Below are 57,126 nucleotides of genomic sequence, written 5' to 3'. Positions count from 1 at the left end.
TCTCGAGGGTGGATGATTTTTACCTGACCATACAATCTCAATATAAGTGGCTGCTTATCAAATGAACAGAACATTATGGTCATTCGATTGTTTTCTAGAATGTGGGCTGCCGTTTCATTCCCGCTTCCAGTAAGGTTGAGCCACGCCACTTTGGAATTATTTACTACTCTAAAGCTATCCATGCCTTTTGGGGAAACATTAACGAAGCCTTCACTTGCGGCAGTACCGACAAAGAAAATATGTTGGTTCCCAATGAAATCTATATGCTTTTCAGTCAAGGCTTTAAATTTTTCTGCCACATGACCTCCTCATGTATAACGTTCGCATTTGCGGCAGCTGGAGCATAGCGTAAGCCGTCCGGCCGCGATAGCGGCGAACAACATGCGCTTATTATACGTAGTTAGCCCCATATAAGCCATCCGATGGCTACCCCTAAAACCAAACAAGAAACTCCTATTTTAATCCATAATTTATGCTCTGCGCTATTCTCCATTATGGCGCCTTGAATGTATAAATCTAGAGCTTTCCCTGCTGTCTCTGAAGATGGATGGTCGTCTTCAGGAGGGTAATCTAATGCAGACAAAATATAAGGCGCCTGGGTCTTTACTAACTTCCCGATGGTCTCTGCTTCATCGTAATACTGAGAAATATCCATTGTCGTATCTACGTATAACGCCGTTGGCATGGGCCGAGCAAAGCGAAGGCGAAGGCGAACATGTCCAACCTTGTTAGGGCTTTCACCACTCAACCTCTGTTAGTTTGGCCATAAAGTCATTAAAGGAATTTGCCACTGGAACAAATCTATTTCTCAACAGTTCGAATTCGCAATCTTCAGGCAAACTTTCTAAACTGTTTATGACTTGATATGGTTCAAATTCAGACAATTCATTTGTTTTCTTTATCTGGCTTCGATCAAAGCCATATTTTTCTAGAGTATTTAACAGTTTCTGCTCGTAGTAACAGTAACCAAACTTTTCTAGCATAAATTTACGACCGAATATCGAATACATATAGCCGTCATAATAGTAATAGACCTGACCAAAATCTCTTTGGTCTGTAGATATTGCAAAGAGACTACCAGATGAGTCTTCCTCGTATGCGAAAGACATCATATTGTCAGGAAGAACATCAAAATTTTCTTTAGAGTTTTCATTAGATGCAAACAGTTCTGGCCAGTTTGTATTTGAAGGTTCATTACCATCGAAACGGTCATACCAAACGCCAAAAATGCCTGCCACATCTGCCTTTTCTATGAATGGCAAATCAATTTTAAGCTGTATTCCAATTTCCAATTCTTCGTCATTAGGCGAAAATAAACAACCGTTTGTTTCTTGTAGAAAATCGCCATATTCACTTGGAAATTTTTTGTATCCAAATCTTTCTTTAAGGCGATTACTAACGTCTAAAATATCATCTGGAGTTAACGAAGGAAATTGAGGTATAACCTCTATATTCTTGAACATATTTAGATTTCTTTAAAGTGTCCTAACGCCCGCAGCAAAGGCGAGCAACTTGTTGCGAGTCCTGTTGCTTGCACTTGTTAGCCTGAGATACCTGCTTCACTAAGGCCATCAGTTAGTGAGCCAGAAATTATAATCGAATGCCCCAAGAACATGTCACCATCATCATGACGAAACTCGAATTTTCCATCAGGATAAACCGTAATAAATAGCAACTCCATTGAATTAATAAAATCTGACGCAGTAAATTCCTTTTCCCCTTCAAGCCAATTCTTATTCATTACTTCAAGGAGTTCAGAAACTGCATAGTCTGCAATTTTCTTAGACCAGTCACCAGATTGACTATACAGAGCCTCTATAGTTTTTAGACTACTACTGATAGAACCATCTTCTTCATCTACAGAGACCGAAAGTTCTACTGGCTCTCCCTGCCAATTTATTGTGCCTTCAAAACAATCTAACGACCTATCAAGCACTAAGACACCAAACTCCGGGTGGGTAACTTCTACTGGCTCTTTATATTTTTCTAGTGCTGCTTTAAGTTCAATGTCATCCGGGGTATCTAAAATGGATAATAGTTGTGCTCTAGCATCACCGAACGGACTCTCTTTTGAGAGCTTAACTTTAAATTGCACCAAGGATTCTCGCTCAACGTGATCTTGAATAAGTTTTAACTCGCTGTAAGTAAGATCATTCGAAAAAATGAGAGGTGAATTGTTTATTTTTTTTCCAAGCTCTTTCCAGGCTATTAGAGATAGTTTCAATGACCAGTATTCATCTCCCGGAACTTTGCCTGCTCCTCGCTTATTACCTACTGCATCACGAGCTCCAACCACACCTGTTATTATTGTTTCTGGCAGCTCAGCGAATTCTCTATGAAGTTTTTCCTTTTTAATAGAGGCCTCTTTAAATATATCTTCCATCTATCTCATTCCCCAATAAGGCTAACCTTTATATACTGATCACCATGACCAGTATTTCTGGATTCTTTTTGTGCCAAAATTTCAAAAACCCAATTGCAATCAATTAGATAAAATAATTTAGCACTATCGAACCACCTAAAATCATAATCACTGCAACCATTATCCCAAAATTCATCAATAAATGTAACCCCTTGGATTTATTGAACTTTTAGGAAAAGTTAGCGCCCTCTCAAAAATAACGGTCAGGCTGACCAAATTGCCCTTTCGCACTCGGTTACAGCATCGGTAAAGTCAAAGCTATTAATTACAGGTATCTCTCAATGAATGTTAATCCCAGCCCTGTTCCTCTGAATTCTTTTCACTACATGGATCATTTACAAACCTGAAAACTTTCCGTGTCACTAAAGACCGGATTGGACAGAACACAAGGCTCCAGCCTGGTATGCTTATCCACTTTAACAAATTTCGCTGTGCGCGATTTATCGGATAAACATATCGCCAACCCCCGCGCTAATAATACATTAAGTGGGTGAATGGCCCTCTCAGATCCTCTACAAACCCGTTGTTCAGTGCAAAGCCTGTGTCCCATTTTTTGCGTTCTGGTGCTGAAAACCATAGCCCGCAGCAATAGAAAAAAACCTTCACAACGAACCAAGCGGATTCGCTGCTGGCCTGGTGCCAGGCTGCCAGTCAATACCGGTAAACGCCAGAGGGAGAGCGCTGGCATTACCGGTTTATTTCACACAACGGAATTTTTGAAAACCAATCACTGAAAGACGGTATGGGGTATGCGTATTGGGCATTCTCAAGCAATACGCAGCGGCGGCTACACAGGATTCTTGACAGGCTCCCCCCACTGGGCGAGCCGGTTTCTCAACGGCCCCCTTTGTTTAGCTCCTCTTCCTTTTGGATACGTCTATACACTTCCTCACGGTGTACGGGCAGGGATTTGGGGGCCGCGATACCCACTCTGACCTGATTGCCTGAAATACCCAATACGGTGACGGAAACATTTTTTCCAATTCTGAGGTTCTCGCCTGGCCGGCGTTTTACAACCAACATAAACCTTTCCTTCCGGATCGCAAATCCTGGAGTGATTTTTTGTGATGGGAATAGCTGGAAAATAACGACGGGAGACAAGGCAGGGTGGCGCACGGGAACGGTAGGCGGTAAAGCAGAACCGGCGGATGCAACGCTCCCAGAGCCTGGGCAACTGCCCCAAGCGCCTGAAGGGGGCCCACTTTATTGAAGACGAGCGGGCTTCTAGCGTATTATCCATAGAGCCATTTTGATAGTTCGCTTATCAATTTGGTTAGCTGGCCTTTGGTGTTTCCGGCACCTTGGGCCAGCGCCTTTTACTTACGCTTAGGTCACGTACCGTTCTCCTGTGGAAGGGAAGGGGTTTGGGAAAATGCCTGGGTATTTCGATGCTATTGGGCCATTGGCGCAGAGCGGCTGGCCCAATTACTACCCATCACGCAGATAAATATTTATCGATCTTACGCCGCTCTTGCAGGAAAGAAAACGCAATACCATCCAATAAGATAATTTTGGTGCCACTATTTCTATTGATATACGCACGAAAAAACGCAATGGCTTCATTAATACCACCCGTTGAATGGGTCCGCTTTATTGCCATGCACCAGAGAATATCCCGGTGTGAGTTTGCATCGACAATCGCACCCGCCCGACCGGCAAAACGGCACGTATAAGCAGCCACACCGGGTCAACGAAGACCCCAGCCACGCTCGACGCCAGCAAGCTACCCGCAGGCTTTGGCTTTTCGTTTGAACGCACGCTGGCCGATACCCCACCGATTACCTCCAAGCCGAGAATCAACACGGTGAATCGACTTTGCGTAGCGTGTCTGTTGGTGCTCACTCAGTGGAGGTCCTGCAGGGTCTGGGCTATCTGTCCCCGTTTATTCCGATAACGAAGCGATGTCGAAACGGGCAAGTGGCTGCACTCTGGACTTTTATATCGGGGCGCGCCCCTTTGGATTCCCGAGGCGCAAATCTAACGGTAAGAAGTGGGCTGAACCCGCACGCCGTGGGCATGCCCGCTGGTATTCACCCCGTCACCGGAGCAGGCTTGAGACAGGCGGTCACTGGCGTTTTTTGGCCGGGCGCTGCCAGCCGGAAATATTGCGCTGTCTGCCCCGTGCCACAGCCAGCTCATCCGCGCCCACTTCGCAGGTAATGGTGGAACCCGCCCCCACAGTGGCGCCCACGCCCACTTTCACCGGCGCCACCAGCGCGGTATTGGAGCCGATAAAAGCGCCGTCGCCAATTTCAGTGAGGAACTTGTTCACACCATCGTAGTTGCAGGTGATGGTGCCGGCACCAACATTCACCGCTTCCCCTACGGCGGCATCGCCCACATAGGAGAGGTGATTGACCTTGCTGCCGACGCCGATGGTTGCTTTCTTGATCTCGACAAAGTTACCCACCCTGGCGCCCGTGGCCAGTTGGGTACCGGGGCGCAGGCGGGCAAAGGGGCCGATGCTGCAGGCCTCCGCAACGTCCGCCTGCTCAATCACAGAATTGGCCTCCACACGGGTACCATCTGCCAGACGGCAGTTTTTCAACAGGCAGTTGGGCCCAATCTGCACCCCCTTGCCCAGGGAGACCTTCCCCTCAAAAACGCAGTTGATGTCGATGGATACGTCGGTTTCGCATTCCAGGCTGCCGCGGATATCAATCCGTGCTGGGTCGAGCAGGGTGACCCCGGCATCCATCAGTGCCACCGCGCGGGTGTGTTGCAGGGCGCGCTCCATCTGCGCCTGCTGTGCGCGGCTGTTCACCCCCGCCACTTCCAAGGCATCGCTGGCGCGCACCCCGGTGACGGCGATCTCCTCACTGACCGCGCGGGCGATCACATCCGTGAGGTAGTATTCACCCTGGGCATTGTCGCAGGACAATTCAGGCAACCAGCGCGCCAGCAGTTCCGCCGGCGCCGCCAGTATGCCAGTATTCACTTCGCGGATACCCAGGGTGGCTGCATCGGCATCCTTCTCCTCAACAATCGCCTGTACGCGGCCCGCATCGTCGCGCACTATGCGCCCGTAGCCGGCGGGGTTGGCCATCTCTACCGACAGCAGCGTGGGGCCTTTATCCGCCGCTGACAACAACGACTGCAGGGTGCCCGCCTTGACCAGTGGCACATCGCCGTAGAGTACCAACACCGAGGCCCCCTGGCGGAAATGGGGGATCGCCTGTGCCACAGCATGGCCGGTACCCAGTTGCTCGGCCTGCTGCACAAACCGCACGCCGCTGTCGGCGAAGTGCGCTTGCACCTGCTCGGCACCGTGCCCCACAACCACCGTGATGTTCACTTCTTCAAGCTGCCTGGCCGTTTCAATCACACGCCCCAGCATGGGGATACCGCCGATCGGGTGCAGTACCTTGGGCAAATCCGAACGCATGCGAGAGCCTTTGCCCGCCGCCAAAACCACAACATCGATAGTCATCTTGAATCAAAATCCCGCTAGGTCAGTCGGGGCGCATTGTGGCCAGTCTGCCCCACGAACTCAAGAGCCCCTCACCCCGGCGCAGCAGGTTGGCGCTCAACGCATTTCGATTGCCGCCCACCCCCTATACCGGTAGCTTACCTTCTGTAAAATCAACAGGTTGCTTACCCAAAAAGAACACACTGTACCGCCGTACCCAGACTATGGCGGGGGGATATTTATCATGACCACAATCAAGCACACCAAGCCGCGCCGGCGTTTGCTGGCTCTGGCTGCACTGGCCCTCACCCTGCCGATGGCCACGGCCGCTGAAGCCGCTAAACAGCCACCAGAGCCGGCTGCAGAGGCTAAAGAAGCCCAGCAGGAACCCTCCTGGGATATCAACAAGCCGGCTTACGAATTTAAGCCAATCCAGCTGGATACCCGCGAGACTACCTGGAGCAACCTGGATATCAGTCCGGATGGTCAAACCCTCCTGTTCGATATGCTGGGGGATATCTACACGGTGCCGGTTAGCGGCGGTGAGGCCATAGCCCTGACCACTGAGATCGCCTGGAATATGCAACCGCGCTTCAGCCCGGATGGCAAAACCATCGTATTTATCAGCGACCGCGATGGCGCCGACAATATCTGGCTGATGGACCGCAACGGCGAAAACCTGCGCCAGCTAACAACGGAAAAGGAAAACCTACTGCACTCACCCAACTGGAGCCCCGATGGCCAGTATCTGGTGGCGCGCAAGGGCTTTATGTCCGGGCGCAGTATCCCCGCCGGGGAAATCTGGATGTATCATTACGGTGGTGGTGACGGGCGCCAACTGAAAAAGCGCATCGGCGGTGAGATCGCGCAGAAGAATATTTCCGACCCGGCTTTCTCCCCGGATGGGCGCTACGTCTATTATGCCATCGACACCACCCCCGGCACCGTTTGGAAGTACAACAAAAACTCCACCCAGGAGATTTTTGCCATCAACCGCTACGACCTGCAGGACGGCGAAGAGGAGACCTTTATCTCCGGTCCAGGCGGCGCAGTGGCACCGGTACCCTCCCCGGATGGCAGCAAACTGGCGTTTATCCGCCGCCAGGACAACCAGACTTCCCTGTTCCTGAAAGACCTGGACACCGGCCTGGAAACCCCCGTTTACTCCGGCCTGGAGCGGGACCTGCAGGAGATCTTCGGCCCCCATGGCAACTATGTGCAATACGACTGGATGCCCGACGGCGAGTCACTGATCGTGTGGACCGGTGGTAAGTTCCTGCGTATCTCGGTACACGGCGACAGCGTTGCGCCAATTGAAACCCACGTAAAAGTCGAGAAGCAGGTGGCCGATGCGGTGCGCTTCCCGGTGGAGGTGGCTCCGGAAACCTTCGATGTAAAGATGATCCGCTGGGCACAGAAATCTCCCAACGGCAAACAAGTGGCATTCCAGGCCCTGGGCAAAATCTATCTACAGGATATCGACAGCGGTGAGCGCCGCCGCCTGACCCGTCAGAATGACCACTTCGAGTTTTACCCCAGCTGGTCCCGGGATGGCCGCGAGATCACCTATGTCACCTGGGATGACGAAAAGCTCGGCCATGTGCGCGTGGTTTCCGCGCGCAATGGCCGCGGCAGGAACATCACCAGCCAGCCGGGCCTGTATGTGGAACCGACTTTCTCCCCCAGCGGTGATACCGTGGCTTACCGCCGATTTACCGGCGGTTACCTGCTCAGCCCCGAGTACGCTCTGGAGCCGGGTATCTACCTGGCCGATGCCGGTGGCGACTGGCAGCGCCGAGTAGTGAAGTCCGGTTATGAGCCCCACTTTGGTGCCACCGGTGACCGTATTTATTTCTCTGAATATGTTGGCGCCGACGGCGGTAAACGCGTGCTGAAGAGCACCAACCTGGAAGGCAAGGACGAGCGCGAGCATCTGCACGGTGCCGAAATCACTTCCTTCCGCTTGTCCCCCGACGGACAATGGGTTGCCTTTACCCAGGACTTCAAAGCTTTTGTTGCGCCCTTTATGCACACCGGCAAGTCCGAGGTGATCGGCCCCGATAGCAAGGCGGTTACAGTCACCCGGGTATCCAAACGCGCCGGCGAAAACCTGCATTGGTCCACCGATAGCAACACTCTGGGGTGGGCCCACGGCCCCTGGCTGTTCGAGCGCGAACTGAAGGACGCCTTCAGCTTTGTCGACGGCGCTCCGGAGGCGCTGCCGGAGCCGGTTTCCGAAGGTATCAACCTGGGCTTTAAACAACCCTTCGACAACCGTGCGGGGCTGGTCGCTCTGACCGGCGGTACCGTTGTCACCATGCGCGATGCGGAGAACACCCGCGAAATTATCGAGAATGGGGTTGTTCTGTTGCGCAGTAACCGCATTGTGGCGGTGGGCCCCGCTGCTGAGGTGGAAATTCCTGCGCAAGCGAAGCGCATCGATGTCACCGGCAAGACCGTACTGCCGGGCCTGATCGATGCCCACGCCCACGGCGCCCAGGGTCGCGAAGAGATTATCCCGCAGCAGAACTGGAATCTGTTCTCCAGCCTGGCCTTCGGGGTAACCACCATTCACGACCCCTCCAACGACAGCAGCGAGATCTTCTCCGCTGCGGAAATGCAGAAGGCCGGCCTGATTACCGGACCGCGTATCTTCTCCACCGGCACCATTCTCTACGGTGCCAAGGGCCCCGGCTACAAAGCCAAGATCCACTCACTGGAAGATGCCCGCTTCCACGTCAACCGCCTCAAGGAGATGGGCGCGATCTCGGTGAAGAGCTACAACCAGCCCCGCCGTGACCAGCGCCAGCAGGTCCTGCAGGCAGCCCGCGAGGCCGGTATCATGGTGGTGCCGGAGGGCGGCGGTAAGTACCAGCACAATATGAATATGATTGTGGACGGGCACACCGGTATCGAGCACTCCCTGCCCATCGCCAATGTCTACGGCGATGTGGAGCAGCTGTGGAGCCAGACCCGGGTGGGTTACACACCGACCTTTGTGGTGGCCTACGGCGGCCTCTGGGGCGAGGAGTACTGGTATGACCGCACCGAGGTGTGGAAAAACCAGCGCCTGACCCGCTTTACCCCGGACTTTATCGTGAACCCGCGCTCCATCCGCCGCCCCACGGCGCCGGATGCCCACTACAACCACTTTAACGTGGCGCGCCAGGCCAAGCAGCTGCGCGACGAGGGTGTCACTGTGCATATCGGTGCCCACGGCCAGCGCGAGGGTCTGGGCGCCCACTGGGAGTTGTGGATGATGGGGCAGGGTGGCTTCACCCCCTGGGAAGCCTTCCGCGCCGGTACCATTGACGGTGCCCGCTACCTGGGTATGGATGGGGATATCGGCAGCATCGAGGCGGGCAAACTGGCGGATCTGATCGTGGTGGAGGGCAACCCCCTGGAAAACCTGCGCCTGTCTGAAAATATCGCCTACACGGTGATCAACGGCCGGGTGTTCGAGGCGGAGACCATGAATGAGCTGGGCAGAGGCGAGCGTCTGGCATTCTTCCACGAACGCCTGCCCATCAGCGCCATGCCGGCGCCCACCGCCGAAGCCATTCAAGCGAAGAGGGAGCGGCATCACTGGGTGCACTGATTGCATAAACCCCCAGGGCACCAAAAAGGCCGGCAATGAAAATTGCCGGCCTTTTTATTGGGCCAAGACACTGCCATCAGGTTTCGCTGGCCTTCTCAACCAGCGCATCGTCCAGTTCTGCGGCCCGTTTCAACGCGGGGCGCTGCTGTAACCGCGCAAAGTAGTCCACAAACGCATCCCGTTTTTCCAGCGTACCGAATTGCATGCCCCAGCCAATGTGGGAACCCACATAGACATCGGCTGCGGTAAAGCGCTCACCGGCGATAAAGGGGTTGGCTGTTACCGCCAGTGACAAGGTGTTCAGGGTGTTTTCATAGTTACCATACCCCAGCATCCTCTCCTTTTCCGCCTCTGGCTTCTGCCTGAATACCGCCTTATTACTGAGCGCCGCCTCCAACGGCCCTGCGGCAAAAAAGAGCCAGCGATAGTAATTCGCCTTTTGTTCCGCTGTCCGAGGCAGAAGCTCTGCCTCAGGGAACATATCCGCCAGGTAAGCACAAATGGCAGCCGCCTCTGTGACCACATTGCCATTGTGGGTTATTGCCGGCACCTTGCCCATCGGGTTAATGGCCAGGTAGTGGGCAGCTTTCATGTCCGCATCATACGCCAGTACCACGGTCTTATAAGGAACGCCCACCTCTTCCAGCATCCAGCGCACGATGCGCCCACGGGACTGAGGGTTGGTATAGAAAATCAGATCCTCACGCATTGCATTTTCCTGCGGCTCAACAATAAAGGGGAGTTTATACATCGATAAAAAATCTATGCGAGGGATTTCGACGACAAAGAATCAACAAATTTTAGTATGGGAAAAAGGCTTCATATCCTATTGCCCCGACAAATTCAGCAATAGATAAAAAATAGCAGAAGCCGATTTACCCAATCGGGCTGGGATACAAGTGAGTAGATTTCCAGTGTTTAATGGCCGAGGACAAAGCGTTGCCCGTTGGATACCTTACCTATTACCCGCTTCCATTGGTGTATGCTTTAATTCCCTGGTTGTTGATCAAAGAGCTGTATGTCATCGACAGGATTGAATATCGCCGTCGAGGTGTGGGAAAAGCATTGATGTCGACGCTTGCCCGGGAAGCACAGTAACCGGGAAGGAACCGTGCGTAGCCTGAACTTGACCTGACAGATAGCTACTGACGAACCGATATGTCGGATCAAGTCTGAATTGCCACCTCTGATTTAGCGACCAAACTTAAGCTGAAAACAATTAAGTTGATCGCGCGTCGACATAAACTGGTTTTTGCAGCGACCGAGTAATTGTTCCGGGCTATGATCAAACGCCTTGGCACTTTCAATACATTGGGTTCGTGTGCTGGTGCTTATAAAAGCATTTTGACAAGCTTTGACGATAGCAAAAGGTTCATAGGTAAAGGGCTTTAACTGCTCCAGACAAGTGAGGCGACCCTGGGTAGATAAAGTGAAAGCGCTACAGGTTTTCAATGCACCTTTTTCTGAGTGGGGGTAGTTATTTATCAGCTGCACACATTTTTCGCGACTACTTCTGGAGTTAAAATGCTCACCGCAGATTTTGATACGCGCTGAATAGGCCAGGGCAAGTTCTTGCTGACTCGGCACAGGGACCTCTGGCTCAGTAACTTCATATCCATTCACTTGCACATACAAATTGCGCGCCAGTACAATTTCATCTTCGCTGTGAGTGCGATTGGAGAAAAGCGTGATGTGTTTTACACCTTCCACTTCAGTTTCAAAACGGAATCGGCCATTTTTCTTTTTCTTCATTCTGTGTATTTCACCCTCAATTTTTACACGAGAGCAGGACTGCATATCGTCCACAGCAAAGAAGGTGCCATTTGGCGTGCTATAGGCGTAAGCAATACCTTTGCAATCTTGCAGGTATTTAGAGGGCCACTTGGTGCTCAGCTTGGCGGCCTGTGCGCCACAGGCTATAGCACATAGAAGAATAAATAAAAAAGCCTTGTTCACTTTGAATCCCTGAAGACATTTCTCTAATAAATTGCATGCCATCCTGCTAAACTAACACTGAACCCGAGCTGAACCCGATCACAAAATGGCCAGCAAACACAGCCTCACTTATAACAGGATTTACACACAACGCCCATCCTGAGCATGGCCAAAACCCATATAATCGAACCCATCACGTCCGAGACAAAGAGAAAAGTTGTGGCCAAGCAAGGTAATTTTTCCATTCATGCTGCCCCAGCGGCGCAGGAAATTCTGGCCTGAGCAAGGCTTTAATAGAAAAACGCGGTAAAAAAAGTGTGCAGGTGTTGGTTTCCGACACTAGTAGAGTTCCACGTCCAAACCAAGAAATGGAGTACATCATCGAAATGAAGTTGCTTCGCGGCAATCAGAGCGTCACTACATTTCAGGTGCTGGAATGATCGTCCTCAAGCTGTACAGAATATAAAGACCATCAAGTTCGGTTGTGCCCTTGCCGTCAAGCCCCTATGGCAGCATCAGAAAGGCAATAAGCAAGGAAACCGGGCCTGGTGCCGCGCTCGCATCCATTGGACTGAAGTTTGAGGGCCGCCAACATCGCGGCGGAGACGACGCAAATAACATCGCCCACCTGCTGTCTTTCCGAAGTTTGAGCCTCTCCCTCTATGGAGTTGCTACTTTTCGCCTCTGTGATCGCCTTGAAATTGGGACAAGAAAGGCGTAAACGCCTTTCTTAACTAAAAGCTGCTGGAAATTAGCAGTCCAGTGGCATTCTCTATATCACCGGTGAGATATTGCTGGAAATACAGCCCCAGAGAAAAACGTTCAAAGTCTTTTTGGCCTGAGACCTTAGCGTATACGCCACCATCAATCCCAATGTTTTCATCGTAACAATTACTGCAATTATCTATGCCCCGCTCAGAGGCAAAAAGATGGGTGTAACCTGCCTGAGCGATGACGTTCATTCCCTGCTCTATAAACTGCCACTGATAGCCGGTAGCAACAAAAGCGGTAACCGCACTGGCACTAGAATCATTTACTGAAATATCACCGTCATTAAACAGGCCAGTTCCTTCAACAGCTTGTGAAAACTCCTGCTCATCGTCGTACTCCAAATAGCCCAGACCAAAACTGCTTATCCAATTATTTTGTAAGTAGTTGGCCGACACATCGATAGACCAGGCACTATCGCCAACACCTTCTAAGCCAGCTTGCTCACTGTCTAAGTTAACTTGAGATAGATTGGCTGAGAAAGACCACCGACTTTGTACATCTTGCTGCTCGGCAAGCGCAACAGAAGACCCAAGCACTAGGGCCAAACTAAGAATTTTTTTCATATTTACCTTACAAAAAAATGCGATTTTACAAGTTGGCAACAATTAATCAAGTTCAGGGCAAGTTCGCCTGGAATTTGAAATTGAAAAAAAACAGCCGGCATTTATAAGTCGCCTGTTACTATTGGGAAATCATCAAATATTGATTCGTTTCACTATCAAGCACTGCAACAGCGCGATTTGGTAATCCTAGATATGCTTCTCCGGTTTCAGGGTCTACAGCAGGCGATATCTTAAGATACTCATTTTTTTTCTTTGAAAGCTTGATTAAACTGGACCGGTCGCCGGTGTTCAGATCAATCGCCATAAGCTCTGTTTGCGTTTTTCCTGTATCTGGATCTTTTCCGAGGTAGTTATCCACTAACAAACGACTATTTTCTGCATCCAGGGTCAGTTGCCCTAAATCTATCAACTCCGGGCCGGCGCCCACCCCCCTGCCAGAGTGTAACTCTATATTACCTGTCTCCAGATTGACGGCTAATATGCCCCCGACTCCATCTGTTAGGTAAGCCCGATCTACATTTCTATCGACAACCATGTCAAGAAAGCTAAAAGGGAACTGGTCACTGTTTTCCAGGCAAGCGCCAAGTGTTCGATTTCCAGAGATTGGATCAATTCGCAAGAAACAAATTCCTTCATCAACCACGTCGGCAATTACCAGTAGTGAATTTCGTTTTCTGTCAAATGAAAAAACAAATATGGAGCGTATATTGGAGTCTCCCCCCTCTGAAACGTCAAGAATTTTCTGCCATTTTCCTGTTTCACGCGAGAGCGACTGAATTGAATGTGAGCCAGATTCATTCAGGCTTGCAAATATAGTCCCATCATTTGGGTTTGATTCGATGTGTGCTATCTCTCCCATAAGCGGCTCCGAAGCCCCAAATGGTGTACTCAAAGCTTTTCTATCACCTGTTTCCGGTTTGACTGAAATTAGCTGCTGAGCATAAGCGTTATTGTATTGCAGCAAATCACGACCGCTGCGATATATCTCATTGATCGCAATCAGTTCTCCCGTAAACTCATCAAAGTGAATCTCCTGAAGCTCTGTGAAAACAGGGCCAACCCCCCGAGTGGTTGGACTTACTTGTCGACGTTGCCCGGTTTGCTTATTAATCGCAATGGTGTGGCCACTCAGACAGGAGTTCACGAGAATAGAGGACCCAGCATTAGCAAATCCGTAGCGAGCCCACTCGAAAATCTGGTTATTCGGGGCACCGCTGCTCCCAGGGGAAATGACTTTCCGATCACCTGTGGAGAGATTTATTGCCAGCAATTGATTATACAAGTTACCGATGTAGGCTATGCCTTCAGTGAGATCTACTGAGAGCCCGGCAGTATGGTTGAGCTCAGGGCCACTGCCAACGGCCGGGCCTGATAATTCCGTTACGGTGCTGTCAGTAAGGTCTAGTTCATACAGGGCGGTTAATGTCGATACAAAAAATCGCCCGCCAACCACCTGAAAGCCAGGCGTAAACGAGCTCACCTTATTTCCCGCGGAATCTTTCCAGCTTCCTAAATAGGTTCGCTTGCCCGTTGTTGGATCGACGGCAACTACATAGGAAGCCCACCACTCCATTACGTAAATCATCCCTGTTGAGACATCAATGGATATTTGCGGCTCAGTACCAAAAGACGGCGAAGTTGAGGGCGATACAACCACAGGATTGGCAAACTCGCTATCGAAAGAAAGCAAGTTGTCATCCTTGATCAGCAAGTAGCGGCCACTCCCCGGGTCAAAAGCCGCTCCCGTAACCTCAGAGAAATCTCCACGTAGGGGTAACTCATCTCCACTAGCGAGGTTGAGAGCTAAAGGCGGATCAAACCTATAAGCGGCGCCGCCAATGGAATCATAAGCAATTGGGCTACAAAAACGATAACTATTGAAATGATTGTACGTATTTACTGTCGTTCTCGCTGCTTTGGAAGCCGTGTTTCCGCTAGTATCAGTAACTTCTACGATAATCTCTGAAAATTGCCCAGCCAGAAGCGGCACTTCAGCAGTCCAGGTTGCAAACCTGTCAGAACTTTTGGCTTCAATACCGTTTACAACGACTCCGGCTACGCCCTTATTGTCTGTTGACGTGCCTCTAACGATAATCTGTTCCTGATCAGTCCATAGACCTTCCGTGCGCGGAAATAAAATTTGCGCTGCTGGAAGCTCGTTATCATAATTCTCGTCAGACTCATTTTCACGAGGGGAATCTTCCGAAGCTGAGCCCCCACCTCCGGAACAGGACGCAATGATTGGTATTAGTAATGCTAGTAGGCAAAGGAATTTAATTTTTTTCGTCATTATTGGCTTCAAGAAAAGAGGAGTGATGAATTTTTTGGCAAAAAGGCCTTCCTCGCCTAATGCGGAAATGGTTGCTACCCCTTTGCCTATTGGCCCCGGAGTAAACAAAAAAACAGCCGAAGCTGCTTTTTTAAGTCCCCAGAAAATCGGGCTTTTTAAACCAAGCGTTTACTTGCCAGCCGCCTTGCGGATCGCCTGCAGGGTGCGCAGGCGCGCTTCGGCTTCGGCCAACTGGGCCGAGATGCGCGCGTAGTCAACTTCGGAGGGCGCTTTGTGCAAGGCGTGCTCCGCTTCCTCGCGGGCCTTCTGCGCAGCCTCTTCATCGATTTCGCGTTCGGCCACGTCGGCGAGGATGGTCACCATATTCGGTTGCACCTCGGCGTAGCCACCGCTGACGAACAATACCTCCTCTTCACCACCAGGTTTGATGATACGTACCGGTCCGGGCTTCAGGGCAGTGAGCAACTGCGCGTGACCATAGGAGAGGCCCAGCTCCCCCTCGATGCCACTCACAATCACCATCTGCACCAGTCCGGAGAAGAGGGACTGCTCGGCGCTGACAATGTCACAGTGTACTGTCATGGCCATAGTATATGCCTATCTCGATTAGCTTTCGGCCTTGTTGGCCTTTTCCACAGCTTCGTCGATGGTTCCCACCATGTAGAAGGCCTGTTCAGGCATGTGGTCATACTCACCGCTCAGGATGCCCTGGAAACCGCGGATGGTTTCTTTCAGGGAGACGTATTTACCCGGTGCGCCAGTAAAGATTTCCGCCACGTGGAAGGGTTGGGACAAAAAGCGCTCGATCTTGCGCGCGCGCGCTACGGTCTGCTTGTCTTCCTCGGACAACTCATCCATCCCCAGGATGGCGATAATGTCCTTCAACTCCTTATAGCGCTGCAGTACGGACTGCACACCGCGGGCCACTTCGTAGTGCTCCTGGCCAATCACCTGGGGGTCCAGTTGACGGGAGGTGGAGTCCAGCGGGTCTACCGCCGGGTAGATCCCTTTGGCGGCGATATCGCGGCTCAGTACCACAGTGGAATCCAGGTGCGCGAAGGTGGTGGCCGGAGACGGGTCTGTCAAATCGTCCGCCGGTACATACACCGCCTGGATAGAAGTAATGGAGCCGGTTTTGGTGGAGGTGATACGCTCCTGCAAAACGCCCATCTCTTCTGCCAGGGTCGGCTGATATCCCACCGCAGAGGGCATACGGCCGAGCAGGGCAGAGACTTCGGTTCCGGCAAGGGTGTAACGGTAGATGTTGTCGACGAACAGCAGTACGTCCTTGCCTTCATCACGGAATTTTTCCGCCATGGTAAGGCCGGTCAGGGCTACACGCAGACGGTTGCCGGGGGGCTCATTCATCTGGCCGTATACCATCGCCACCTTGGAGTTGCCTTTGTTGTCCAGGTCGACAACGCCGGACTCCGCCATCTCGTAATAGAAGTCGTTCCCTTCGCGGGTACGCTCGCCAACGCCGGCGAATACAGACAGACCGGAGTGCTCGGTGGCGATGTTGTTGATCAGCTCCATCATGTTAACGGTTTTACCAACACCGGCACCGCCGAAGAGGCCAACCTTGCCCCCCTTGGCGAACGGACAAACCAGGTCGATCACCTTGATGCCGGTTTCCAGCAGCTCGGTGGAGCTGGACTGCTCCTCGTAAGTGGGTGCCGCGCGGTGAATAGAGGCGCGCTCTTTCTCACCGATAGGGCCGCACTCGTCAATCGGGTTGCCGAGCACGTCCATGATGCGCCCGAGGGTTTCGTGGCCAACCGGCACGGAAACCGGAGCGCCGGTATTGTGCACGGCGAGACCGCGGCTGATACCTTCGGATGAACCCATGGCAATTGCGCGCACCACGCCATCGCCCAACTGCTGCTGCACTTCCATAGTGAGGTTCTTGCCCTCAACCACGAGTGCGTCGTAGACATTCGGAACGCTGTCGCGTGGGAACTCCACGTCGATGACCGCTCCGATCACTTGCACAATTTGTCCGTTACTCATTTCCGGATCCTCAGCTTTAAATTCTTTCAAGGTCGACCATTGCAGGTATCAGCAGGGGCTTAAACCGCCGCGGCGCCGCCGACAATTTCCGACAGCTCCTGGGTAATGGCCGCCTGGCGCGCCTTGTTGTAGACAAGCTGCAACTGATCGATCAGTTCGCCGGCATTGTCCGTAGCACTCTTCATCGCGATCATGCGCGCGGCCTGCTCACAGGCTTTGTTCTCTACGACCGCCTGGTATACCTGGGACTCGATATAGCGGGCCAGCAAGCCGTCCAGCAATTCCACCGGGTCCGGCTCGTAGAGGTAATCCCACGCTTGCATGAGTTGTTCGTCCTCGTCTTTCGGCAGCGGCAGCAATTGCTCAACCCGCGGCTTTTGCGACATGGTATTCACAAACTCATTGGAGACCAGGAACAGGCGATCAATATCACCTTCCGCAAAACGATCCAGCATCACCTTGACCGAGCCGATCAACTTGCTGGCCTGAGGCGCATCGCCCAGATCGCGCACCGCGGCAACAACCTTGCTGCCGATGGCGTTGAAGAAACCGGCCGCTTTGTTGCCCACAGCGCAGACTTCGACATCGACCCCTTTCTCGGACCAGGCTTGCATCTCGCGAATGGCCGCCTTGAACATATTGACATTCAGGCCACCACAGAGTCCGCGGTCTGTGGATACCAGTACAAAGCCAACCCGGCTGACCTCGCGCTCCTGCAGGTAAATATGCCGGTACTCCGCCGAGGCGTTGGCAACGTGACCAATCACCGCGCGTATGCGTCGGGCATAGGGGCGCCCCAGTGCCATGCGATCCTGAGCCCTGCGCATCTTGCTGGCCGCCACCATTTCCATTGCGGCAGTAATTTTCTGCGTGCTCTTGATACTGGCAATTTTTGTGCGTACTTCTTTTCCGCCTGCCATAGTGATTTACCTTGTTCGCTGGAAATGTGAATCTGGGGAAGGGCCGCTGTGGCCCCTCTTCCCGTGCTTTCCAGGGCGTTTACCAGCTGCTGGTGGCGACAAACTTCTCGATGGCCGCTCTGAACGCAGTATCAATTTCGTCGTTGTAGTTGCCGGTGCTGTTCACCTTCTCCATCAGTTCCGCGTGTTCGCTGTTCATGTAAGCGAGCAGGGCGGCTTCGAAGTCGAGCACCTTTGCCACTTCCACTTCTTTCAGGTAACCCTTGTCGGCGGCGTAAACGGAAACCGCCATTTCAGCAATAGACAGTGGAGAATACTGTTTCTGCTTCATCAGCTCGGTAACGCGCTCTCCGTGATCCAGCTGGGCCTTGGTGGCTTCGTCCAGATCGGAGGCAAACTGGGAGAAGGCCGCCAGTTCGCGGTACTGGGCCAGGGCGGTACGGATACCCCCGGACAACTTTTTGATCACCTTGGTCTGCGCGGCACCACCCACACGGGATACAGAGATACCCGGGTTGATGGCAGGGCGGATACCGGCGTTGAACAGATCGGTCTCAAGGAAGATCTGCCCATCGGTAATGGAAATCACATTGGTGGGTACAAACGCGGAGACATCACCGGCCTGGGTTTCAATGATCGGCAGGGCGGTCAGAGAGCCGGTCTTACCTTTTACCTCGCCGTTGGTGAACTTCTCCACGTACTCGGCGTTGACCCGTGCAGCGCGCTCCAACAGGCGGGAGTGCAAGTAGAAAACATCACCGGGATAGGCTTCGCGGCCGGGCGGGCGCTTCAGCAGCAGGGAGATCTGGCGGTAGGCCCAGGCCTGCTTGGTGAGGTCATCGTACACGATCAGGGCGTCCTCACCACGATCGCGGAAGTATTCTCCCATGGTACAGCCGACGTAAGGCGCCAGGAATTGCATTGCAGCCGGGTCGGCGGCACCCGCGGCAACCACGATCGTGTGATCCATGGCGCCGTGTTCTTCGAGCTTGCGCACCACATTGGCAATGGAGGACTGCTTCTGGCCCACGGCAACGTAGATACACTTAACCCCGGTGCCTCTCTGGTTGATGATGGCGTCGATTGCCACCGCAGTCTTACCGATCTGGCGGTCGCCGATAATCAGCTCGCGCTGGCCGCGGCCGATCGGGATCATGCTATCCACCGCTTTCAGACCGGTTTGCACCGGTTGGTCCACAGACTGGCGGGCGATAACGCCGGGTGCCACCTTCTCCACCGCATCGGTGCGCTTGTTGTTCAGCGGACCCTTGCCGTCGATGGGATTGCCCAGCGCGTCTACGACACGGCCGAGCAGCTCGGGGCCGACCGGGGTTTCCAGGATACGGTCAGTGCATCGGCACTTCTGGCCCTCTGCCAGGCCCTTGTAATCACCCAGGATGACAGCACCGACGGAGTCGCGCTCCAGGTTCAGCGCCATACCGTAAACACCGCCCTCAAACTCGATCATTTCCCCGTACATCACGTCGGCCAGGCCGTGGATGCGGATGATCCCGTCGGAAACGGAAACAATGGTGCCCTCGTTCTGGGCTTCAGTGCGCACATCGAGATTTTCGATGCGGCTTTTGATGATTTCACTGATCTCAGAGGGATTCAGTTGCTGCATGCTCTGTTCCTCAAGTTCCCCGGTGACACCGGCCAGCGGGGAAAGTAATTTAGGAGTTCATCGCCTCGGCGAGCTTGGCCAGACGGCCGCGTACGGTGCCGTCGATGACTGTGTCACCGGCGCGGATGACCGCGCCGCCCAGCAGGCTCTCGTCCACCGCACAGTGCAGATGTATTTCGCGTTCAAACTTCCTGCTGAGTTTTTCGCTCAATACCTGCGTCTGCGCATCGCTGAGGGTTTTTGCAGAGACAACTTCCACCTCGAGGGTGGCTTCCGCCTGCGCCTTCAACGCTTCGAACAGATGGACAATTTCCGGCAGCAGTTGCAGCCGGTGATTCTCCGCCAGCAACCGGATGAAGTTGCTTGCGTGGGCACCGAGTTCATCTGAACAAATCGACAGAAAAGTCTCTGCCCGCTCTTCGCTGGTGAGCTGGGGATTGTCCAGCAGCTCACGCATTTTTTCGCTCTGGCTGACCGCCGCCGCGGTTTCCAGCGCAGCGCTCCAACCGCTGAGGTCGGAGGCCTGCTGCGCATAGCTGAATGCCGCTTTGGCGTAGGGCCGGGCCAGTGTGCTGAGTTCCGCCATGGGGTTCCTCGCTTACAGCTCGGCTGCCAGTTTGTCGATCAGGTCGTCTTGCGCCCGGGCATCGATATTGACCGCGAGAATCTTCTCCGCACCCAGGACAGACAGGGCTGCCACACGGCTGCGCAGTTGTTCTTTGGCACGGTTCACTTCCTGGTCGATCTCCGCCTTGGCCGCCACCTTGAGGCGCTCGCCCTCGGCCAGAGCGGCCTGCTTGGCTTCATCGACAATCTGGTTGGCGCGCTTGTTGGCACCATCGATAATCTCGCCAGCCTGATCCTTGGCTTCCTTCAGCTGCTCGGCCGCCTTGCGCTTGGCCAGTTTCAGGTCTTTTTGCGCGTGTTCGGCATCCGCGAGTCCATTCGCGATCTTCTGCTCGCGCTCTCTCATCACGCCCAAAAGCGGCGGCCAGACAAACTTCCAGCAGAACCAGATGAAAAACAGGAATACGATCGACTGGCCGATTAAAGTCAGGTTGATATTCACACCGACACCTCTTGCTCTTTAAAAGGGGTTAAGGGCAATTGGAACGGCGTAATCAAACCAGACCAGGCGCAACGGCGAAGATCAGGTACATGGCGATACCAACCCCGATCATGGGAACCGCGTCGAGCAGACCGGCCATCAGAAACATTTTGCCCTGCAGCGCCGGGGCCTGTTCCGGCTGGCGTGCAGAGCCCTCCAGTAGCTTGCCGCCCAGGGTGCCGAAACCGATTGCGGTACCCAGTGCGCCCAGACCAATCAGCAGTGCGCTTGCGATATAAACCAGACCTAATGCTTCCATTGTGTTCTCCAAATCAAAGTCAAAGAGTTGTTGTAAAGGTTGGGTAAAAGGTTCTCTGTATAAAACTTATTGGTCGTGCTCGTGCTCGTCATCGCGGTGGTGCGCCATCGCCATATACACGGTGCTCAATACCATAAATACAAACGCCTGCAGGGTGATTACCAGTACATGGAAAATGGCCCAGCCCATATGCATCAGGCCCGCACCAATAAAACCGAGTACGCCCACGCCGAAAACAAGCGCAATCAGGATAAAGATCATCTCGCCGGCATACAGGTTGCCGAACAGACGCAGGCCCAGGGAGATCGGCTTGGCAATCAGGGAAACCGCTTCAAGCAGGAAGTTCACCGGGATCAGCAGGATATCGAAGAACCATTTGCCGGTGTGGAAGGGGTGCAGGGTCAATTCCTTGATAAAGCCCAGCGCCCCCTTTTCGCGGATACTAAAGAAGATCATCAGCGCGAATACCGCCAGGGCCATGCCCAGGGTGGCATTGGGGTCTGTGGTGGGCACCACCTTAAAGAAGAGGTGCTCATTGCCGGAGACCTTGGCGGCCAGCTGTGGCAGCCAGTCCACCGGTACCAGATCCATGAGGTTCATCAAAAACACCCACACAAAGATGGTCAGTGCCATGGGTGCTACCATGCTGTTGCGATGCGGAAAGGTTTCCCGTACCAGTTTGTCGATAAACTCGGTGACAAGCTCCACAAAGCTCTGGAAGCCGGTGGGTTTGTCCACGCGCGCTTTTTTTGCCGCGCGCGCGAACAGGAAACAAAAAATCAGACCGAGGCCCACGGACCAGCCCAGGGTGTCCACATGCAGGGCCCAAAAGCCCATATCCGCGGCCTCCTGGGAGGAGTGCGCCATAGTCCAGGTAGACTCACTGACCACAGTGCCGTCGGCGCGGGTATAGCCGGCCGGCAGCTTGCCGTAGGTCATGTTCTGCAGGTGGTGTTGGATATACGCCGTCGCGGTTTGAGCTTCGCCTGCCATAGTTCCTCAACAATCGTAAAAGTAATAATTCTTTTTCTGTTCCGGCTAGCGCACCATGCGCGCCGCTAGTACCCACTGCACGATCACACAGAGGCCGTAGCTGATAAACAGCGCCGCTGCATTTAACGGTTTAACGGTGGCAAACACCGCTGCAAACCCCGCCAGGGTCAATACAAACTTGCCGGCCTGCCCGCGGTAGAAGTTCCCTACCACCCGCTGGGCCGAGCGCGCGCCGCTGTCGCGAAAGGCATGCCAGCCAAAATAAACGCCGGGCAATGCACACAGGGCACCGCCAATCAGCACAGAGCGCGCCGTCACGGGTTTGCCACTCAAGTACAATACCGCACCGGCCAGCGATACCAGCAGAAGCTGCACCGCGGCGATTCGCAATACCGGGGGTTTCGTCATAGACGGGATAAACCGACTGTTTCTGCGCTGTCCGCCCAAAATTTGGGCGAGCGAATTATAGGAGCAACCGCAGCCGCGATTCAACCGGCAAATGTCGCCAACTTATTTGATTTTCTGGCGATTTTGCCTGGAATTACACATGGAAGTGAGTATTTACAAACAAATGACCTGTACGCCAGGGCGGCGCACATTTTCCCAAGCTTCAATCCTCGGCGTAGCCCAGGTGGGCGAGGATTCCGTCCAGCTCCTCCAGAGTCGTGTATCTGAGCACCAGTCGGCCGCTGCCTTTGTCGTTGTGATTGATCGAGACCGGTACCCCCACTTTCTCCGCCAGACGCTCGCTCAGACGGCGGATATTCGCATCGGGCGGGTTTTTTTCCGGCACTGGGGCCTGCGGCTGCTGCAGGCGGCGCACCAGCGCCTCGGTCTGGCGCACGGTGAGGCTGCGCTCCACCACCTGGCGCGCGGCGGAGCGCTGAGTGGCGCCGGAGAGACCCAGCAGGGCCTTGGCATGGCCCAGCTCCAAATCGCCGCGCTCGAGAAAGGTGCGCACCTCCTCACTGAGGCTCAACAGGCGCAACAGGTTGGTAACCGCGGTGCGCGACTTGCCCACTGCATCGGCCACCTGCTGCTGGGTCAGCTTGAATTCGTCTTGCAGGCGCTTCAGTGCCACCGCCTCTTCGACCGGATTCAGGTCCTCGCGCTGAATATTCTCAATCAGCGCCATGGCGATGGCGGCCTCATCCGAGACATTGCGCAGCAGCGCGGGCACCTTTTCCAGCCCGACCAGTTGGGCGGCGCGCCAGCGGCGCTCGCCGGCAATAATTTCATAGCGCTGCACGCCGGTTGAGCGCACAACGATGGGCTGCATAATGCCCTGGGCACGGATCGAATCGGCCAGCTCCTGCAGGGATTCCTGCGGGAAATCCCGCCGCGGCTGGTAGCGTCCGCGCTGCAGGAACTCAATGGGCAGCTCTTTCAGCTCGCCGTCGGCTACCTCACTGGTGACATCGCCGGTTGCCACGGCGATCGCATCACCGGCATGGTTACTGATCAGGTGCGATAAACCCCGGCCCAGGCCCTTGCGTTTGGCGGACATAGTCGTTACCCCTTATACCACTTCGGCCATCGGGCGGCCTTTGTTGGGTGAGTGATCGCTCTGGCGGCGGGTGATTTCGCAAGCCAGGGCCAGATAGGCGATGGCGCCCTTGGAGTGGCGGTCATGCTCCAGGGCGGGCTTACCGAAACTGGGCGCCTCCGCGAGGCGCACATTGCGCGGGATGCAGGTGCGATACAGGCGCTCGCCAAAAAATTCCTGCAATTGCATGGAGACCTCACTGGTGAGACTGCTGCGCGGATCGTACATGGTGCGCAGTATCCCCTCGATCTTGAGATCCGGATTGGCTGCCTGTTGGATCTGGGTAATGGTATCGATCAGCGCCGACAACCCCTCCAGTGCGTAGTACTCACACTGCATGGGAATCAACACACCCTGGGCGGCGCAGAGGGCATTCACCGTGAGCATATTCAGCGAGGGTGGACAATCGATAATCACATGGTCATAGCGATCAACCAGGCCGCACAGGGCCTGACGCAAGCGGGATTCCCGCCCCTCCATACCGAGCAGTTCCACCTCGGCGGCAGAGAGGTCCCCGTTGCCGGGGATCAGATCAAAACCACTCGCGGTAGTGACAAGGGCCCGCTCTGCCGGCAGCCCTTGTACGAGCACGTCGTAGCCCGACACCTTCAGCTCGTTTTTGTCCACACCGCTGCCCATGGTGGCGTTGCCCTGGGGGTCCAGGTCAATCAGCAATAGCCGTCGTTTGTTGGCAACCAAAGAGGCAGCCAGGTTGACGCAGGTGGTGGTTTTGCCGACCCCTCCCTTCTGGTTGGCTACCGCAAATATCTTGCTCAAGGTTCCCGTCCTTTGTTGTTTCCGCCGACACCGGTTACCAGTGGCGTCAACGGCTGTTGGATTCCCCCGCAGGGCGTGTTCAGGCCGGAGAGGGCCCCAACGGGTGTTCGCTTACTCTGTGCGGCTCAGCAGGATCAGGTGGCGCTCTGCATCACACCCGGGCACCGACAAGCGGTGTACCTGCTCGACCATAATGCCTTTTGGGAGCGCACTCAACTCATCCTCGGGCAGCCTGCCCTTCATGGCGTAAAACCGCCCCCCTGGGGCCAGTAGATGGGCACTGCAATCCACCATATCGGCCACAGAGGCAAAAGCCCTTGAAACAACACCGGCGAAGGGCTGCTCCACGCTAAACTTCTCCACCCGTTCATTGACCACCTGCACATTGTGCAGCGGCAGACTGTTTATTACCTGAAACAGAAAGCGGGTCTTCTTACCATTGCTGTCGAGCAGCGTGATCGAGCGCGCGGGATACACAATAGCGAGTGGAATGCCGGGCAGACCACCGCCGCTGCCCACATCAATCAGGGACCCCGCGCCACAGAGGTTCACGACACTGAGGCTGTCGATAATATGGCGCTCCAGCATCTGCGCCGGATCGCGAATCGCCGACAGATTGTAGGTGCTGTTCCAGCGGGCAAAGAGTGCGAGATACTGAAGCAGTTGGTCCTGCTGTTGGTCGCTCAGTTCCACTGACATCTGCGCCGCAGCCTTGAGCAGGCGCGGGCGAAATTGTTCCATTTGCCGATAAATAGGTATTCCCCCAGTATTCCTGCGAATTCTCTCGCCACAGGGTCCGTGCCCCCTGTGGATAAGGGCTCAGACGGCCCTGTTGCGGGTGAGCAGCCCGCGTTTTTTCAGCTGGATCAGCAGCAGTGAGATGGACGCGGGGGTAACCCCCGGTATCCGCGAGGCCCGCGCCAGCGTATCCGGGCGGGTCTCACCGAGCTTTTGCCTGACCTCCATGGAGAGGCCTGAAATAGCGCTGTAGTCGAAATCCTGCGGAATGGGTGTCTCTTCATAGGCCTGCAGGCGCTCAATTTCTGCGCGCTGGCGATCGATATAGCCGGCGTACTTGGCCGAAATTTCCACCTGCTCGGCAACCCGCTCATCCGCCACCGGTACACCTTTCAGGCTGGCCACATCCATATAGCCCAGTTCCGGGCGGCGCATCAGCTCCATCAAACTGTACTCGCGTGCCAGGGGCCGAGGCAGCTTGGTTTCCACCGCCGCGGCTTGCGGGGTCTTTGGATGCACCCAGGTGTCTTGCAGGCGCTGGGTTTCGCGGACAATGGCCTCGCGCTTGTCGCAAAACGCGCGCCAGCGCGATTCCCCCACCAGGCCCAACGCGCGGCCTTTCTCGGTCAGGCGCAGATCGGCATTGTCCTCGCGCAACAACAGGCGATATTCGGCGCGACTGGTAAACATGCGGTAGGGCTCTTTGGTGCCGCTGGTGATCAGGTCATCCACCAGCACGCCCAGGTAGGCCTCGTCCCGGCGCGGTGACCAGGCTTCGCGCTCCAGGGCCTGCAGGGCGGCATTGGCGCCGGCTAACAGCCCCTGGGCGGCGGCCTCTTCGTAGCCAGTGGTGCCGTTGATCTGGCCGGCGAAGTAAAGCCCCCGAAGCCGTTTGCTCTGCAGGGACGGCAGCAGATCGCGGGGATCGAAGAAATCGTACTCGATGGCGTAGCCCGGGCGAGTGATATGCGCTGTCTCAAACCCTTTGATGGAGTGCACCAGATCGACTTGCACATCGAAGGGCAGACTGGTGGAAATACCGTTGGGGTACAGTTCATTGGTGGTCAGTCCCTCCGGCTCGATAAACACCTGGTGGCTGTCCCTGTCGGCGAAGCGATGCACCTTGTCCTCGATGGACGGGCAATAGCGTGGGCCTACGCCCTCGATTGCGCCGGAGTACATGGGCGAACGGTCCAAACCACCCTGGATAATTTCATGGGTACGGGCATTGGTGTGAGTAATCCAGCAGCAGACCTGGCGCGGGTGCTCATCGCGGCTGCCCAGATAGGACATCACCGGGGTGGGACTGTCTCCCCACTGCGCCTCCAGCGCACTGAAATCCACAGTGCGCGCATCAATCCGGGGCGGGGTGCCGGTTTTTAGGCGCTCGACACGAAAGGGCAGCTCGCGCAGGCGTGCCGCCAAAGCGAGAGAGGGGGGGTCACCGGCGCGACCACCGGTGTGGTTGTCCGTACCGATATGGATGCGCCCGCCCAGGAAGGTGCCGGCCGTCAGGACCACGGTTTTTGCGCGCAAGCGTATACCGGCGCTGGTGACAATACCCACCACCTGCTCCCCTTCGACAATCAGGTCATCGGCAGCCTGCTGGAAAATCTCCAGGTTTTCCTGACACTCCAGTATTGATCGAATCGCAGCCCGGTACAGGGCCCGGTCCGCCTGCGCACGGGTGGCACGCACGGCCGGACCCTTGCGCGCATTGAGGACCCGGAACTGAATTCCCCCCAAGTCAGTGGCCCGGGCCATGGCGCCGCCGAGGGCATCCACCTCCTTGACCAGATGACTCTTGCCGATGCCGCCAATAGCGGGGTTGCAGGACATTTGTCCGAGGGTCTCGATATTGTGGGTCAAGAGGAGGGTGGAAGCCCCCATGCGCGCAGCCGCGAGGGAAGCCTCGGTACCGGCGTGGCCTCCGCCGATCACGATCACGTCATAGGTTTTGGGGAAATCCATACTGGCTCTTGCTGCTCACGGTTACAACCTGGGGCGCACATTTTATAGACAGTTCGTCCCCCCAGCAATTCGTGGCCGACAGATTGCCGTCAATGTCATTCCCTCTGATCGAGGACGGAAACCCGGTGGGGCTGGATCAGTACCGAATCCCCCCCTGTATTCTGTGTAACAGGCCCAGGTTGTTGCGCACATAGCTGTAGTGTCCATCTATCCGGATTCAGAACCAATCTTGTAAATGGGACCGTCTCAATCGGGAGGGGCGAAAGCATTTCTCTGGGTAAGCCAGTATCTTAATTAATAAAGTGAATATATCTCTTAAAGAGAGTATTTAGATATTGTTGTTATTATTGAGTTCGCCACAATCCGGTATAACTTCAGAAAAACATTATAAATCAATAGGGTAAGCGGCATAAAACATAGCCAATAACCTCTTGGTGGAAGGGGGGGTAACCGGGGTAGAGCACTGTGGAAACCCGGGATAACTTTTCGCTGCCTGAGCCACAGGCAATTTTATCCTCAATTGATTGCGGTGTTTTCCAGGTACTTACCCCCTTTATTGTCCACAGTGATGTTTTCCTGACGAAAGGCTGTGGGTATTTGTGCGCATAATATGGCGATAACCCGTGGGCATTTTTCGGGAGGGGATAACTCTGTGTATAGAGCAGCAAAATTCTTGTGTATTTTCCGTGGAGAACACAGTGTCTGTTTTATCCCCAGGAAATGCCTGTTGTAATCAACAGGTTTGTGCAGGGGAAGTTTTCCAGGCGCTGTAAATAGAGTGTCAAGTGGGAGGACGAACCATTAAAAAGGGCAGAAAACCGCAAAAGAGTTGCCTAAATGGGGACAGGTCTGGGAGAAGTCTGTGCACAACCGGTGTAAAAATTGTGTTGAAGGGGCAATAGGCCGGGGTAGGGAAATGGTAGCGATGTGCGGTGGTAAAAAAGACGGTGTGTGTTGCTATTTTCCGATACAGAAGCTGCCAAAAATCTTGCCCAGCAGTGCATCGGCGCTGACAACGCCGGTGATCTCACCAAGTACCTGCTGAGCTTGGCGCAGGTCTTCGGCGAGCAGTTCGCCGGCGCCGCTACTGTGCAACTGCAAAGCGCCCTGTTGGATAAACTCCTGCGCCCGTGCCAGGGCTTCCAGGTGGCGTCTGCGCGCGCTGAAGCAGCCCTCAGCCGCGCCACTAAAGCCAATACTCTGCTTCAGGTGTTCCTTGAGGGCATCCAGTCCCGCGCCGGTCTTGGCGCTGACCGCCAAAACCGGTATGCCTTCGGTGCGGGACTGTAATCCGGCGGTGTAATCGGTGAGGTCAATTTTATTCAATACCAGGGTGAGCCTGTCGGGTTCCGCAAGTTGCCTGGTAAAGGCCGGCCAGGCATCGAGTGGATTCAGGGAGTGCAGCTGCGCGGCATCCATGACCAATAAAACACGGTCGGCCTGGTGAACCTCTTTCCAGGCGCGCTCTATTCCGATCTGTTCCACCCTGTCCGGGGCTTCGCGCATTCCGGCGGTATCGGCAAATTGCACCGGCATGCCATCGATGTGGATATGTTCGCGCAGAATATCCCGGGTGGTGCCGGCGATATCGGTGACGATGGCGGTATCGCGTCCGGCCAGGGCGTTGAGCAGGCTGGATTTGCCGGCATTGGGGGGCCCGGCAATGGCAACATGCATGCCCTCGCGCATAATGGCGCCCTGGCGCGCCTGGGCCGCCACGGCTGTTAATTGTGCCAGCAGTGTCTCAATATCTGCTGCCACCTTGCCGTCGGTGAGAAAGTCGATTTCCTCTTCGGGGAAATCGATGGCCGCCTCCACATAGATGCGCAGTTGGGTGAGGCTTTCCACCAGATCTGCCACCTTTGAGGAGAAGGCACCCTGTAGGGATTGCAGGGCATTGCGCGCCGCCTGGGCACTGCCCGCTTCGATCAGGTCGGCGATGGCCTCTGCCTGGGTCAGGTCGATTTTGTCATTGATGAAGGCGCGCTCGGAGAATTCGCCGGGGCGCGCTTGGCGCGCTCCGAGTGCAATGGCGGCCTTCAGGAGCTGGTCGAGGATGACCGGGCCGCCGTGGCCCTGCAGTTCCACCACATCCTCTCCGGTAAAGGAGTTGGGGCCGGGGAAATACAGGGCGATGCCCTGGTCGATCAGTTGCTCCCCGTGGAAAAAGCTTCGGTAATGGGCGTGGCGCGGTTCGAGCGGGCGATCGCCGCAGATTTGCCCGGCAATTTGTCGGGCAAGTCTGCCCGACAGGCGGATCACGCCGATACCACCGCGCCCGGGCGCGGTGGCAACGGCGGCGATGGTGTCTCGGTTAAGGCTTTGCTGCATCATCGGCTGAGTTTAACTGATGGCAAGGGCACTGGGCCGAATCCGCGGCTCTCATCGGGTAAGTGTGCACTCACACCAAACTCAAATCTTGCCGGTATCCACCTGCTTGTTGATATACCAGGTCTGCGTGATGGTGATCAGGTTATTGGCGATCCAGTAGAGTACCAGCCCTGCCGGAAACCACAGGAAGAAGATGGTCATCATCACCGGCATCAGCTGCATAATGCGCGCCTGGGTGGGATCGGCGGGGGCCGGGTTCAGTTTCTGCATAAACCACATGGAGGCTCCCATCAATACCGGCAGGATAAAGTAAGGGTCCTTTGCCGACAGGTCGTGGATCCAGAAAATCCAGGGGGCATGACGCAGTTCTACGGTTTCAGTCAGCATCCAATAGAGGGCGATAAACACCGGCATCTGCAGCAGGATCGGCAGGCAGCCGCCCATGGGGTTGATCTTCTCGCGGCGGTAGAGTTTCATAGTCTCCTCCGCCAGCTTCTGCCGATTTTCCTTGTATTGCTCCTGCAGCTTTTTCATCTGTGGGGCGAATTTGCGCATGCGCGCCATGGACTTGGTACCCGCCGCAGACAGGGGTAGCAACAGGGTTTTAATAAAGATGGTGAGCAGGATGATCGCCCAGCCCCAGTTGCTGACAATATGCGCCTGGATAAAGTGCAGTACCTGGAACAGCGGTTTGGCAATCCACCAGAGCCAGCCGTAGTCCACGGTTAGCTCTAGACTGGGAGAAATCTCTTCCAGGCGGTAGACATCTTTGGGGCCGGCGTAGAAGGAAGCGCTCAGTTCCCCCTGGGTGGCGGCCGGTATCTGCACCTGTGGCGCAGTAAAGCCCATACGGAACAGCCCGTCGGACAGTTCTTTCAATTCAAAGGTGTTACGTGCATCCTGGGGTGGAATCCAGGCACTGATGAAATAGTGCTGTACCATGGCCACCCAGCCACCTTCGATGGTTTCACGGGTGGGTTTCTCAGCGATTTCCTCGAAATCCTGCTTGAAATAATTCTTCTCAGTGGTGCGTAAAGCCGCACCAAGGAAGGGAGACATACCGAAGCCCATATCTGTAGGGGGCTCACTGCTGTCGCGTTTGATCTGGCCGAACATGGCCGCGGACCAGGGGGTGTTGCTGGTGTTGTCCACCAGGTAGGCGACCTGGATCAGGTAGTCGCCGCGCTTGAAAGTAAAGCGCTTGGTGATATTGGCCCCCTCCTGATGCAGGGTCAGGTCGACAATCAGGGCCTCTTGCCCCTCGGCCAGGGCGTATTGGGTTTTTCCGATTTTGAACAATGGCCGGCCCGTTGCGCTGTCGGTACCGTTCTGACCGATAAGGCCACTCTGCGCGATATAGGTATGGTAACGGGTCTGGTTGAGCAGGATCAGCGGTTGATCCGGGGTATCCTGCTTCTGTTCGAACTGGCGCAGGGCCACTTTAACGATATCGCCACCGCGGGGATTGATAAGCAGGTCAAAAACGTCGGTGGTGACCTGAATCAGTTTACGCTCAGTGTCATCTGTGTCGGTTGCGGCCTGTGCCGGTGCCTGGGACTGCAGCTGGGGTACATCGCTCTCCCCGCTGCCGCTTTGATTCTCTGGAAGCGTGTTGTCGGCCTGCCCGGGGCTGTGCACAATGGTCTCGCGGTCTACCGCAGGGGTATGCTGCTCTTTAAACGTATTCCACTGGAAAGCCAGGGCCAGGAGAACAGCAGCAATTCCCCCCATCAGCGTATAGCGTTGCCAATCCATTTTGTTACCTAAACAGAGTTATTGTGTCTGGGGGGGACCGGGTCCAACCCACCGGGGTGCCAGGGGTGGCATTTTATAAGGCGCCGCACGGTTAAATAACCCCCTATTGTGGCTCCATGTGTTGCAATGGCCTCCTCGGAATACCGGGAACAAGTGGGGTAGAAACGGCATTGGTTACCGACCCAGGGGCTGGCCAGGTAGCGGTATGCATGTATTAGCTTGATAAGCACCCATTTCATGGCTTTTGTTGTGCCTGGTGGTGGGCGCGCTTGGCCAGTTTGCGCCAGAGCTTGTTGAGCAGTTTTGCCAGAGCGGCCTTGTCCAGGTCCCCGACCCCGGGGCGAGCCAATACCACGGTATCCAGCGGCGGCAGCTGGTGTTGCTGCAGGCGGAAAGTCTCCCGGCTAATACGCTTTATCTGATTGCGGTCGGTGGCGTTGCGCACATGCTTCTTGGCGATCACCAGGCCGAGACGCGGGTGTCCCAGTGTATTGGGGCGGGCGAGAATTAACAGGTGCGGATGTGCTGAGCGCACAAGATTGTCATTGAATACACTGCGGTACTGCGCAGCATTGAGCAGGCGCAGCGCCTTGGCAAATCCGAAGTCGCTGCGCATCTGCTGCATAGGGGGATCTCTGGACTAAAGAGAAGCGGTCTTATGCAGACAGGACTTTGCGGCCTTTGGCGCGGCGGCGGGCGAGAATTTTGCGGCCATTTTTTGTTGCCATACGTGCGCGGAAACCATGCGTGCGTTTGCGCTTCACGTTGCTGGGTTGAAATGTGCGTTTCATAGTCTTACTACCTGAGACTTTGTGTTCGAAATTTCTCGGGACCTTTTCCGGGAGTTCGACCCGGTACCCGCGACAGAAGAGCCGGCGCTACGCGCTGCGAAGGTCGCGGATTGTATAGAAAGCCAGCAGTGAAAGCAACGCGATGGCCGCGAATTAATTGCTGGTGTTTTTTCACTCTCCACAACAAGTCATTGAGGTAATTGGAGTATCTCATGATGCCCACTGATTGACCCCAAGATACACACAGGCTCTTGTGGATAAGTTTGTCGGGGTTGGAATCTGCTTGCTCATTTGTTGTGCAACTAACTGATTGTACGGGCTTTTTCCACGCGGGTTTTTTCACGCTGGCGGTCTTTCTTGTGGATAACCCAGCGACGAAAAGATATACTGCATCGATCTTGTTTGACGGCAACGGGCACTTTCTGCCCCGGCCTTGCCGTCTTCCCTTGGTCTTATCGTATTGGGGTTTTTGGGGGTTTTCTTGACTGAATCCGTTTGGAAGCAGTGCGCGGGCTGCTTACAGGACGAGCTGCCATCGCAACAGTTCAACACCTGGATCAGGCCACTGCGCGTCAACCCCGGGTGCGTGGAGGGCGAGTTGCGCCTGATTGCTCCGAATCGATTTGTTCTGGATTGGGTTGGCGATAAATTCCTGAGCCGTATCCGGGAACTGGTGTATCAGCTCTCCCCCGCTCAGCCACTGCAGGTGGCCCTGGAAATCACAGCCCGACGCCCAGCCCGCTTTCAGCGCACCCGGGTTACGCCAGAGGCGGAGGCGGCCCCGGTGCAGACGTCTCTAGAAATGCCTGGGTCAGTGCCAGCAGCCCGGGTTTCTGAGACTGCCACAGGGATGACTGCAGCCCCGCCTGAGAGATTGACGGCCAGGGCGCCTTACCAGCCGTCCCAGGAGGGCTTTGGAAGCCGTGGCGGAAGTGCTTCGTATCCGGTGGTGAAGGCCGAGGAGGCGGTTGGAGAAAAGGCGCCGACCGACCCGCGTCCCCCGGCCAGGACCAATCTGGCGTGTTCAGCGCCCTCAAATCCGCCCGCGCGACAGGTGGAAGGGGTGGGGGGCATCAGGAGCGGCAGTTCCCTCAATCGCAACTTTACTTTCAAGTCCTTTGTGGAGGGCAAGTCCAATCAACTTGGGCTGGCTGCAGCCCAGCAAATATCCGAAAATCCTGGTGGCGCCTATAACCCCCTCTTTATCTACGGCGGTGTGGGCCTGGGCAAGACGCACCTGATGCATTCGGTGGGCAACGCGCTGTTGGAGCGCAATCCAAACGCCAAAGTCGTCTATCTGCACTCTGAGCGCTTTGTGGCAGATATGGTGAAAGCGTTGCAGCTCAATGCAATCAGCGATTTCAAACGCTACTATCGCTCGGTAGATGCCCTGCTGATTGACGATATCCAGTTCTTTGCCAAGAAAGAGCGCTCCCAGGAGGAGTTTTTTCACACGTTTAACGCGCTGCTGGAGGGTGGACAGCAGATTATCCTCACCTGCGACCGCTACCCCAAGGAGATCGATGGCCTTGAGGAGCGGCTTAAATCCCGCTTCGGTTGGGGACTTACGGTGGCGGTGGAGCCGCCGGAACTGGAAACCCGGGTTGCCATATTAATGAAGAAGGCGGAGCAGTTCGGTGTGGAACTGCCCCACGACTCTGCCTTCTTTATTGCCCAGCGTATCCGCTCCAATGTGCGCGAACTCGAAGGCGCACTGCGACGTGTGATCGCCAACGCCCAGTTTACCGGACGGCCTATCGATGATGGACTGGTGCGCGAGGCGCTCAAAGACTTGCTCGCCCTGCAAGACCGATTGGTCAGTGTGGATAATATTCAGCGGGTTGTGGCCGAGTATTACAAGATCAAGGTGTCAGACCTGCTCTCCAAACGGCGCAGCCGATCCGTGGCGCGACCGCGTCAGGTCGCCATGTCCCTTGCCAAGGAGTTGACCAATCACAGCCTTCCGGAGATCGGTGATGCGTTTGGCGGGCGGGACCATACAACGGTTTTACACGCCTGCCGCAAGATTCGCGAGCTGCAGGGCTCCGACGCGGATATCTGCGAGGATGTTAAATTGCTGACAAGGTCCCTGACCACTTAATTGAATAACTGACAAAACAAGGCGAAATTACCGATGAAATTCTCTGTGAGCCGGGACGCCCTACTCAAGCCGTTACAACTGGTAGCCGGGGTTGTTGAAAAGCGCCAGACCCTGCCGGTCCTGGCCAATGTATTAATGCAATTGAGTGATCGGGAGCTCTCCCTGACCGGCACCGATCTAGAGGTGGAAATTGTCGGTCGCCTGGCGGTTGGGGAGGTGGAACTGGAAGGCGAGGTTACAGTGCCCGCGCGCAAGCTGCTGGATATCTGCCGCTCTCTCCCGGATGGCGCAGAGCTGCATCTTGAATGTGACGGTGAGCGTCTGGTACTGCGCAGCGGGCGCAGCCGTTTTCAATTATCCACACTGCCTGCGGCGGATTTTCCCAACCAGAAGGAAACCAGTGCCCAGACCCAGTTTGAGATTTCCCAGGGAGAGATCCACCGGCTGATTGAAGCCACCGGCTTCGCCATGGCCCAGCAGGATGTGCGCTACTACCTGAACGGATTGTTGCTGGAGTGTCGTCCGCAGCAACTGCGCGCCGTGGCCACCGATGGCCACCGACTGGCGCTGTGTGACCGGGACGCACCTGGGCTGAATGTCTCTGCGCCGATTCAGGCGATTGTGCCGCGCAAGGGGGTGCTGGAGCTGGGCCGTCTGCTGGAAGACAGCGAGGTGCCGGCGCAGGTAGTCCTGGGGAACAACCATATCCGCGTGGCCTGTGGCCAGTTCACCTTTACCTCCAAGCTGGTGGATGGCAAATTTCCGGATTATGAGCGCGTGCTGCCCCGGGATACCGGCAATGTGGTTTTCGCCAATCGCCAGGAGCTGCGGCAGGCTTTCTCCCGCGCAGCCATCCTGTCCAACGAGAAGTACCGTGGTGTTCGCCTGCAGTTGGCGGAGAGCCTGTTGCAAATTGTGGCGAATAATCCGGAGCAGGAGGAGGCGGAAGAGCAGATAGAGGTAGACTACGTGGGAGAACCTTTGGAGATAGGCTTTAATGTGTCCTACCTGCTGGATGCAACCAGTGCCATCCACAGTGATCAGATACGGATCAGCCTGGCGGATGCCAACAGCAGTGCACTGCTACAGCAACCGGAGGAGGGTGACGCCCTCTATGTGATTATGCCGATGCGTTTGTAGTGGGAGCACCAGTGTCGTTTGTCCTGACAATATTGAACCCGCTGCAATGATTGATACCGCGGTTCTTGTGCTTGGCAGCCTCCTGCCCGGGGTATGCCCAGTTTCCCCTGTGGGAAGGTGCCAATGGCGCTGACCCGCCTTCTGGTGTCCGGTTTCCGCAATATCCGCCATGCCGAACTGGTGCTGGAACCGAAGGTAAACCTGTTTTGCGGCCCCAATGGCGGCGGTAAGACCTCTTTGCTGGAGGCGGTGCATATGCTCGCCACCGGCCGCTCTTTTCGCTCCCGCCAGCACCGCTCTGTCATTCAGCACAGCAGCCGGGGGCTCACGGTCTTCACTCAGTTGGAAACAGGCTACAGCCTGGGAGTTGAACGCCTCAGCGACGGCAGTGGTCGGGCGAGAATCAACCAGAGGCCCGCCGAGTCCAGCTCCCAACTGGCCAGCTGCCTCCCCCTGCAGCTGATTAACAGTAACAGTTTTGCCGTTCTGGATGGTGGGCCGGGCGTGCGCCGCCGCCTTCTGGATTGGACAGTGTTCCACGTGGAACCTAATTTTGCCCGGGAGTGGAAAAACTATCAAATCGCGCTGCGACAGCGAAACGCGCTGTTACGTCGTGGTAAAATCGCTGTGGATGCCATTACTGCCTGGGAAAAGCAACTGGCACAGAGTGGTGAGCGGGTAAATACCCTGCGTCAGGGACACTTCGGTGAATTTCAGTCCGCGGTGTCGGCACTCTTATCGGAGCTGCCCGGAGGGCTGCCAGGATCTGTTGAAATCAGTTTTCGGCGCGGCTGGCGCAAGGAGACCGATCTGCACACAGCCCTGCAGGAGTCTCGCGAGGGGGATTTTTCCCTGGGCCATACACGCATTGGTCCGCACAGGGCAGATATACGATTCACCCTGGCCGGAGAAGCTGTGCAGCATATTTTATCCCGTGGTCAACAGAAGATGTTGGTCTGTGCTGTGCGTACAGCCATGGCGCAGTTGGTCAGTTGCCACCGGGCGCAGCCGGTATTCCTGGTGGATGACCTGCCGGCAGAGCTGGATGAAACCAACCAGCAGGTATTTGCCCGCTGGGTCAGCCGTTGCGCCAGCCAGGTTCTTGTTACCGGAATTGAAGAGGGCACGACGAGCCGGCCATGGCAACAGCTCGATCCCCCCTGGAATTGTCCGAAAGTGTTCCACGTGGAACATGGGAATATCAGTGCCGAACCATCGGCCGCACTATAAGTTGAATGGAGCGAATCAATGTCAGAGCAGCAAAGCTATGACTCTAGCAGTATCAAGGTACTCAAAGGCCTGGATGCGGTGCGCAAGCGCCCCGGTATGTATATTGGCGATACCGATGACGGCACAGGTCTGCACCACATGGTATTCGAGGTGGTCGATAACTCCATCGACGAAGCGCTGGCTGGCCATTGTGATGAGATCCGCATAACCATTCACCCGGATGAATCCATCTCGGTAGCCGATAATGGCCGCGGTATCCCCACGGAAATCCATTCGGAAGAGGGGGTTTCCGCTGCAGAAGTCATTATGACCGTGCTGCACGCCGGCGGAAAGTTCGATGACAACACCTACAAGGTCTCCGGCGGTCTGCATGGCGTGGGCGTCTCGGTAGTGAACGCCTTATCGGAAGAGCTGAAGCTGACCATCCGCCGCGCCGGCAGGATTTACGAGCAGACTTACCACGAGGGTGTGCCCCAGGCGCCGCTGGCAGTGGTAGGGGAAACGGATGTCACCGGTACCACTGTGCATTTTAAACCCTCCGCAAAAACCTTCAGCAATATCGAGTTCCACTTCGATGTATTGGCCAAGCGTCTGCGGGAGCTGTCTTTCTTGAACTCTGGTGTGCGCATCGTATTGAAGGACGAGCGCAGTGGCAAAGAGGAAGTGTACGAGTATGAGGGTGGTCTAAGGGCCTTTGTGGGGTTTCTCAACCAGAACAAGACGCCGATCAATAAAGTCTTGCATTTCATTAGCCAGCGGGAGGACGGCATCGCCGTGGAAGTGGCCCTGCAATGGAATGATAGCTTCCAGGAAAGCATTTTCTGCTACACCAACAATATTCCCCAGCGCGACGGTGGGACCCACCTGGCGGGCTTCCGTACCGCCCTCACCCGCGGCCTGAACAGCTATATCGAAAGGGAAGGCCTGGGCAAGAAGGACAAGGTGAACACCACCGGCGATGACGCCCGCGAAGGTCTCACCGCGATTATTTCTGTGAAAGTGCCGGACCCCAAATTTTCTTCCCAGACCAAAGACAAACTGGTTTCCTCCGAAGTGAAGCCCGCAGTCGAGCAGGAGATGGGAAAGCATTTTAGCGACTACCTGCTGGAGAACCCGCAGGAAGCCAAGTCTGTTGTCACCAAGATGATCGATGCCGCCAAGGCCCGCGAAGCGGCGCGCAAGGCCCGCGAGATGACCCGCCGCAAGGGTGCCCTGGATATTGCCGGTCTGCCCGGCAAGCTGGCCGATTGCCAGCAAAAGGACCCTGCGCTATCAGAAATTTACCTGGTGGAGGGAGACTCCGCCGGCGGTTCCGCCAAACAGGGCCGCGATCGCCGAACCCAGGCGATCCTGCCACTCAAGGGCAAGATCCTCAACGTGGAAAAAGCGCGTTTCGACAAGATGCTCTCCAGTGCCGAGGTGGGTACCCTGATCACCGCGTTAGGCTGTGGTATCGGTAAAAGTGAGTTCAACCCGGACAAGCTGCGCTACCACAGCATTATTATCATGACCGATGCGGATGTGGATGGTGCGCATATTCGTACACTGCTGCTCACCTTCTTCTTCCGCCAGATGCCGGAACTGATCGAGCGCGGGCATATCTATATCGCCCAGCCGCCCCTGTATAAGATTTCCAAAGGCAAGCAGGAGCAGTACCTGAAGGATGAGGCGGCTTTAACCCAGTTCCTCACCAACGCCGCCCTGGAAGGTGCCACGCTGTACGTTAACCCGCAAGCGCCCGGCTTGTCTGGCCAGTCTCTGGAGGGCCTGGTGGGTGAATACCGCAGTGTACAGGCTACAATCGAGCGCCTGTCGCGTCTCTACCCGGAAGAAGTACTGCGCAACATGATTTATCTGCCCAAGCTCTCCCAGGAACAACTGCAGTCCCAGGAGGCCATGGCGACCTGGTGCAATCAGCTACAGGCAAAGCTCGCCGATGAAGAAAGCGGCGGTAGCCGCCGCCACGAAGTGAGCGTGCACGAGAATACCGAACGCGGCTTATTCCTGCCCCATATCCACGTGGTGGCCCACGGTGTTGGAGATGACTATCAGGTCAACCATGAATTCTTCGATTCTGCGGAGTACGCTTCCCTCTGTGCCCTGGGTGAGAAAATGGTGGGCCTGCTGGAAGAGGGCGCCTTTATTCAGCGCAACGAAAAACAGCATGCGGTGGACAGCTTTCCGGAAGTGATGGACTGGCTGATGAATGAGAGCCGCCGTGGCTATGGTATCCAGCGCTATAAGGGGCTGGGGGAAATGAACCCGGAACAGCTGTGGGACACCACCATGGACCCGGAGAGCCGCCGTATGCTGCAGGTAACCGTGGAAGACGCCATCGCCGCCGACCAGATCTTTACCACCCTGATGGGCGACCAGGTGGAGCCGCGCCGGGAGTTTATCGAGAGTAATGCTCTGGCGGTAGAGAATTTGGATGTATAGTGCTGTTTGAATGTGGGCGTGGGATCTCATAATTCGTGAACTGGGACTGATCTGCAAAGAAAAAAATCTGAACGAGATCACAATTGCACGATTTTTAAAATGGGCGGGGGGAAAACGATGGTTTGTACAAAAGTATGAATAAGCCCTTCAAAGCAATATGATCGATATATTGAGCCTTTCTTGAGAGGAGGCTCTGTCTTTCTGTTAGGTTCCATGCTAAGTCTGGACAGCAATCGGTTGTTACGGTGCCGATGCCAGTGCCAGCGACTTACTTCCAAGGCTTTTACACCGCATTAGCCAATCGTCACAGCTAGAAATGGATGCGATAGGACTTACGATGAAGGTCAGTGGGCGGGCCGCTCATGTACTGTCTAATCGAGATAAGCGGCGATAACTATCATGTCATCAGAAAGAGTTGCCAGGAGGAGCTTCTCGCAGAGTAATCTAGCAAACCACTACGCATTGTGATTAATCAGGATCAGTTTGGTCGAGGGTGAGCATCCCGCCAGCGAAGAGCAAGAGTTTCTCCGCACCCTTCAGTCAGTAGCTGCTGATAGCTGAGCCCAGGGAAATTGGAGGCTTAAGGATCATGCAATGTCCAACGTGTAATGGGTTCATTAGCCGAGATTGGCTGCACAGCAATTATATTGAAGCCAACGACGAATTTACGTGTCCTACCTACAAGGAAGAGCTACGACTTATTGAGGATGGAGTACCCACGGGTCAGGAGCGCCTTCTAATTTGAGGGAATACACTACGTAACAATCGCTGGCGACGGGTTTTCCATGCGAGTAAGATTAGAGGTAGGGAAAATGATGGAGGTCAATTATGGCTAAGACGCCCTCAAAAAAGGACGAGTTCAAACTTAGAGATTTCAGCGAAGTATCGACAGCTGAGATTGCCGATATAGCCCGAAAGGCTGGACAAGAGGCCCGCCAGGAATCGCTGGATGCTGGCTGTGAGGTCGTGAGCGAAGACGAGCAAGGTCGGACAGTTATTACCAAGAAATTGCCAGATGGAACTGAAGAACGGATAGTCCAGGGAGAGACTAAAGATGGCGGAGAGTAAGCCAAGGATGATTTTGATTGCCGGACCAAACGGATCAGGCAAAAGTACGCTCACGAATAAACTGATGTCCGAAGGGCTGGACTTTGGAATTTATATAAATCCTGATGAGATCGCAGCGCGACTCCACGGGAGTGACCTCGAAAGGGTAAAGAAGGCCCAGAAGATAGCTGAATCCCAACGTAATAATCTCCGCCAGACAAAAACAAGTCACTCCTTCGAGTCGGTGATGAGTCACCCGAGCAAGATCGAATACATGGTGCAGGCGAAAGCGGACGGCTTTGATGTCATGCTTTTGTTTGTTGGAATTAACGACCCAAAGAAGAACGTGGCCCGTGTAGCTGACCGAGTAAAAAAAGGCGGTCACCCTGTGCCGGTAGACAAGATCATATCTCGTTATAAGAGAACCATGGATATGTTGTTCGACGCTGCAATGACGGCCAACCATGCCCTCATCTTTGACAACACCTCTGAAGATGGGATAAAACTGGTGGCTGAGGTGAAAAATAGAGACCTGGTTAGCTATGTTGATGGTACTCCGTGGGTGAAAACTTACTTCATGGATAAGTACAATAACCAAGACTCCTGGTAGTGTCGCCATGTAACTGAGCTGGTTGTCACTAAGCGTAAGCGTGGTATAACTTTTTTAGGCGGAGCCTCGCATTTTTCAGAGTGGGGGGTCATTTTGGTAGTTCAGACTTGCTCTGACAGTTACCGGTTTTTCTGACGGTGCTCTGTCAGGTCAGGTTCAGTTCACGAACTTTTCCATCCAGATCTTTTTGCCATCTTCAAGCGTTTGTACAGGCGTACGGACACAGCACTTTTTTGCCTTGGTGGGTTAGTTCATTATTGTAATAATTGAGCCATTCGTCTAGATCCATCTGTAGCTCCTCCAACGAGCCATAAATCTTGCGTCGTAGTGACGGCTGATAAAATTCCTGCAGAATAGTCTTGTGAAATCGCTCACAGATACCATTCGTTTGTGGGTGCCGGACTTTCGTTTCGTATGTTCAATCTCACTCACTCGGTCATTCAGAAGGTCTGCACGGTTCTTGTGATTTGGCACCCGCCGGTTCTTCTTCGGCAGGGCGTTCACGCCGCCGCTGGATACGGCTTCTTTGTAACGATAGAAGGTGTCTCGCGATACGCCGAGCATCTTGCAGGCTTTGAAGATATTGCCGAGTTCTTCCGCCAGATTGAGCAGACCGGTCTTGTGTTTAATGATGCGATCGTTAGTATGAATCATGGGGTTTATCCTTGGTTTTGGTTTCAGGTTTCGTCACCTTCATCAAAACCGGTAAACCCCCCTCTTTTTAATGAAGTGTGTCAGATTTGGTCTGAACTAATCCATTTTATCATAACCCAAGCTACAAGCATTCATGTAACTTGAACGGATTACAAAGAAGTTGCTCATTCTTCACGCGAAGGATCTTCATTCCAGGTATCAATGTGAATAAGCCATTCACCGGCCTTATTGCGTTTGAGTACAAGGGTGTAATTTCCAGTGTATGTTTTCAGTTCATTGTTCTCATTAGGTAAATCAAGCGAATACTTGCCATTCATCCAAGCAAGATTTCCTTCTCCCCCGAATTCTAAAACCTCTAATTTATTATTTTGCAAGCCGGCATCAAAAAGTTTTTGAATGTCTTCCTGAATTGCTTTACGCCCTTCAATACGTGATCCATCTGGAGCAAGTCGAATAGCATTTTCAGTAAATAAATTTGCATAGCCTTCCGCATCATGAGCGTTATACATATCTTGAGATTTTTTATCAGCTGCCCGAAGTTCACTCTCAAGATCGCCAGCCAAGACACTTAAAGGCACGACCAATAGGGTTATAAAAAAAGTTGCAATTAATGTTTTCATCTTTTCTCCTTATTCTTCAGGTGCATCATCATTCCACGTGTCAACACGAATGCGCCACACTCCATCACTATCGCTCTCATACACGATGGTGTAATTTCCAGTAAACGTACTTATTTCATTTTCACCAGTCGGCACATCAATTGAGTATGTTCCAATTGACCAGGCAATATCCCCTTGACCGTTCACATCGGTAAGTTCCAATTTGACATTGGTGACACCCACGTCAACTGCGTCCTGAAAACTTTTCTGAATAGCTTCCCGTCCTTCAATACGCGATCCATCCGGCGGTAACCGCACTCCATCGTGGGCATACATCTTTGCGATACTTGCGGCATCACCTGTGTTTTGCAGTTGCTGGACTTTAGCATCGATGGCCCGAATTTCAGCCTCCAGGTCACCAGCCAAAACAGCCGTTGGCATGATTAAGAGCGATAAGAATGAAGTTACGATAAGTTTTATCATCTGATTTTTCCTAACATAGTCACGATAAATCAAACCATATTCGACAATAGTTAAATGGATTGTTGATGGTTTATATGAGATTTCAGCAACTAGGCTATCATGCTAGAATGTTAGCTTAAATATAGATTTACCTAATTGATCGTTAGGTATTAGTTAACAGAGGTCAGATCGAAAAAATGAACGGATCTACCTATAATCAACTAAAATTCTTTATCACCATCGCCAACGAAGGTGGAATTAGAGGTGCTGCGCGTAAATTGGAGGTGGCTCCTCCTTCTGTTAGCCAGTCGCTGAAGCAATTGGAACAACATCTCGGGTTGCTGTTGTTTAACCGATCCTCTCGCCACATGGAGCTTACCGAAGCAGGTCGAATGTTGTTCGAGCAGTCGCAGCCGATGATTGAAGCGCTAGCTTACACATTAGAAAGCGTTGGTGACTTAAGTAACAAGCCGAGCGGTAAGGTTAGATTGACGGTTCCTCGTTTGACATACGAGCTATTAATAAAGCCGATATATATAGAGTTTTGCCAAGCCTACCCTCTAATACAACTTGAACTTTCAATTTCGGATGCAGCCATTAACTTGATTGAAGAAGGTTTTGATGCGGGTATTCGTATGGAACATCAATTGGAGGAGGGTATGGTGTCGCTACCCTTATCGCCACCTATGGAAGAAGCATTGTTTGTGTCTGAAGAGTATATTGAGCGATTTGGTTTGCCAGCCTCGCCTGAAGATTTATTGCATCATCGTTTAATCCAATATCGATTTACTACTTCTAATGAGCTAGCCCCATTGATTTTGTTTGACAAGGGTAAACAGATAGAGGTCAAAATGCCCTCGGTAATGATTACGAATGATTCGCACCTGGTGATTGATGCTGCTGAAAAAGGGTTGGGCATTGGGCGTGTATTCGCTCCATGGGTAAAAGAGCAATTTGCGGACGGTCGCTTAAAGCCTATTTTAAAAGGCTATTGGCACAGCTATCCTGGATTGCATCTTTATTTTCCACCTGGATCGCAAAAAGCGAAAAGAATCCGAGTTCTCATAGATTTCCTTCGGGCTAGAGCGGTTCGAAAGTGGCCCTCATAACGTCAGATCTTGGCACAGAGTAATATACAATATAATGTGGTAGTTCAGGCTTGACCCGACAGAACACCTTCTGAAAAACCCGTAACTGTCATAGCTAAAATCCATAGTTGGTATCGCGATAATACTGGGGGTATATGCTGTTACTTTGATTATTATTCCCTTCTTGCATGAGAGTGGGAATCTTGGGTTTTCAGATTTTTTCAGTTCTTTAGATTCTGGCTCCGATGCTCATGTATCGTATAAAGAATGGATGACGTATTATTTTGCCAATGCACAGCGATCCTGTTGAGAGATGTATGAGAGCTGACTTTTACCATGCCGACTGTAATCAAGACGATACCCTTACATGGGGGGAGTATCACGATTTCAGATTCCGCGGTAAACGTTACGATTCCCCGGCTGTTCCCACAGTCCAGCAGTGGCTGGCACTTGATCCGGAATTTGATAAATTAGCGGGCTTGAAAAGCCTGGCCTTATCAGAAAGAGCCGATAGTTTTTCCATTGCAGCACCAAGTGTGACGCGTCCGGTATCAGATGCGCATAAAACTCCATCTCGGAGTAACTGGAAATAGAAGGTGCTCTTAAAAGAAAGTATGATATTTGTTGAATCAACGTTTAACAAAGTCAGGTAACACCGACAGCACAAAACGTGGATAGGACACCTTACTTGGCTTGCTGATAAAATGTCGGTTATTAAGTATACAAAAGACGCTCTATGATAAAATATAGATTTTAAGAAGAAAAATATCTCATTTTTCATTATGCAAACGTCTTTGGCTTAAATGTTTAGGTAACTATGAATATCACATTAAAATCAATTGGATTATTTGGAATTCTACTTTTTGGGGCTCTATTTTCTATTACATTCGTGTCACCCGAGGTTATAGAAGAATCGACAAAAGGTTTCGTGAAATACCAGATTGAGAAGGAAGTTCGGCAAAAGCAACAACATTTAAGCGGGTCTACTGTTGCAAGCAAAGCGTTAGGTATTGCTCAAAAGTTGGGAGTAGAATCAGAGCAAATCCAACTGAAGATTGATAATAACCTGCCAGAAAAAATTGCAAGTGTAATCGCTTCTATGTGTGGTTATGACTGTGAGCGAAAAAAAGCTGTGGCCCAGTCAATAACACTTGGTTATCTTGATCGGCTAAAAAGCATTAAAATAGCACAAGATACGCTCGGTGATCTCATAAAGGGAAAGTATATAGAAATAGTTAGCAATCTAAAACTTGATCTTCGTGTATTTCTCGGATCAAATTTCTTGATGTTTTTCATTCTTCTGGTCGTATCTTTTGCTAAGCCGAAAGCAGTAACTCACTTGTTCTTGCCTGGGATGCTCCTGGTCTTGGCTACAATCTTTTCGTCAGCTATCTATATATACGGTCAAAATTGGTTCTATACGATCCTATACAATGACTATATGGGCTTTGGTTACTTGGCGTATATTGCGGTCATATTTGGCTTTTTGGTTGATATCGCGCTTAATAAAGCACGAGTGACCTCTGAGATAATAAACAGCATGACTAATATGGTTGGTTCGGCATTTTCGACGCTTCCGTGCTAGGGGCTGTTCCCGTTTGACATACTACCGGGTCGGAAGCAAAGAATACCCTCCTCTCGGGACACGCTGTGAATACCTCCCTGTACGCTCGTAATCGGTGTCCATGCCTCATACGGTCCCGAGATAAGGGTCTTCTTCCCTTCCGCCTTGTTAGTAGGTAGCCACAGGAGGGTACAAGCCATAGCTACTATACTTTGATAGCACCTTTTGGGCTTGTCAAAACGTGAGGTAATCGCGCGGTAGTGTTCGCCGGTCAACACCATGCGAACTGCGCGTTCCCGTACTTCGGGAGACTATCCAGGTCGTTTGCTCATTGGTTGATTCTCTCAAGAAAGTTAGCCTCCGAGAAGCCCAGGGTGACTCAGTCTTTATTACTTCAACTGAAACAGAAGATGGAAAAGTAGAGTTTATTGATGCTGAGTAGTGACTTAATCACGGAAGGGTAAACTTCATGCATCCTTGAGCCTGAAGGATGGATGAAGTTTAAAGCAGTTTTCTGAACTGAACTTGTATACCAAATCCCGCAGTTGCTCACTTACGCATCAATCGTAACCCATTGAATACCACCAGCAGACTGGTACCCATATCCGCAAACACCGCCATCCACATAGAAGCCTCTCCGGCAAAGGCGAGCACAAGAAATATCGCTTTGATGCCGAGGGCAAGAATGATATTTTGCCAAAGTATATGGGCTGTGGTGCGTGATAAGCGGATAAACCCGGCAATTTTGCCGAGGTTGTCATCCATCAGGGCAACATCGGCAGTTTCTATGGCGGTGTCTGTACCTGTAGCTCCCATGGCAAAGCCAATATCGGCGCGCGCCAGTGCCGGAGCATCATTAATGCCATCCCCGACCATGCCAACTCTTCCATGACCGGCAAGGGACTCCACTTGCTGTAGCTTATCTTCTGGAAGGAGGTTGCCTTCGACACGATCAATGCCCACTTCGCGGGCGATAGCATCGGCGGTATGCTGGTTATCACCGGTTAACATCAAGGTTTTTATCCCCAGCTCGTGGAGTTCCTCGATAGCTTGGCGGCTGGATTCTTTGACGGTGTCGGCTACCGCGAATAAGGCGATTACGCCGGATTCCCCCACCAGCATAACGACTGTTTTTCCCTGAGATTCCAAATTACTCAATAGAAGCTCCAAGTCTGGACTGCAGACCTTCAGCTCCTCTACCAAACGATGATTGCCCAGATAGTAACCTTTACCGGCGATTTCACCGCGGACCCCACGGCCTGTCAGGGCTTCGAAAGCCTCGACTTCTTCCAGGATCGATTTTTCCAAGTGGAGATATTCTGCAATGGCTTGAGAAACCGGGTGATCGGAACGGGAGGCCAGGCTGGCAGCAATTACCTTGATTTTATCGACCTGTGTCCCGGATCTGGGCTCGAAGTCGGTCACTTCGGGTTTACCGTGGGTAATGGTGCCGGTCTTGTCCAGCGCAATCCAGCGCAGGCGACGTCCTTGCTCAAGATAAGCGCCGCCCTTGATCAGGGTGCCGTGACGGGTTGCGGCTGCAAGGCCGCTGACAATCGTAACGGGGGTAGCGATTACCAGGGCGCAGGGGCAGGCAATAACCAGTAATACCAGTGCCCTGTATATCCACTCCATCCAGGCGCCGCCAAAAAAGAGCGGGGGAAGTAGTGCAGTAGCCAGTGCTACGGCGAATACCAGGGGCGTATACCAGAGGGCAAACTGGTCGACAAACCGCTGTGTCGGTGCGCGGCTCCCCTGGGCCTCTTCTACCGCATGAATTATCCGGGCCAGTACGGCATCATTGGCAGCGGCGGTTACTTTGTATTCAAGCGCGCCAGACTCATTAATAGTGCCGGCAAAAAGTTCATCGCCAGCTGTCTTGTCTACGGGCAGGCTCTCCCCAGTAATGGGGGCCTGATTAACTGCAGAGTTGCCTTTTATCACCTCCCCATCAAGGGCGATACGCTCGCCAGGCCTGACTCTGACAATGGCTCCCAAAGGGACTTTCTTTGCGTTGGTTTCATGCCAATGCCCATCTTCCTGGCGCATAGTGGCGGTTTCCGGGGTTAGGTTCAGTAGCGCCCGGATGGCATTTCTGGCGCGGTCCAATGATTTGGCTTCAATCAGCTCCGCCAGGGTAAATAGCACCATTACCATGGCGGCTTCCGGCCAGTGGCCAATCAGTATGGCGCCAGTAACCGCAATCGACATAAGGGCATTCATGTTCAGATTGAGGTTCTTAAACGCTATCCATCCCTTTTTGTAGGTGGAGAGGCCGCCGCTTGCGATGGCAGCCAAAGCCAACACAAATACAAGCCAGGTATTGCCCCCTTGCAGCCAATACACCAGTTCTGATGCCAGAGCGGCTATGGCTGCAGCCCCAAGCAACCACCAATTGGCTTTGGCTGTTGGAGGGGCGCCCTCGGTATCTTCCCGGGTGGCCAGCCTGGCATCCAGATCGAGTGGTGCAAGTACATCCAGGATCAACTGATCCATGCCGGGTTTGTGGCCGACAGTCAGGATTCGCTGTACCAGGTTGAAGTCGAGGCTGTAGACCCCCTGAATGCTGGATAACTTGACGCGTATCAGGCTTTCTTCGGTTGGGCAGTCCATCTTGCCAATGGAGAACAGGGAGGTCTCTCCGTCTTTATTGACGGTATTATTGCTCGGCTGTTGAAGTGGTTCTTTGGGCTTTTCACAACCACAGCCAGTATCGCGCTTTTGCATGGTCCACTCTCGGATAGCTCATAGGATGAGCCAGTATTACAATCCCTCTAGTAACTATAGAGTCAAGGGGGTGCCTACATGCCCTACAGGATTGGCGAAGCCGCCAAGCGGGCCGGCTGTAAAGTGGAAACTGTGCGTTATTACGAACAGGCGGGTTTACTGCCCGAACCCGCGCGAACCGAGGGGAATTTCCGGCTTTATTCTGAGGCTCATCTGGAGCAATTATGCTTTATTCGCCACTGCCGTTCATTGAATATGCCGCTGGAAGATATCCGAAGCCTACTAGAACTCAAGACGCGGCCACTTGAGAACTGCGCGGAAATCAACGAGCTGGTTGATGAGCATATCCGCCGAGTTGAGGAGCAGATGGATCTGCTGGTACAACTTCGACAAAGTCTGCAGGAACTGCGAGGTCAATGTATCGGCCCGGAAGCTACCGGTACCTGTGAGATTATCAGGGGGCTTAGCGAATGCGAATGTCATGGTGGAGCAGATTCCAAAGTTTGAAGGACTGGATTTATGGTATTCAAGATTTTCCGACTTTGCGTTGGAGGCAACCCATGATGCTATGGCATTCTTCCTTGAAGGGTCGGCCATTTCTAAAATGAATCAGCTGGGGTTTATCACACCGGTGAGAGCATTCAATTTGGAATTCCTGATCCCCGTGACTTGGGACCAGAAGCTATGCATCCAGTTTTCTGTTTCAGCTATGGGTAACCACTCTTTTAGTTTTCAACTGGAGGCATTGTGAGGGGGTGGGGTGCTGGCTTTTACCGCGCACGTATCCGGGTTGTTTGCTCATTGGCTGATTCTCTCAAGGAAGTTAGCCTCTGAGACGCCCAGGGTGATTCACCCTTGCCATTCGCCAGTAGTGAACATCTCATTGCGACATAAATTGTTAAGGATGGTAACCTTCCTACAAAGGGCTTTCACCTTATTAGTTCATGCCCATGCTACAAGTGTAAAGATTACGAGGATTTTTTTGTAATGAAAGAAATAGAATTACCCTTTTTTGGTGTAGTTAATTTAGACGTAGACGAGGAAAGCGATCACGACATAGAAATCGAAATTAATGGGCATAAGGTATCTGTAGACCTTAATATGGAGCCTTTAAAGGAAGGTGAAAGCCCTGAAAGTATAGCATCGAATTTAAAAGCGACATTAGAACAACTTGCTGAATTAGAGTGCACTGCACACGATGCTATCCATAGTAATTATCAACATAAAGAAGGGGCAGTAGATAATCATCTTGAAGATTGGTTATACAATTTGGAAGAGGGTATGGAATTTGTTGAACCCAAGGTTCAATCGGCGATTGCGAATGGAACAAGAAAAGAGAAAAAGGATCGTTTATTTAAATTTTTAAGAATTAACAGAATCGGATTGTATCCTTCAGAAGCCAATTTTATAGTATGTGATTATAATTTTTGGCCAGATCCAGAATTTAAGTATGGGTACTGTGATGAGTATGTTGTAGTTTCTTTTAATAAAAAAAGAGCAATAAATGAGGTGTCTACTGAAGGTTAAGTAATTGTGCTGTGCGCGAATGTTTGTCAAAAAAATCAATACAGCCAATCACGAGTACTGTGGTGGCATACTTGAGTCAATTTGCAGTTTTATATCGTAATAGGGAACCAACTTCTAGCTGCGAATCCATGTGATCGAGACACAGGTAAATTAGACCGCCTGGCTGGTGTCGCCATCACCAGCTTCCCCTGCAGCAAAGGCAGAGGTTCCATTGATATTGCCCGTGGCCGCGGTCGCGGCCTTATCATCGAATGCGCTAGAGGAGACTATCCAGGTAAGGGTTTCCCTTGATTGACACTGCCCTGGATACCTTGGACACGGTAAACACACCCTCGGTGGCGATAATCCCGCTCTCGCCATTTGGAATATTGTTATCACTTGGTTAGAGGTAATATCTGAGCCAGTGTTGTTATAGAAAGGTGACCCTACCAGATTGTTGGTGGAGGTTCTATTTTTAATGCTGATACTGTGAGATTAAGGAATTTGTCTCCATAGTAAGCGGTATATGAAATACAGTTTTCAGTAAAGTATGTAATTCGTGCAACGCTTATTTACAGTCCACAGCATGCTGCATTAAGAACGTTCGAGAAGGCTCGGATGAGGGTGCGCTAGTGATACGTTCTGCCAGAACCATTTTCGCCAAGCTGTACCATGCTCACTGTCTGCATCAAAACGGGCTTCTAGAATACGAAAATCTCCCGGGACCAATTCTTTGACAGAGGTTGAGAAATCTAATATTTGAATAGCATGGGAAGGAATGGGGCCGAGCCATGTGAGGTGGGTTAAAAATTGAGGTAACGTCAAGTCAAGCTCTATGCCTGCATCCTCACATTCATGACTGACATACAACAAACGCTCTCTACTATCGCGAAGGTCTATTGCTAACCAATCCCCATTTTCGACATTAAAAACGGGAAAACCATATCCCATAAATTCTTCAATAAAATCCAGATGAGCTATTTCTTCTGGGGTATCACTTATATCTCGCATATAATCATATGCGCCGACCCACGGAAAGCCATTTCCTGCCGCCAGTATGCTGTTGACCCCAAAATTTAATGCTCCCGATATGAACTTTGGGGTGCGTATCGCCCCTTCGGGTGGAGATTTTCCGGGCTCGATACCCCGGTCCCATGCCAGGAAACGTTCAGGGGGGGTAACCTGAGTTTCTACATCAAGGCCCCATTGTTTATCTATTTTTTTTGCTGGAAAAAACCATGAAAATTCGATGTTACTTGAAACCTGAGTGAGGATCTTCTCCAACGTTGCTGGTAGGGGCCGCCCCAATTTACGCTCTAGTGTTCGGATCGCCGAAGATTCAGCTGGCGGCGCAATGGAGGCGATGGGGCCAGTGCTTTGATGGTCCCAATGTCCCCGGGCTCGATTTTTCATCGCGGGATGTTGCAAAGCAGAGGCTACAGCCTCAAGATGGGAACGAAGTGGATTCATAGTGGTTTCTAAAAACGTTCAATTTTATAGTACTTTCGCATTGATGGCACTGATAAATAGGTGTGGCAGTGCCTTATAATCCTCTACAAATTGGCAGTGAAAAACCCGCTCAAGCACCTCCACAGCATACCTGTATGGGCCAAGACCGTGGAGTTAAGCGGTATGAATAAAACTGAGGCGCAAACAGAACGCATTGACAGCGTTGACCGAAAATACAAACAGGAAGTTTTTGCGAACCATTACAAAAGCATTGATGGTCTACTCAGGTATATTGTTGTCTATCTTAGGGCAACCGTCTGTTAAGAACCCGCTTGCTCCACACCAGCATACCTGTGGGTCTGCATATGACGGTTCACTGACACACGCCATTCGGAGTGCGAAATTTCACCCAGATATCCCTTAGTGAACAAGGCCAGGATTCCCACGAAGCGGATAGCTGATGCCCTGGTACACCGCAAACGGCCTCGCCAGTGGTGGGGGAATCAAACTTGGTGTCGCCTAAAGCTTTACCTTGATTGAATTCTTTGTAAAAAGCGATTACGGTAGGTTTGCTGCCATAGCGCCCAGCTGTTTCATCGGCGCAAGCAAAGAAAAAATAGATAAAAAAGCGCAACAACCATTATTCCGCCCGCGAGACGCCCGATAACGGGGACGCTCGCGGGAAATCCATCACCACAACCAATCTTCAAAAAATAAAGAAGGACCGCATCATGACCGCGTAAGTGAGAGAAAAACGCCACCTCCCAGTGCGGACAACACCGAGAGATGGCTAACCCCAATAGATAACGTACTATCTAGCGAGGCTGTCTTGAATGATACGCCATACACTCGTTCGTCTTCAATCAACGTCTCCCTGAAGGCGAGCTTTTCGAGTCACTTCCGTCCCTGGCGACGGAGTGTGCTGTGGCGTTGCGTGATGATTGGTGTGGTCTTTTACTTCAGCCGCGCACCGCCTCTCTGGCTGCGCACTCTGCAAGTTTCCCTTTTTTCCTACAAGGACCGCGCCTCTGGCGAGAAAAACGGTGCTATGCGCTCGCCTTTCCGTCACAGGCGATTCAAGGAGCTTATAAAGATGGCTATATTACCCTGTCGACTGTTTCAGCCACTGGACCTCGGTGGGTATTTTATTATCACGCCGGTCGCCATCAGAGATAAGGTTGTGGACCTGCACATTGCGCCCGGCAGGGGTAACCGGGTGATGCGGGCCGTGCGTTTGCTGCAGCTGTTGGAAGAAGCCTGGGCGCTGGAGGAGGACCCAACCGATCAGCCCCCAGCCATCCTCAGGCCATTCAAGCACCGCCACAATGAAAAAACGTAGTGTTGAGGGGCGGAGTAAGCGCCTCGAAAGCCTATGCAGCCCCGAGCAGCACCACAAATGCTTACCTTCCAGTGCTGTCACGGCGGGGAGGTAAGCACAGCCGAGACGGCAGGTCAGTGCTCATCTGCTCCGCACTGGTGCCGTTGTAAGCAAGGCTTGATACTGAACACGGCGTTGTCGTGGCTGTACCTGAAAGCTGTGTCAACAGGCGAGAGAGGGAACGCCCTGGCAATACGCCTAGCTGGGTAGTGGTACAGGCAATGACCTGCTGCGAGCTTGACTTTCGATTACCGTGACCGTTATTTTCGCGTTAAAATAATCCAGAAATATTGGTCATGGTGATCAGTGTACAAATATTATGCAAATTACTAAAGGAGAAGTCACTTTGATTTCAAGAGCATTTACCTTCTTTCTAATATCATTATCAATAATGGCATGTTCAAACCAGCCAGCTCCTTCGCAATTATCAAAGTCAGAGATTTCACCATCCAAAATTCATGACATTTATCTAATGCCTGTAATATTTAGTGATCCGAACAATCTCGATAAAGTGAAAAATCAGTGCTCAATGTTAGATATGCTTAAAAAATCAATCATCAATTCTGCCTCTGATTACCAACTCAATTTTAAAAACCTTGAGAATGAAACAAGGATCAACTCGGACACTCCACAGGTAAAGGTTGAATTTACAAAAGTTATTCCTCATCGATGGACTTTTATGGCAATTAGGCCTAGTTCAACTTCTAGCTTTCGTATCTCTATCTATCAGAACGGAGAGCTTTCAAAAGAAATTACTAAGTCCATTGCCTCAGGCGTGGCATTTGGGGCTTGTGATAGGCTTGAAAAGATTTCTACTTCTACAGGCCGTTATGTAAACAAATGGGTTTCTAAGCAAATCTAGAGCCGCATAATAAAAATGGGCATAATCGCCCTATCATCCTCAGCTGTGCCATCCTCACCAATCTATGCAAGCGCGCGATCGAGTTGTTGTGCCCCATTGCCGCTGTACAGTTACTCAGCATCCTGCATGGCGATCGCGACGAGGTGGCATTTACCTACAGTACCATTCGCGGGCGCGCACATATTGAAAAAATATTCAAAACGGATATTACCGGTACTCTGCTGAGTGACGGTTACGCCACCTATGCGCGCTCTACGGCCCATCCCGATGGGCAGGAAGAAAAGGATGTTCTGTTGGACAGAGCTGGGGGTGGAAAATGTGGGCATCATCCAGAGCCTGATCACCACCCGGCCAAAAAAGCTGCCCATCTGACTCCGAGGATATGGAGGAAAATGTTCGCCACTAATCCGCTGCGACTAGATATCCATGGCTAGGGCAATGACTCCGTGGAATGAGCGGTTACGCTGTACCTCGGTGGGTATTTTATTATCACGCCGGTCGCCATCAGAGATAAGGTTGTGGACCTGCACATTGCGCCCGGCAGGGGTAACCGGGTGATGCGGGCCGTGCGTTTGCTGCAACTGTTGGACGAAGCCCGGGCGCTGGAAGAGGGCCCAACCGATCAGCCTCCAGCCATCCTCAGGCCATTCAAGCACAGCCCCAATGAAAAAACGTAGCGTTGAGGGGCGGAGTGGACTTCGAATAAGACGGTGCAGCTCTAAGAGGTACCGCAAGCGCTTACCTTCTCATGCGGTCACTATGGGGAGGTAAGCGCGTCGGCGATCGCTGCCCGTCCGCTTACTTACTGCCAATTTTCTTCTGCTCATTAGCAAACTATCACTAGCGGGCGGCCCAGCATTTAGAAAAAAGGCGCTGGTTACAAGTGTGTTATTCTTGCTGTCACACCTTATAGAATGTGGCTTTCGCGGTTCGCTCAGGCAGGTCCGGTACTTGGGTAAAGCCATCGCCGCAGCCACAACCAGGCAGGGGTGCGCAAAGAGCGCGCTTCCGGTGGGCAAGGTTATGATTAGGAATGAAAGAGTGCAAAAATATATTATCAGCTTAGTTATGCTTTTTTGTGCTGGCTGCACAACCCCTCAACTTCGTGAAAATAACGATTCTATACCCCTTGATGAGAATGGATATATTGCGGGTAGTTTTATACATAGTACTCGTGAAAGCTATGCAAGGCTGGCTTTAGAATTAAAGGAAAAATCCAACTCGAAACTTACCCTTATAGAACTCCATCTACCTAAAAATTATCGTCCAATTGATTTGGTGGGTGTAAAACCAGGTATATATAAAATTAACTCGCTAACAAGGCTGGCTGCATCAGGTGGCTATATCAGTAAGAAAGAAATAAATATCAATGAAATCGAATCAGAATTTGAAGTTAAACCTGGATACATATACTACATCGGTGATTACGATGGACAATCAACAAATGAAATTACTTCTTTCATAGTGATTGGGGCAGCTGCTTCAGCAAGTACAAATCATGATGAGGCTTTACGAATTAGTGGACAAGAATTAAACGCAGTCAAAGAAAAAATACTTACCCATTACCCAGAATTTGGCAACTTGGAAGTATTAGATGTTTTCAATCTAAACAAGTAAAGGTGCCGAATGCAAAAAATCTGCGTCCGTGCTTTCGGGGTTACCACCCAAAAGGAAGGTCAGATGAAAAAAAACACCACTATAAAAAGCAGCTTTAATCTAAAATTCAAGCGGGAAGCTACGCAGCTGGCTGTTGACTATAGGTAGACAGAAAAATGACCTGTGAAGCATGGCAGTGAGAAAAGCTACCATGGAATTGCAGGTGCGAAGACTCAGTAAAGAGCGAGGCGGTGGAGTATTCCCCAATAGCGAATCACCGGAGCACCCTGGCGTTGTAGGCTGGTCAGAGTTTTCTGCTCACCCTCTCCCAGACGTTATATCACTCCCCAGGGAACAATTTCCCAGTAGACGATTGTCACCAAGAAAGACGGTGAGAGATATGCCCGTTCAAATAGCAGGGTATTGATCAGCGAAAGCGCCTTTGCCAGCTGAACGGTGAACTTTCCATAGGGGCCAATCCCTGCCTTGATAAAGCGTTGATATCTGTCTCCCAATTACAGCTGACCCATCAGGCCGGGCACTTGTTATCCATTAAACGTCGCCCGGATGGAGCCATAGGTCAGCTTCATTTTGGATGGATCAAGGGGGGCTTTGAAGAAGGCATGGTAGTGTCCCAGGGGATTGATAAGCACCACCTGGGAGCCGTGATCCACGGTGTAGTTGTCACCTTCCAGTACTACTTTATTAAAGGGGACATTGAGCTGGCTGGCAAAACGTTTGATCTCAATGAAATCGCCGGTAACACCGCGAAAATCCTTGTTAAAGTAGTTGACATATTGGTGTAACACGTCTGGCCTGTCTCGGCTGGGATCGACAGTGACCAGCAGAATATCCGTGTCTGCACGGGCAGTTTCGTCGAGCATTTGATAAAAGCGGTTCAGGGTCGACAGGGTTGTGGGGCAGATATCGGGACAATGGGTAAAGCCAAAGAATACCAGTGTCCACTGCCCGGCCAGGCTTTCTGTATCAAATGTCTCACCGGTGTCAGAAATCAGGCGGAAGTTATCAAGGATGCGTGCCCGCTGTAATTTTACCGCACCATTTAAACGTAGCTCTGCATCGCTAATCACCCGCGGTTGAGTCAGTTTGTGCAAAAAGCCCGCCAGAACGGCCACTATAAACAATACCAGAATGGCAACCGTGATCCAGATGCCGCGTTTTTGCTGAGAGGTGAGTTCCCCGATTGTGTTGTTCATTGATTTATACCGCTATCAGGTAGTGGTCCAGTAACATAATGCAAAAGAGTGCCATTAAATAAATAATGGAATATTTAAAGGTTTCCATACCGGCGTTGGGGTCACGGCCCCGCAGCATGGCAATGCTCCAGTAGAAAAAGCCCAGACCCAGCACAACAGCCCCCAGAAGGTAGAGCCAACCGAGCATGGCCGTGGCAAAGGGCAGTAAACTCACAGCGAACAAAATAAAGGTATACAGCAGGATATGCAGGTTGGTATAGGGTACGCCGTGGGTGACCGGCAGCATGGGTACATCGGCACGGGCGTAGTCCTCCTTGCGATGCACGGCCAGCGCCCAGAAATGCGGCGGGGTCCAGGCAAAGATAATCAGAACGAGCAAAAGGGCGTGCCCGTGGATTTCCCCGGTCACGGCTGTCCAGCCGAGTAATGGTGGTGCTGCGCCGGCCAGGCCCCCAATAACAATATTTTGCGGTGTGGCGCGCTTCAAAAACATGGTGTAAATCACCGCATAACCCAGCAGGGAAGCCAGGGTTAGCCAGGCAGTGAGTGCGTTGACAAAAAAGAGTAGGATCGACTGTCCGAGCAGGCCCAGTAACAGGGCAAAAAGGAGCGCCCTGCGCGGTTCCACCCTGCCTCTCGCTATTGGTCGGTTGCTGGTGCGCGCCATTTTAATGTCAATATGCCGGTCAACCAGGTGATTGACCGTGGCAGCACTACCGGCACAGAGCGCAATACCCAGGTTTCCCAGTAGCAGTACGGGCAAGGGAACCGCACCTGGAACAGCCAGTAACATGCCGATCAGTGCGGTGAGAATCATCAACAGCACCACCCGGGGCTTGGTGAGTTCAAAGTAATCCCGCCAGCCAGAGTGCTGTATTCTCGCAGAGTGAATGGCCATAATTCCGCCTGTTATTGTGTTTGCTTCAAGACATTATTTGCCCGGTTTGCATGCACTGGTTGGGTGATTTGTAGGTGGTAGCAGAAGGTTAAAATAACCAGCAACAACAACGCTGCCCCGGCGTTGTGTGCCACTGCAACCGGCAGGGGTAGGAACATCACCACATTGGCGATTCCCAGACCCACCTGTAAGAGCACCGCGCCAGCCAGGGCCAGGGCCCATGCCCGTGATGCTGCACGCCAGGCCCGTACCGCCAGGGACAGAACCAGTAGTGTTACCAACAGGGCGCCCAGGCGGTGGGTGAAATGGATTGCTGTGCGCGCATCGCTTTCCAGGGCGCCTCCGAGATAATTTGGTCCAATCTGCTGGGCGATATTGAAGCCCTCGCGGAAATCCGCCTGGGGCCACCACTGTCCCTGACAAGTGGGAAAATCCACACAGGCCAGTGCCGCGTAGTTGGCACTGGTCCAGCCGCCCAGGGCGATCTGAAACACAACCGCCACGGCGGCCAGCAATGCCAGGGGGCGTAAATTCTGCAGGGCACGAAACGCATGCAGGGGGATATACCGGTCCCGCTTGCGCAGACGCTCGACGATCAGCCACAACATCGACAGTGTCGCCATACCGCCCAGCAGGTGAGCAGTCACCACTTGTGGCCACAGCTTTAAGGTGACTGTCCACATTCCGAAGGCAGCCTGCAGCAGGATCAGGGCCATCAGGATTTGTGTCTGCTTAAACGTCCGCTGGG

The 57,126-nt window shown here is 52.9% G+C and carries 54 protein-coding genes and 4 pseudogenes (2 of these 58 cut by a window edge); 20 read left to right on the top strand and 38 right to left on the bottom strand.

The window, feature by feature from the left end; all coding sequences use genetic code 11:
- The 6 genes from ACL7TT_RS06650 to glmU form a co-directional block, all read right to left on the bottom strand.
- Positions 1 to 299 carry the 5' portion of a pyridoxamine 5'-phosphate oxidase family protein gene (locus ACL7TT_RS06650; RefSeq protein ID WP_413394119.1) on the bottom strand. The gene continues 241 nt to the left of window position 1, outside the view, so the window shows 299 of its 540 coding nt (coding positions 1-299); its start codon is at positions 297 to 299; its stop codon lies beyond the left edge, outside the window.
- A 101-nt stretch (positions 300 to 400) separates the two neighbouring features.
- Positions 401 to 655: a hypothetical protein gene (locus ACL7TT_RS06645; RefSeq protein ID WP_299946352.1), complete on the bottom strand. Its 255-nt coding sequence runs from the start codon at positions 653 to 655 to the stop codon at positions 401 to 403.
- A gap of 82 nt (positions 656 to 737) precedes the next feature.
- Positions 738 to 1,463, bottom strand: a complete 726-nt coding sequence (locus ACL7TT_RS06640) for an SMI1/KNR4 family protein (protein ID WP_299946350.1) — start codon at positions 1,461 to 1,463, stop codon at positions 738 to 740.
- Positions 1,464 to 1,540: 77 nt separating this feature from the next.
- On the bottom strand, positions 1,541 to 2,383 hold the full coding sequence (locus ACL7TT_RS06635) for a DUF2262 domain-containing protein (protein ID WP_413394117.1): 843 nt from the start codon (positions 2,381 to 2,383) through the stop codon (positions 1,541 to 1,543).
- An 873-nt stretch (positions 2,384 to 3,256) separates the two neighbouring features.
- Positions 3,257 to 3,445 carry a carbon storage regulator CsrA gene (gene csrA / locus ACL7TT_RS06630; RefSeq protein WP_413394115.1) on the bottom strand — a complete coding sequence of 63 codons (189 nt, stop codon included), beginning with the start codon at positions 3,443 to 3,445 and terminating at the stop codon, positions 3,257 to 3,259.
- A 1,042-nt stretch (positions 3,446 to 4,487) separates the two neighbouring features.
- A complete protein-coding gene (glmU, locus tag ACL7TT_RS06625) occupies positions 4,488 to 5,852 on the bottom strand; it encodes a bifunctional UDP-N-acetylglucosamine diphosphorylase/glucosamine-1-phosphate N-acetyltransferase GlmU (RefSeq protein WP_413394113.1) in 1,365 nt (454 codons plus the stop codon).
- Between the two features lie 223 nt (positions 5,853 to 6,075).
- On the opposite strand from glmU, the gene ACL7TT_RS06620 reads away from it, so the two are divergent.
- The gene (locus tag ACL7TT_RS06620; protein ID WP_413394111.1) at positions 6,076 to 9,429 is read left to right on the top strand and encodes an amidohydrolase family protein; all 3,354 of its coding nucleotides are present in this window, start codon (positions 6,076 to 6,078) and stop codon (positions 9,427 to 9,429) included.
- A gap of 76 nt (positions 9,430 to 9,505) precedes the next feature.
- Here the strand turns inward: ACL7TT_RS06620 and ACL7TT_RS06615 are convergent, their stop codons facing one another.
- Positions 9,506 to 10,138, bottom strand: coding sequence for a glutathione S-transferase family protein (locus ACL7TT_RS06615; RefSeq protein WP_413394109.1), 633 nt, complete (start codon positions 10,136 to 10,138; stop codon positions 9,506 to 9,508).
- 212 nt (positions 10,139 to 10,350) lie between these two features.
- Here ACL7TT_RS06615 and ACL7TT_RS06610 point away from each other — a divergent pair, with 212 nt between their 5' ends.
- A complete protein-coding gene (locus ACL7TT_RS06610; protein WP_413394108.1) occupies positions 10,351 to 10,527 on the top strand; it encodes a hypothetical protein in 177 nt (58 codons plus the stop codon).
- Between the two features lie 93 nt (positions 10,528 to 10,620).
- Here ACL7TT_RS06610 and ACL7TT_RS06605 read toward each other — a convergent pair whose 3' ends face one another.
- The 21 genes from ACL7TT_RS06605 to rpmH all read right to left on the bottom strand — a co-directional run bounded on the left by ACL7TT_RS06605 (position 10,621) and on the right by rpmH (position 31,811).
- Positions 10,621 to 11,385 (bottom strand): hypothetical protein, encoded by a 765-nt coding sequence (locus ACL7TT_RS06605; protein WP_413394106.1) that lies wholly within the window; start codon positions 11,383 to 11,385, stop codon positions 10,621 to 10,623.
- Positions 11,386 to 12,098: 713 nt separating this feature from the next.
- Entirely contained in the window at positions 12,099 to 12,698 is a 600-nt protein-coding gene (locus tag ACL7TT_RS06600) for a hypothetical protein (RefSeq protein WP_413394103.1), read from the bottom strand.
- 118 nt (positions 12,699 to 12,816) lie between these two features.
- Positions 12,817 to 15,096, bottom strand: a complete 2,280-nt coding sequence (locus ACL7TT_RS06595; RefSeq protein ID WP_413394101.1) for a hypothetical protein — start codon at positions 15,094 to 15,096, stop codon at positions 12,817 to 12,819.
- Positions 15,097 to 15,156: 60 nt separating this feature from the next.
- Positions 15,157 to 15,576 (bottom strand): F0F1 ATP synthase subunit epsilon, encoded by a 420-nt coding sequence (locus tag ACL7TT_RS06590; protein WP_020413901.1) that lies wholly within the window; start codon positions 15,574 to 15,576, stop codon positions 15,157 to 15,159.
- Positions 15,577 to 15,594: 18 nt separating this feature from the next.
- A complete protein-coding gene (gene atpD / locus ACL7TT_RS06585; RefSeq protein WP_413394099.1) occupies positions 15,595 to 16,998 on the bottom strand; it encodes a F0F1 ATP synthase subunit beta in 1,404 nt (467 codons plus the stop codon).
- 59 nt (positions 16,999 to 17,057) lie between these two features.
- Complete coding sequence (gene atpG, locus ACL7TT_RS06580) at positions 17,058 to 17,918, bottom strand: F0F1 ATP synthase subunit gamma (protein WP_299946322.1); 861 nt, start codon at positions 17,916 to 17,918, stop codon at positions 17,058 to 17,060.
- Positions 17,919 to 17,997: 79 nt separating this feature from the next.
- Positions 17,998 to 19,542: a F0F1 ATP synthase subunit alpha gene (gene atpA / locus ACL7TT_RS06575; RefSeq protein WP_299946319.1), complete on the bottom strand. Its 1,545-nt coding sequence runs from the start codon at positions 19,540 to 19,542 to the stop codon at positions 17,998 to 18,000.
- A gap of 49 nt (positions 19,543 to 19,591) precedes the next feature.
- The gene (locus tag ACL7TT_RS06570; RefSeq protein ID WP_299946316.1) at positions 19,592 to 20,128 is read right to left on the bottom strand and encodes a F0F1 ATP synthase subunit delta; all 537 of its coding nucleotides are present in this window, start codon (positions 20,126 to 20,128) and stop codon (positions 19,592 to 19,594) included.
- Positions 20,129 to 20,140: 12 nt separating this feature from the next.
- Complete coding sequence (locus ACL7TT_RS06565; RefSeq protein WP_299946313.1) at positions 20,141 to 20,611, bottom strand: F0F1 ATP synthase subunit B; 471 nt, start codon at positions 20,609 to 20,611, stop codon at positions 20,141 to 20,143.
- Positions 20,612 to 20,663: 52 nt separating this feature from the next.
- Positions 20,664 to 20,909, bottom strand: a complete 246-nt coding sequence (atpE, locus tag ACL7TT_RS06560; RefSeq protein ID WP_020413895.1) for a F0F1 ATP synthase subunit C — start codon at positions 20,907 to 20,909, stop codon at positions 20,664 to 20,666.
- A 66-nt stretch (positions 20,910 to 20,975) separates the two neighbouring features.
- Positions 20,976 to 21,902, bottom strand: coding sequence for a F0F1 ATP synthase subunit A (gene atpB, locus ACL7TT_RS06555; RefSeq protein ID WP_413394096.1), 927 nt, complete (start codon positions 21,900 to 21,902; stop codon positions 20,976 to 20,978).
- Between the two features lie 45 nt (positions 21,903 to 21,947).
- Positions 21,948 to 22,310, bottom strand: coding sequence for an ATP synthase subunit I (locus ACL7TT_RS06550; protein WP_413394094.1), 363 nt, complete (start codon positions 22,308 to 22,310; stop codon positions 21,948 to 21,950).
- A 202-nt stretch (positions 22,311 to 22,512) separates the two neighbouring features.
- Positions 22,513 to 23,409 (bottom strand): ParB/RepB/Spo0J family partition protein, encoded by an 897-nt coding sequence (locus tag ACL7TT_RS06545; RefSeq protein WP_413394092.1) that lies wholly within the window; start codon positions 23,407 to 23,409, stop codon positions 22,513 to 22,515.
- Between the two features lie 12 nt (positions 23,410 to 23,421).
- Positions 23,422 to 24,225: a ParA family protein gene (locus ACL7TT_RS06540; protein ID WP_413394090.1), complete on the bottom strand. Its 804-nt coding sequence runs from the start codon at positions 24,223 to 24,225 to the stop codon at positions 23,422 to 23,424.
- Between the two features lie 111 nt (positions 24,226 to 24,336).
- Positions 24,337 to 24,966: a 16S rRNA (guanine(527)-N(7))-methyltransferase RsmG gene (gene rsmG / locus ACL7TT_RS06535; protein ID WP_413394088.1), complete on the bottom strand. Its 630-nt coding sequence runs from the start codon at positions 24,964 to 24,966 to the stop codon at positions 24,337 to 24,339.
- Positions 24,967 to 25,044: 78 nt separating this feature from the next.
- Entirely contained in the window at positions 25,045 to 26,934 is a 1,890-nt protein-coding gene (mnmG, locus tag ACL7TT_RS06530; protein ID WP_413394086.1) for a tRNA uridine-5-carboxymethylaminomethyl(34) synthesis enzyme MnmG, read from the bottom strand.
- 957 nt (positions 26,935 to 27,891) lie between these two features.
- Positions 27,892 to 29,268, bottom strand: coding sequence for a tRNA uridine-5-carboxymethylaminomethyl(34) synthesis GTPase MnmE (gene mnmE / locus ACL7TT_RS06525; protein ID WP_413394084.1), 1,377 nt, complete (start codon positions 29,266 to 29,268; stop codon positions 27,892 to 27,894).
- Between the two features lie 78 nt (positions 29,269 to 29,346).
- Entirely contained in the window at positions 29,347 to 31,020 is a 1,674-nt protein-coding gene (gene yidC / locus ACL7TT_RS06520) for a membrane protein insertase YidC (RefSeq protein ID WP_413394082.1), read from the bottom strand.
- Positions 31,021 to 31,028: 8 nt separating this feature from the next.
- Positions 31,029 to 31,259, bottom strand: coding sequence for a membrane protein insertion efficiency factor YidD (yidD, locus tag ACL7TT_RS06515; protein ID WP_299946287.1), 231 nt, complete (start codon positions 31,257 to 31,259; stop codon positions 31,029 to 31,031).
- Positions 31,256 to 31,645: a ribonuclease P protein component gene (rnpA, locus tag ACL7TT_RS06510; RefSeq protein ID WP_413394080.1), complete on the bottom strand. Its 390-nt coding sequence runs from the start codon at positions 31,643 to 31,645 to the stop codon at positions 31,256 to 31,258. Before rnpA ends, yidD begins: the two co-directional genes overlap by 4 nt.
- Before the next feature lie 31 nt (positions 31,646 to 31,676).
- Positions 31,677 to 31,811, bottom strand: a complete 135-nt coding sequence (rpmH, locus tag ACL7TT_RS06505) for a 50S ribosomal protein L34 (protein WP_299946282.1) — start codon at positions 31,809 to 31,811, stop codon at positions 31,677 to 31,679.
- 481 nt (positions 31,812 to 32,292) lie between these two features.
- Between rpmH and dnaA the strand changes: the two genes are divergently transcribed.
- The 6 genes from dnaA to ACL7TT_RS06475 all read left to right on the top strand — a co-directional run bounded on the left by dnaA (position 32,293) and on the right by ACL7TT_RS06475 (position 40,378).
- Complete coding sequence (gene dnaA / locus ACL7TT_RS06500; RefSeq protein WP_413394078.1) at positions 32,293 to 33,912, top strand: chromosomal replication initiator protein DnaA; 1,620 nt, start codon at positions 32,293 to 32,295, stop codon at positions 33,910 to 33,912.
- 33 nt (positions 33,913 to 33,945) lie between these two features.
- Complete coding sequence (gene dnaN / locus ACL7TT_RS06495) at positions 33,946 to 35,052, top strand: DNA polymerase III subunit beta (protein WP_413394076.1); 1,107 nt, start codon at positions 33,946 to 33,948, stop codon at positions 35,050 to 35,052.
- Between the two features lie 123 nt (positions 35,053 to 35,175).
- Positions 35,176 to 36,282 carry a DNA replication/repair protein RecF gene (recF, locus tag ACL7TT_RS06490; protein WP_413394074.1) on the top strand — a complete coding sequence of 369 codons (1,107 nt, stop codon included), beginning with the start codon at positions 35,176 to 35,178 and terminating at the stop codon, positions 36,280 to 36,282.
- A gap of 18 nt (positions 36,283 to 36,300) precedes the next feature.
- The gene (gene gyrB, locus ACL7TT_RS06485) at positions 36,301 to 38,721 is read left to right on the top strand and encodes a DNA topoisomerase (ATP-hydrolyzing) subunit B (RefSeq protein ID WP_413394072.1); all 2,421 of its coding nucleotides are present in this window, start codon (positions 36,301 to 36,303) and stop codon (positions 38,719 to 38,721) included.
- Positions 38,722 to 39,549: 828 nt separating this feature from the next.
- Positions 39,550 to 39,789, top strand: a complete 240-nt coding sequence (locus ACL7TT_RS06480; RefSeq protein WP_301415696.1) for a hypothetical protein — start codon at positions 39,550 to 39,552, stop codon at positions 39,787 to 39,789.
- Positions 39,776 to 40,378, top strand: a complete 603-nt coding sequence (locus ACL7TT_RS06475; RefSeq protein ID WP_413394069.1) for a zeta toxin family protein — start codon at positions 39,776 to 39,778, stop codon at positions 40,376 to 40,378. The genes ACL7TT_RS06480 and ACL7TT_RS06475 overlap by 14 nt, the downstream gene beginning before the upstream one ends.
- Before the next feature lie 156 nt (positions 40,379 to 40,534).
- Here the strand turns inward: ACL7TT_RS06475 and ACL7TT_RS06470 are convergent.
- From ACL7TT_RS06470 to ACL7TT_RS06460, 3 genes and pseudogenes are all read right to left on the bottom strand, one after another.
- Positions 40,535 to 41,032, bottom strand: a pseudogene (locus tag ACL7TT_RS06470) (helix-turn-helix domain-containing protein).
- 164 nt (positions 41,033 to 41,196) lie between these two features.
- Entirely contained in the window at positions 41,197 to 41,652 is a 456-nt protein-coding gene (locus ACL7TT_RS06465; RefSeq protein WP_413394068.1) for a YybH family protein, read from the bottom strand.
- A gap of 9 nt (positions 41,653 to 41,661) precedes the next feature.
- The gene (locus ACL7TT_RS06460) at positions 41,662 to 42,114 is read right to left on the bottom strand and encodes a YybH family protein (protein WP_413394066.1); all 453 of its coding nucleotides are present in this window, start codon (positions 42,112 to 42,114) and stop codon (positions 41,662 to 41,664) included.
- 176 nt (positions 42,115 to 42,290) lie between these two features.
- Here ACL7TT_RS06460 and ACL7TT_RS06455 point away from each other — a divergent pair, with 176 nt between their 5' ends.
- From ACL7TT_RS06455 to ACL7TT_RS06445, 3 genes are all read left to right on the top strand, one after another.
- On the top strand, positions 42,291 to 43,202 hold the full coding sequence (locus ACL7TT_RS06455) for a LysR family transcriptional regulator (protein ID WP_413394064.1): 912 nt from the start codon (positions 42,291 to 42,293) through the stop codon (positions 43,200 to 43,202).
- A gap of 296 nt (positions 43,203 to 43,498) precedes the next feature.
- Complete coding sequence (locus tag ACL7TT_RS06450) at positions 43,499 to 43,774, top strand: hypothetical protein (protein ID WP_413394062.1); 276 nt, start codon at positions 43,499 to 43,501, stop codon at positions 43,772 to 43,774.
- A gap of 224 nt (positions 43,775 to 43,998) precedes the next feature.
- The gene (locus ACL7TT_RS06445) at positions 43,999 to 44,766 is read left to right on the top strand and encodes a hypothetical protein (protein ID WP_413394060.1); all 768 of its coding nucleotides are present in this window, start codon (positions 43,999 to 44,001) and stop codon (positions 44,764 to 44,766) included.
- Between the two features lie 152 nt (positions 44,767 to 44,918).
- Here the strand turns inward: ACL7TT_RS06445 and ACL7TT_RS06440 are convergent.
- Together ACL7TT_RS06440 and ACL7TT_RS06435 are read right to left on the bottom strand one after the other, a co-directional pair.
- Positions 44,919 to 45,011 (bottom strand): annotated as a pseudogene (locus tag ACL7TT_RS06440) (IS5/IS1182 family transposase); the annotation flags it as partial.
- A gap of 283 nt (positions 45,012 to 45,294) precedes the next feature.
- A complete protein-coding gene (locus ACL7TT_RS06435) occupies positions 45,295 to 47,472 on the bottom strand; it encodes a heavy metal translocating P-type ATPase (RefSeq protein WP_413394058.1) in 2,178 nt (725 codons plus the stop codon).
- A 78-nt stretch (positions 47,473 to 47,550) separates the two neighbouring features.
- Here ACL7TT_RS06435 and cadR point away from each other — a divergent pair, with 78 nt between their 5' ends.
- The 3 genes from cadR (at position 47,551) to ACL7TT_RS06420 (ending at position 48,999) form a co-directional block, all read left to right on the top strand.
- Positions 47,551 to 47,979: a Cd(II)/Pb(II)-responsive transcriptional regulator gene (gene cadR, locus ACL7TT_RS06430; protein WP_413394056.1), complete on the top strand. Its 429-nt coding sequence runs from the start codon at positions 47,551 to 47,553 to the stop codon at positions 47,977 to 47,979.
- Positions 47,954 to 48,223 carry a hotdog domain-containing protein gene (locus tag ACL7TT_RS06425; protein WP_413394054.1) on the top strand — a complete coding sequence of 90 codons (270 nt, stop codon included), beginning with the start codon at positions 47,954 to 47,956 and terminating at the stop codon, positions 48,221 to 48,223. The genes cadR and ACL7TT_RS06425 overlap by 26 nt, the downstream gene beginning before the upstream one ends.
- A gap of 236 nt (positions 48,224 to 48,459) precedes the next feature.
- Positions 48,460 to 48,999, top strand: coding sequence for a hypothetical protein (locus ACL7TT_RS06420; RefSeq protein WP_413394052.1), 540 nt, complete (start codon positions 48,460 to 48,462; stop codon positions 48,997 to 48,999).
- 573 nt (positions 49,000 to 49,572) lie between these two features.
- On the opposite strand, the gene ACL7TT_RS06415 is transcribed toward ACL7TT_RS06420, so the two are convergent.
- Both ACL7TT_RS06415 and ACL7TT_RS06410 read right to left on the bottom strand, forming a co-directional pair.
- Entirely contained in the window at positions 49,573 to 50,448 is an 876-nt protein-coding gene (locus ACL7TT_RS06415) for a hypothetical protein (protein ID WP_413394050.1), read from the bottom strand.
- A 352-nt stretch (positions 50,449 to 50,800) separates the two neighbouring features.
- A complete protein-coding gene (locus tag ACL7TT_RS06410) occupies positions 50,801 to 51,064 on the bottom strand; it encodes a hypothetical protein (protein ID WP_413394049.1) in 264 nt (87 codons plus the stop codon).
- A gap of 456 nt (positions 51,065 to 51,520) precedes the next feature.
- On the opposite strand from ACL7TT_RS06410, the gene ACL7TT_RS06405 reads away from it, so the two are divergent.
- The 6 genes and pseudogenes from ACL7TT_RS06405 to ACL7TT_RS06380 all read left to right on the top strand — a co-directional run bounded on the left by ACL7TT_RS06405 (position 51,521) and on the right by ACL7TT_RS06380 (position 54,284).
- Positions 51,521 to 51,766 carry a hypothetical protein gene (locus ACL7TT_RS06405; protein ID WP_413394047.1) on the top strand — a complete coding sequence of 82 codons (246 nt, stop codon included), beginning with the start codon at positions 51,521 to 51,523 and terminating at the stop codon, positions 51,764 to 51,766.
- 358 nt (positions 51,767 to 52,124) lie between these two features.
- Positions 52,125 to 52,667: a hypothetical protein gene (locus ACL7TT_RS06400; RefSeq protein ID WP_413394045.1), complete on the top strand. Its 543-nt coding sequence runs from the start codon at positions 52,125 to 52,127 to the stop codon at positions 52,665 to 52,667.
- Positions 52,668 to 52,810: 143 nt separating this feature from the next.
- A pseudogene (locus tag ACL7TT_RS06395) lies at positions 52,811 to 52,867 on the top strand (hypothetical protein); the annotation flags it as partial.
- A gap of 46 nt (positions 52,868 to 52,913) precedes the next feature.
- A pseudogene (locus ACL7TT_RS06390) lies at positions 52,914 to 53,101 on the top strand (hypothetical protein); the annotation flags it as partial.
- Between the two features lie 84 nt (positions 53,102 to 53,185).
- Positions 53,186 to 53,344, top strand: coding sequence for a hypothetical protein (locus ACL7TT_RS06385; RefSeq protein ID WP_413394043.1), 159 nt, complete (start codon positions 53,186 to 53,188; stop codon positions 53,342 to 53,344).
- A 364-nt stretch (positions 53,345 to 53,708) separates the two neighbouring features.
- Positions 53,709 to 54,284, top strand: coding sequence for a hypothetical protein (locus ACL7TT_RS06380; protein ID WP_413394041.1), 576 nt, complete (start codon positions 53,709 to 53,711; stop codon positions 54,282 to 54,284).
- A gap of 524 nt (positions 54,285 to 54,808) precedes the next feature.
- Here ACL7TT_RS06380 and ACL7TT_RS06375 read toward each other — a convergent pair.
- The 3 genes in view from ACL7TT_RS06375 to ACL7TT_RS06365 are tightly spaced (at most 11 nt apart) and all read right to left on the bottom strand, a layout consistent with a single transcriptional unit that may run on beyond the window.
- Complete coding sequence (locus tag ACL7TT_RS06375) at positions 54,809 to 55,480, bottom strand: SCO family protein (RefSeq protein WP_299940362.1); 672 nt, start codon at positions 55,478 to 55,480, stop codon at positions 54,809 to 54,811.
- Positions 55,481 to 55,484: 4 nt separating this feature from the next.
- Complete coding sequence (cyoE, locus tag ACL7TT_RS06370; protein ID WP_299940360.1) at positions 55,485 to 56,378, bottom strand: heme o synthase; 894 nt, start codon at positions 56,376 to 56,378, stop codon at positions 55,485 to 55,487.
- A gap of 11 nt (positions 56,379 to 56,389) precedes the next feature.
- Positions 56,390 to 57,126, bottom strand: partial view of a COX15/CtaA family protein gene (locus ACL7TT_RS06365; protein ID WP_413394039.1) — the 3' portion only. Its footprint extends 346 nt past the window's final position; 737 of the gene's 1,083 nt are visible here — the last part of the coding sequence; its start codon lies off the right edge, out of view; it ends in the stop codon at positions 56,390 to 56,392.

The sequence above is a fragment of the Microbulbifer jejuensis genome, assembly GCF_047289955.1.
Classification (GTDB): Bacteria; Pseudomonadota; Gammaproteobacteria; order Pseudomonadales; family Cellvibrionaceae; genus Microbulbifer.
This window is presented reverse-complemented; position numbering and strand designations above follow the sequence as displayed.

Excerpts from the sequence above, each read along its gene's own strand:
- ACL7TT_RS06645 (WP_299946352.1), bottom strand. The coding sequence starts at position 655 with ATGGATATTTCTCAGTATTACGATGAAGCAGAGACCATCGGGAAGTTA.
- ACL7TT_RS06640 (WP_299946350.1), bottom strand. The coding sequence starts at position 1,463 with ATGTTCAAGAATATAGAGGTTATACCTCAATTTCCTTCGTTAACTCCA.
- ACL7TT_RS06635 (WP_413394117.1), bottom strand. The coding sequence starts at position 2,383 with ATGGAAGATATATTTAAAGAGGCCTCTATTAAAAAGGAAAAACTTCAT.
- csrA (WP_413394115.1), bottom strand. The coding sequence starts at position 3,445 with ATGTTGGTTGTAAAACGCCGGCCAGGCGAGAACCTCAGAATTGGAAAA.
- glmU (WP_413394113.1), bottom strand. The coding sequence starts at position 5,852 with ATGACTATCGATGTTGTGGTTTTGGCGGCGGGCAAAGGCTCTCGCATG.
- ACL7TT_RS06620 (WP_413394111.1), top strand. The coding sequence starts at position 6,076 with ATGACCACAATCAAGCACACCAAGCCGCGCCGGCGTTTGCTGGCTCTG.
- ACL7TT_RS06615 (WP_413394109.1), bottom strand. The coding sequence starts at position 10,138 with ATGCGTGAGGATCTGATTTTCTATACCAACCCTCAGTCCCGTGGGCGC.
- ACL7TT_RS06610 (WP_413394108.1), top strand. The coding sequence starts at position 10,351 with ATGGCCGAGGACAAAGCGTTGCCCGTTGGATACCTTACCTATTACCCG.
- ACL7TT_RS06600 (WP_413394103.1), bottom strand. The coding sequence starts at position 12,698 with ATGAAAAAAATTCTTAGTTTGGCCCTAGTGCTTGGGTCTTCTGTTGCG.
- ACL7TT_RS06590 (WP_020413901.1), bottom strand. The coding sequence starts at position 15,576 with ATGGCCATGACAGTACACTGTGACATTGTCAGCGCCGAGCAGTCCCTC.
- atpD (WP_413394099.1), bottom strand. The coding sequence starts at position 16,998 with ATGAGTAACGGACAAATTGTGCAAGTGATCGGAGCGGTCATCGACGTG.
- atpG (WP_299946322.1), bottom strand. The coding sequence starts at position 17,918 with ATGGCAGGCGGAAAAGAAGTACGCACAAAAATTGCCAGTATCAAGAGC.
- atpA (WP_299946319.1), bottom strand. The coding sequence starts at position 19,542 with ATGCAGCAACTGAATCCCTCTGAGATCAGTGAAATCATCAAAAGCCGC.
- ACL7TT_RS06570 (WP_299946316.1), bottom strand. The coding sequence starts at position 20,128 with ATGGCGGAACTCAGCACACTGGCCCGGCCCTACGCCAAAGCGGCATTC.
- atpE (WP_020413895.1), bottom strand. The coding sequence starts at position 20,909 with ATGGAAGCATTAGGTCTGGTTTATATCGCAAGCGCACTGCTGATTGGT.
- atpB (WP_413394096.1), bottom strand. The coding sequence starts at position 21,902 with ATGGCAGGCGAAGCTCAAACCGCGACGGCGTATATCCAACACCACCTG.
- ACL7TT_RS06550 (WP_413394094.1), bottom strand. The coding sequence starts at position 22,310 with ATGACGAAACCCCCGGTATTGCGAATCGCCGCGGTGCAGCTTCTGCTG.
- ACL7TT_RS06545 (WP_413394092.1), bottom strand. The coding sequence starts at position 23,409 with ATGTCCGCCAAACGCAAGGGCCTGGGCCGGGGTTTATCGCACCTGATC.
- rsmG (WP_413394088.1), bottom strand. The coding sequence starts at position 24,966 with ATGGAACAATTTCGCCCGCGCCTGCTCAAGGCTGCGGCGCAGATGTCA.
- mnmG (WP_413394086.1), bottom strand. The coding sequence starts at position 26,934 with ATGGATTTCCCCAAAACCTATGACGTGATCGTGATCGGCGGAGGCCAC.
- mnmE (WP_413394084.1), bottom strand. The coding sequence starts at position 29,268 with ATGATGCAGCAAAGCCTTAACCGAGACACCATCGCCGCCGTTGCCACC.
- yidC (WP_413394082.1), bottom strand. The coding sequence starts at position 31,020 with ATGGATTGGCAACGCTATACGCTGATGGGGGGAATTGCTGCTGTTCTC.
- yidD (WP_299946287.1), bottom strand. The coding sequence starts at position 31,259 with ATGAAATGGGTGCTTATCAAGCTAATACATGCATACCGCTACCTGGCC.
- rnpA (WP_413394080.1), bottom strand. The coding sequence starts at position 31,645 with ATGCAGCAGATGCGCAGCGACTTCGGATTTGCCAAGGCGCTGCGCCTG.
- rpmH (WP_299946282.1), bottom strand. The coding sequence starts at position 31,811 with ATGAAACGCACATTTCAACCCAGCAACGTGAAGCGCAAACGCACGCAT.
- dnaN (WP_413394076.1), top strand. The coding sequence starts at position 33,946 with ATGAAATTCTCTGTGAGCCGGGACGCCCTACTCAAGCCGTTACAACTG.
- recF (WP_413394074.1), top strand. The coding sequence starts at position 35,176 with ATGGCGCTGACCCGCCTTCTGGTGTCCGGTTTCCGCAATATCCGCCAT.
- gyrB (WP_413394072.1), top strand. The coding sequence starts at position 36,301 with ATGTCAGAGCAGCAAAGCTATGACTCTAGCAGTATCAAGGTACTCAAA.
- ACL7TT_RS06480 (WP_301415696.1), top strand. The coding sequence starts at position 39,550 with ATGGCTAAGACGCCCTCAAAAAAGGACGAGTTCAAACTTAGAGATTTC.
- ACL7TT_RS06475 (WP_413394069.1), top strand. The coding sequence starts at position 39,776 with ATGGCGGAGAGTAAGCCAAGGATGATTTTGATTGCCGGACCAAACGGA.
- ACL7TT_RS06465 (WP_413394068.1), bottom strand. The coding sequence starts at position 41,652 with ATGAAAACATTAATTGCAACTTTTTTTATAACCCTATTGGTCGTGCCT.
- ACL7TT_RS06460 (WP_413394066.1), bottom strand. The coding sequence starts at position 42,114 with ATGATAAAACTTATCGTAACTTCATTCTTATCGCTCTTAATCATGCCA.
- ACL7TT_RS06455 (WP_413394064.1), top strand. The coding sequence starts at position 42,291 with ATGAACGGATCTACCTATAATCAACTAAAATTCTTTATCACCATCGCC.
- ACL7TT_RS06450 (WP_413394062.1), top strand. The coding sequence starts at position 43,499 with ATGAGAGCTGACTTTTACCATGCCGACTGTAATCAAGACGATACCCTT.
- ACL7TT_RS06445 (WP_413394060.1), top strand. The coding sequence starts at position 43,999 with ATGAATATCACATTAAAATCAATTGGATTATTTGGAATTCTACTTTTT.
- ACL7TT_RS06435 (WP_413394058.1), bottom strand. The coding sequence starts at position 47,472 with ATGCAAAAGCGCGATACTGGCTGTGGTTGTGAAAAGCCCAAAGAACCA.
- cadR (WP_413394056.1), top strand. The coding sequence starts at position 47,551 with ATGCCCTACAGGATTGGCGAAGCCGCCAAGCGGGCCGGCTGTAAAGTG.
- ACL7TT_RS06425 (WP_413394054.1), top strand. The coding sequence starts at position 47,954 with ATGGTGGAGCAGATTCCAAAGTTTGAAGGACTGGATTTATGGTATTCA.
- ACL7TT_RS06420 (WP_413394052.1), top strand. The coding sequence starts at position 48,460 with ATGAAAGAAATAGAATTACCCTTTTTTGGTGTAGTTAATTTAGACGTA.
- ACL7TT_RS06415 (WP_413394050.1), bottom strand. The coding sequence starts at position 50,448 with ATGAATCCACTTCGTTCCCATCTTGAGGCTGTAGCCTCTGCTTTGCAA.
- ACL7TT_RS06405 (WP_413394047.1), top strand. The coding sequence starts at position 51,521 with ATGGCTATATTACCCTGTCGACTGTTTCAGCCACTGGACCTCGGTGGG.
- ACL7TT_RS06400 (WP_413394045.1), top strand. The coding sequence starts at position 52,125 with ATGCAAATTACTAAAGGAGAAGTCACTTTGATTTCAAGAGCATTTACC.
- ACL7TT_RS06375 (WP_299940362.1), bottom strand. The coding sequence starts at position 55,480 with ATGAACAACACAATCGGGGAACTCACCTCTCAGCAAAAACGCGGCATC.
- cyoE (WP_299940360.1), bottom strand. The coding sequence starts at position 56,378 with ATGGCCATTCACTCTGCGAGAATACAGCACTCTGGCTGGCGGGATTAC.